The organism is Micromonospora sp. NPDC085948 (assembly GCF_040686315.1).
Classification (GTDB): Bacteria; Actinomycetota; Actinomycetes; order Mycobacteriales; family Micromonosporaceae; genus Micromonospora.
Genome location: NZ_JBFBJW010000006.1, coordinates 344,721 through 398,363, shown reverse-complemented (window position 1 = coordinate 398,363; position 53,643 = coordinate 344,721). Strand labels below are relative to the sequence as shown.

Below are 53,643 nucleotides of genomic sequence, written 5' to 3'. Positions count from 1 at the left end.
CCGCCGGTCGAGATTCCCGCGGCGGTGGGCCGCACCGCATACCGGATCGCCCAGGAGGCACTGACCAACGCCCGCAAGCACGCGGCCGGCCAACCGGTCCGGCTGGTGCTCGGCGGCGCACCCGGCTCCGGTCTACGCATCGCGGTGAGCAACCCGACGACGCCCGGCAGCGGTGCCACCGGCACCGTCGGCACGGGCCTGATCGGACTCGCCGAACGGGCCGCGCTCACCGGTGGTCGCGTCGCGCACCACGTCGACGCCGCGGGGCGGTTCCACCTCACCGCGTGGCTGCCGTGGCCGACGTGACGGGTCCGATCCGGGTCGTCATCGTCGACGACGATCCCCTCGTCCGGGGAATGCTCACACTGATGCTCGACGGCGCCGACGGAATCGTCGTCGTGGGCGAGGCCGCCGACGGCGCCACGGCGATCACCGCCGTGGACAGGCATAAGCCCGACGTGGTGCTGATGGACATCAGGATGCCCGGCGTCAACGGCATCACCGCCACCGAGCGCCTGCGTCGCCGCCACCGGCCGCCCGAGATCATCGTGCTCACCACGTTCGACACCGACGAGCACGTGGTGCGCGCCCTCCGCGCCGGGGCCAGCGGCTTCCTGCTCAAGGACACCCCGCCGGAGCAGATCAGCCAGGCGGTCCGCGCGGTCGCCGCCGGCAACCCGATGCTGTCTCCGGGCGTGACGCGCCGCCTCATGCAGCGGGTCGCGTCCGGCGCCGCGTCCCAGGAGCGGGCGCGCGAGCGGTTGGCCCTGCTCACGCCCCGGGAACGGGACGTCGTGCTGGCCATCGCGCAGGGGCGCGCCAACGCCGAGATCGCCAGCGAACTACTGATGAGCGTGACGACGGTGAAGGCCCACGTCTCGCACATCCTGACCAAGCTGGATCTCGACAACCGTACCCAGATCGCCCTGCTCGCCCACGACGGCGGGCTCCTCTGACCGGTCCGCCGCGCTCGGACCCGGCGTGCGACCGGGGAATGGCGGGGCCATCCGCACCCCAACGGATCGGGGATACTTCCGCCGTGCGCAACGACCTCGACCAGATCGAAGCGGCATTCGTCGGCACGCCACTGGCCGGTCTGCCGATCGGGCACGGCCCGTTGGGCACCGTCCTCGTCGCCGACGTCGACCCCGAGCGCCTGCGGGATGCCTGGCAGGCAGCCGACGCACTGGTGCCGGCCATCGGACGGCTGCCGGTTCTGGTCACCGACGACGTCGACGACGAGATGACAATTCGGCAGGAGCCCGAGCGGGGTCCGTCGGTGTCGGAGCTGCGCGCGTTCGTCGAGGCCGCGCGGTCCTCCGAGCCCTGGCTGGCCTACCGCCACCACAGCGAGGACCACGTGGCCGACGCGGGCGACGTGGAGTACCACGCGCGGGGCGCGGCCGGTGTCGACCTGATGGCCCTGGTGTCGGATGTGGTGCCGCCGACTCCGGTCCCCGAGCTGGAGCGGACGCTGTACGAGCGACTGCTCACCGACACCGACCTGCACGCCCAGGTGCTGGACAGCGTGCGGTTGGTGACGCAGTTCGACTACTGGTACACCCCGGACAGCGTTCTGCTCATGTTGCTGCCCACCACCGACGTCCGCGCTTGCGCGTACTGGCTGGACTTCTTCGGTGCGCTGACCCTGGAGGACCAACAGGAGCTCGCCGAGGTGCTGGCGCAGTGGCGGCACCGGTGGGATGCCCGTCTGGTCGCGTCGTGGGGCACCATGCTCCAGTTCCAGGTGGGTCGTCGCCCGACGCCGGGCGACGACGCGTGGGTCGCCGCCGGTCAACTCCAGGCGCTCGCCCCGAACCTCGAGCTGAGCCGGTGGGAGGTCGCCGTTGCCCTGTCGGCCGGCGACGCGTGGTTCGTGCACAATCGCCCCTGACCTGGACGTGCATCCGAACGGCGCCTCGTTCTTCCTGAAACCGGGGTGTCCGGGCTCGACGGACACCCCGGTTTCACCAAAGCCGTGCCGATGCCGAGGTCCTGGATCAGGAGTCGACGGGGACGCTGGTCGTAGTGCCGTCGGCGCCGGTGACACGGACGTCGGTGGCGCTGGCGGGTAGGAGTGCCGCGTTACGGCCGGCGTCCTGCCACTGACCGTCGCCGACCCGGTAACTCAGCGCCGACCCCTCGGCGGCGACGAAGGTGCCCTGGTCGTCGGGCAGTCCCAGCCGGACCGGCAGGGGTGCCCGCCAGTCCACGGTCGCGCTGGCCACCGCCTCGAAGGGCAGGTTTCTGCCGGCGAGCAGGGCGATGACACGGGAGGGGTCGTCGTCGTACTGGATGGTTTCCACGAGGAGCCGCCGACCGTCGGGGGTCGCCCCGTAGACCGACAGACGGGGTGATCCGTTGTACGTGTGCACGCCCACCGGGTCGAGGTAGTCGGCGATGGCCTCGGCGGGCGCGCTCACCTCTTCGGCAGCCGGATCGACTCCCCACACCTGCTCGGTGCCGGGCAACGTGTGGCGGAGAAGCGGTGCCGCCGGCCGGTCCTTCCCATCGGGAAAGAGGATCAGCGACGTGTTGCCGATGTGGAGCGCGTTCATCCGGCTCACTGGCGTCCTGGCGAGCGCGACGGTGAGCTTCGTGCGCTGTGGGGGCACCGACAGCGCTGCCGCACCGTCGCGGAACGCCACCGGCGTGAACGTCCGCTCGACCTTGCCACCGGGCAGATAACGCAGTTCCGCGGAGAACTCCACCGCCTGTCCGAAGTCGAGGACGAGGAGCACGTCGCGTTGGGATCCGAGCAGTGTGGCCTGTTCGAGGCCATCTGTTCCCGAACCGTCAAGCCGCGTCAGGGTGCCGATGCGTGGGCCGTCGGCGGTGGGTTCGACGAACCCCACCGACCTGTCGTTCGTGGTGTCCCCGGCGACGTAGGCGGCCGGGCCAGCGGGTGTGTTACCGGCCCAGACAACGTGCGGCTCGCCGCGCGTCCCCTCTCCGATCTGCTTGAGATGACGCTCCCACGCCTCGCGGACCTGCCGCAGGTATCCGTCGTCGGCGGCCAGGTCACCGCGTGTGGGCTCGTCGAACAGCGGCGCGACGACCGGCGCCTCACCTCCTTCACCGGTCAGCCGGAGCCCACCGGCCACGGGGATGGCCACCACGGCCGCGCAGACGGCCGCCAACACGGCCCGGCGGCGCACCACCCGGCGCCGCCCGCCCCGGCGCACCGCACCGAGCAGACCCGCCGGGGCGACCAGGTCGTCCGTCGCGCGTTGCAAGATCTCGCGCACGTCAGTGTCGTTCCTCGTCATCGCGAACCCCCGCTTTCCGTGATGGGCATGGCGAGACTCGACTCCGCCAGCACCTCCCGCAGCCGCGCCAACCCTCGGGAGGCGTGACTCTTCACCGCGCCCTCGGAGCAGGCCATCGCCGCCGCGACGTCGGCGACCGGCAGATCCTCCAGGTAACGGAGCACGACCACGGCCCGCTGCCGGGCCGGCAACGTCCGCAGCGCCCCGACGACCAGCTCGCGAACCGCGACGGCGTCGGCATGGTCTCCGGCAACCCCGTCGTGGTCACCGAGCGCCCGTTCCGGACGTCGGGCACGCCAACGCCATCGATTGATCGACCGATTGACCAGCGCACGTCGGGCGTACGCCTCCGGGCTGCTCTGCACCCGACGCCAGCGGACGTACACCTGCTCCAGCACCTCCTGAAGCAGGTCCTCCGCCGCGTGCCGATCCCCGGTCAACAGGAAGGCGACCCGTAACAGCACCACCGACCGGGCGCGCACGAAGTCATCGAACTCCGCCCCACGCGAATCACTCATCCGACCTCCCGGGCCTCGTCAACCAGCAAGACACCGCGTCGGCCCACGAGGTTTACCGGTCCGGCGGATCCATCTCCTCGGCCCACCGCCGCCCGATCCGGTCGGGGGCACCCACTCATACCAGGAGTGTCAGCCACGGACCACGAGCAGACCGGTCGCGGGGTTTCGCCGGCTGTCGCTGGCGGGTAGCGGATGGTTCATGAACCGCAATCTCGTCAAGGCCCTCCAGGTTGCCTGGGAGCTGCCCGAGTTCCGCAGCGGGCTGCGCCACCTCATCGATCTCGACGAGGTGGCGCTGCTGCTGGCCACGCTGTCCGTCGCGGACCACGACCGTGAGGTCGAGCGCAGCCTGTTGAACCTGCTGCGGTCCGCCCTGGACACGACCGAGATTCGGGGAGCCGTGCTGCTGCTACTGGAGCAGGACGAGGTACGTCGGCCGCTCGTCGCGGCGGCGGTGGAGCCGCTTGCGGACCGGCCGGGTCAGGCTGCCGCCATCGCCTCGGCGGCGGAGGATCCCGTGGTGCGGCGTGAGATGCGCGCGGTGCTGGACAGCGCCAAGGTACGCGAGCTGATCTGGCAGGCGATCGACAACCAGGTCGGCGACAACCGGTTCGGCCTGATCCGGCAGGTGGCGGTGCTGTTCGTACGGCATCCGAGCGTCCGGCGGCTGGTGTGGGCCATGCGCCGGCACGGGGTGTTGCGCGAACTACGCCGTAACCCCTGAGCTGCGTCGGTCCACGCAGCGGACGGCGGACGACCGTGAGCTGACGGCCTCTCATTCTGGCCGGCCGAAGTGGTGCGTGAGCGAGGCGCGCAGCGTGTCGGCGTCTCCGGCGGACCAGGCGACGAAGCAGTCGGGGCGCACGAGCAACGCCGCCGCGGTCGTGCCCTCCAGCGCGCCGGTGACCACGTCGACGCGGTCTCGCCACGGTGCGGCGACCTCGGCGTAGGCACCCGTGGAGTCCAGCAGCAGCGGCCGGGCGGCGCGGGTCAGCTCGGCGAGGCGCACCGGGCCGTGGTGACCGTGCACGACCACGTCGGGTGCCGAGCGACCGGCCAACGGGTCGGCGGGGTCGGCGGGGTAGCGAACGTCCGCGCCGGACATCAACGCCGCGATGTGCCCGGTCACCTCCGGCTTGCGCAGCAGTTCGGCGAAGAGTTCCCGCAGGCCGGTGATCTCGTCGCCGGGACCGATGAGCGCCGACTGTGCCTGGGTGGACATGACGACCCGTTCGGCGACCGGGCGACGCTCGCTCTCGTACGTGTCGAGCAGGCCCTGCGGCGCCCAGCCGCGGACCGTGGCGGCAAGCTTCCAACCCAGGTTGACGGCGTCCTGCAGGCCCAGGTTGAGGCCGGGACCGCCGATCGCGGGGTGCACGTGCGCGGCGTCGCCGACCAGCAGCACCCGGCCGGCGCGGTAGCGACCGGCGATGCGGGTGTTCTGACCGGTCAGCCGCCGCAGCAGGCCGGGACCGTCCGGCGCGCCGACCGGGACGTCGGCGCCGAGCACCCGGGCGACGCTGGCGCGTAGCTCCACCAGGCTCATCGGGGTCTCGTCGGTCGGCTGCGTGTCGAGCCACTCCGTCGTGCTCAGGATCGCCGGACGGCCGGGGAACGGCGCCCACACGATCAGACCGCGTGCGGTGCGGGTGTGCAGGAACGGCGGGACGACGCCGAAGCCGGGGACGCTCAGACCGCCGGTCTCGGGATCGAGGGATGACGCGGGGATGGTCACGGTCGCGGTGCGGGAGACCGACCGGTCGTTCGTGACGCCGGGAAAGTCGATGCCGGCGAGGCGGCGCACCGCGCTGCGGCCACCGTCGGCGCCGACGAGGAAGCGGGCGCTGAGCTGCGTACCGTCGGCAAGGCTGACCTCGACCGCGTCGGTGCGTTGGCGGAGGTCGACGACCTCGTGGCCACGGCGCAGGTCGACGCCGAGCTCGGCGGCCCGGGTGGAGAGGGCGGCCTCGAGCTGGGCCTGCGGTGCGCCGAGCACGTAGTGCGGGTTCTCCGCGAGCATCGTGAGATCCAGCGGAAACGCGCCGAAGGTGAAGGCTGGTTGCGGGCTCGGCGGGGTGCTCCCGCCGCTGAGCCGCGCGTAGAGGCCGCGGCGGTCGAGCAGGCGGACGACCTGGCCGACGAGACCGTTGGCGCGGGGCTCGCCGGTGGGCGTGGCCTGACGTTCGAGGACGACGGGGTGGACGCCGGCGAGGGCCAGTTCGCCGGCGAGCATGAGGCCGTTGGGGCCGGCTCCGACGATGAGGACATCGATCACTGTGGTGATCCTTTCGGGGCATGCGTCATCGCCACGGCAGGCGCGGCACGCGGCCGGCCCGCCGCGGGGTGACGCGGCTGAGGACGTGGGTGAGGCGGTACGTGAGCGGAGGCCGGGCCTCAGCGGGGCGGCGCCGGGAGGCCGGCGGCGAGCTGGGTGAAGGCGTCGGTGATGAGGCGCTCGATCGGGGTGGGCGGGTCGGCGCTGTCGAGATAGTGCTGCATGGCGACGGCGACGGCGGCACTGGTGGCAGCCGCGACGAGCCTCGGATACATGTCGGTGGCGAGGTCGGTGCCGGTGCGCTCGGCGACCGCGGCGGCCAGCTCGGCCTCGGCGACCGCGACGGCCCGCAGCCGCTCGCCCTGGAGTGCGGGCTCGGCGAGCATGGTACGGACGCCAGCCACCCACTGGGCGTGCGCGGGGGATGGCATCGCCTCGACCTCGGGGCCGCGGGTGAACTGCTCCAGCGCGGCCTGGGTGAGCGCCGCCCAGAGCGGCTCGTCGGCGGGGCGTTCGCGCAGCGCGGCGGCGGTGCGCAGACTGCGGTCGAGATGGCGGGAGGCGATCGCCTCGGCCTTGCTGGAAAAGTAGTTGTTGAACGTACGCGGGGACACCCCGGCCGCCTCGGCGATGTCCTCGACGCGGACGTTGTCGTAGCCGCGCTCGGCGGTGAGGTGGATCGCGGCCCAGCCGAGCGCCGCCCGCGTCTCGGCCTTCTTGCGCTCCCGCAGCCCCGTCATGCCACCACGGTAGCACTTCTTGCGCGGCACGCAAATATGCGTACCACGCAAAATTGTTCCGACCGCCTCAGCGGTCCGCCTCCGGCTGACCGGAGTCGCGGATCGCCTCCACGCATCTGGCCAGCAGGTCACGGAGTTGGAGGCGCTCGTCGGGGCTCAGCGCGTCGGCGATCCGCCGTTCGATGCGCACCGCTTCGCGGTCGCACCGCAGCAGCGTGGTGTGACCCTTATCGGTGAGGCTGGTCTCCAGAACGTGGCGGTGCCAGGGGTGCGCCGAGCGTCGCACCAGCCCTCGATCCTCCAGCGCCTTGAGGACGCCGGTCATGGCCTGGGGCGTCACCAGGCAGGCTCGTGCCAGCGCAGCTCCGGACATACCGGGGTTGTCGGCGAGGGCGAACAGTGCCGCGTACTGAGCGACAGTCAGCTCGGCCGGACGCAGCGCCGCGGCCTTGGCCGCCATCAGCGCCTGTTCGGCGCGCTTGATGTCGAAGCCAAGGCGCTCGTCGGCAGGCATTTCCACCAGCAGATGGTAGCGGGATTGAACAGTTGTCAAGAGGATTGCTATCGTCAAGGTCTTGATAGGCATCAAGATGCGGAGGCATTGTGCGAGACAGGGTCGTACTGATCACCGGCGCCACCAGCGGCGTCGGCTACCACCTCGGCCGTGACCTCGCCGTGCGAGGAGCCACGCTGCTGCTGCACGGCCGGGACCAGACCCGGCTCGACGCCGTCGCCCGCGAGCTGCGCGCGTTGACGCCGGACGTGCGTACATACCTGGCGGACCTGGCCGACCTCGACCAGGTCCGCGCTCTGGCAGCACGCGTACGCGAACGCGAACATCGGCTTGACGTACTGGTCAACAACGCGGCCGTCGGCGCGACCGACCCGACCCGACGCGACGTGAGCCGACAGGGCCACGAGCTGCTTCTGGCCGTGAACCATCTCGCGCCCTACCTGCTCACCACCGAACTGTTGCCGCTCCTGACCGCGTCCGCCCCGGCCCGTGTCGTGAACGTGGCGTCGATGGGTCAGGCCCGCGTCGACCTCGACGACCTCGGCTTCGAGAACGGCACCTACGACGCGGTCGTCGCGTACTGCCGGGCGAAGCTCGCGATGATCATGTCCACCTTCGACCTGGCGGCCGAGGTCCCGGCCGACGTCGTGACAGTCAATGCCGTGCACCCCGCCCACCTCATGGACACCCGAATGGTGCACGCGAGCGGCTTCACCCCGATCACCACCGTCGACGCCGGGGTGCTGCCGACACTGCGGCTTGTCGCGGACCCAGCTCTGGACGGAGTGTCCGGCCGCTACTTCGATCGCTTCGACGACGCGCCGGCCCACCAACAGGCCTACGACCTGGCCGCTCGGCAGCGCCTCGCCGCCGCGACCCAGGCGCTCGTGGCCGCGCGCTAGTAGGTGAAGGTCCAGAGGAAGTAGAAACCGGGTGCGTTGGGGCCGTACTGCCGGTACTCGCAGTAGTACCAGCTCCACAGACCGGTCCGGACGCCCTCGCTGCCATAGCTGTTGCAGAACTGGCCGTCGGAGTAGACATTGCGCAGCGTGCCGCCCTGCGGGTCCGCCGCAGCCGGAGTGGCGCCGGTCCCGACCAGCCCACCCAGTGTGAGCGTCACCGCCACCACCAGGGTCGCCCATCTGCGTCCGCGCATGAAGTCTCCTCCCACCACCGTCCGCGGCGCACCGACGCTCCCCGTCGAGCCAGGGCCGGGACATCGAAGTTTGTGAAAGTAAGGCTTACATGGACGTGCGCGATCCGATTCCCGACAACGGGCGACGCTACCGCGATGATCCGCCAGCGTGATCTCCATCGAACGGCCATCCGCCCTGGCCACGCCGCGTCAGCCCGAGACGCTCACCGCGCCGCCAGCAGTACGGTGGGCCGCGACCAGCGCGGGTACGATCCGAGCCACCGTCGCGACAGGAGCGGGGAAGGACCGGCTGATGAGCACCGATGAAACGCTCGCCCGCATCAACGAGGGCGTGCAGTTGCATCACCAGCACGGCCAGCGTGAAGCCGCTCGTGACCTGTTCGCAGAGATCTGGGACGACATCGGCGGCGAGGGAGGCGATCCCCTGCATGTCTGCGTCCTCGCGCACTCGATGGCCGACGTGCAGGACGACGCCCGCCAGGAGTTGGTCTGGGACCAGCGAGCGCTCGCGGCGGCCGATCTGCTCACCGAGGCGCGAGTCGCGCAGGCCGGCGTGCCGATGTCCGTGGCGGCCCTGTACCCGTCGTTGCATCTCAACCTGGCGGACTGCTATCGCAAGCTCGGCGACCTCGGCCGTGCCCGCGACCACCTCCAGCGTGCCGAGGCGGGGATCGACGCGCTTGGCGATGACGAGTACGGGGAGCTGATCAGGAGCGGCCGGGATCGGCTGGCGCACCAGCTGGCGACCACTGAGTAGGCGTATCGCCGGCAGACCCCGGGCGGAAGCTGCTCCCCCGGTGGCCGAGGCGCGAGCAGGCGGGACGGGTCAGGCTCGGTCGATGAGATCGAGGCCGGTCAGGTCGGCCGAGAGCGCCCAGAGCCGGGCCGCCGTACTGCTGTCGTCGGGGCTGCCGTCGGTGACCTGGCAGTCCGCGCAGTAGTCGCCGCCGTACGCGTCGAGGTGGGGTGAGGTGGCGGCCCAGACCTGGGTCGCCGCGCCCTGCTCGACGGTCTTGAACAGGCCCGGCGCGGGAGTGCCGTCCGCGTCGATCCAGCCGGCGGCGACCATCTCCTCGACCGTGAGGTGTCGTTGCAGCGGCGTCTGGATGTAGCCCGGGTTGACGGAGAAGGCGCGGACCCGGTGCGGTCTGCCGAGCAGGCCGAGGTGGCGGGCGAACAGGATGTTCGCGAGCTTGGACTGGGTGTAGGCCTCCCATTTGTCGTAGCCGCGCTCGAACTGCACGTCGTCCCACCGAATCCGCCACGACGGGTCGCGGCCGGAAGCGACCGAGACGACACGGGCAACACCGGAGGCGGCGAGCGCCGGCCACAGCAGATTCACCAGCGCGTAGTGACCGAGGTGGTTGATCGCGAACTGCGCCTCCCAGCCGGGCCCCACCCGCGTCTCCGGGCACGCCATGACCCCTGCTCCCGCGACCAGGATGTCGAGGGCCGGATGCCTGCGGAGAAACCGTTCGGCGAACGCCCGGACGGAGGCGAGGTCGGCGAGATCGACCTGGTCGACCTCGACCCCGGCTGCGCCGGCGAGCGCCTGCCGGGCCGCGTCCGGCCGACGGGCGGGGACGACGACGCGAGCCCCGGCCTGGGTGAGCGCGCGGGTGGTGGCGAGACCGAGGCCGGAGTAGCCGCCCGTGACGACGGCGGTCCTGCCGGTGAGGTCGACGCCGGCGAGGACGTCTCCGGTCGTGCTGTGGGCGCCGAACCTGGTGTGGGTCATCTCGCTGGTCATGCCGGCGACGCTAGGCGCTAGACCGTGGTCTAGGTCAACGGGCTACGGGCTACCGACTACGGTCGGGGCTGTGTCGGACAGGGACCTGAGCATCGGACAGGTGGCGCAGCGCACCGGGTTGAGCGTGCACACCCTTCGGCTCTACGAGCGTAAGGGTCTGCTGGCCAGCGAGGTGCGGCGGGACGGATCCGGCAGACGTGTCTACAGCGCCTGGGATGTGCAGTGGTTGGCGAACTGCGTGAAGTTCCGCGCCTCCGGGATGCCGCTCGCGACGATCGGCCGCCTGGCCCAGCTCGTCCGCGAGGGCAGCGGCAACGAGGCCGAACGACTCGAACTGCTCCGCGATCACCAGCGGCACATCGCCGAGCAGCTCGCGCAGCTGAGCGACTGCCTCGATCTCGTCAACGGCAAAGTGGCCAGCTATGAGGAACACCTCGCCGCCGGCGCGACCGGAGATCCCTGGCAGTAGCAACCTCGGCCCGCAGCGCACGCGGAACGGTGCGGAACCGCGCCTTGGTCGACGTCCACATCCGCAGCTGTCCGGGCAGAATCTCGGGATGAGTAACCGCGAAGAGGTGTTGCAGGGGAACGTCACCAGCGGGGTCGTGCGAGTCGGCGACACCGTTCGACGACCCGTCGGACCCTGGACGGAGATGGTCGACCTGCTGCTCGACCACCTGCACGCCGTCGGGTTCACGGCGTGCCCTCGCCCGCTGGGCCGGGACGAGCAGGGCAGGCAGGTGCTGGAATACGTCCCGGGCGAGATGGGTGCCGAGTCCGGCACCTACCCCGCCACGGAACTGCGCTCGATCGGGCGGCTGCTGGCGCACCTGCACGAGGCGCTGGCCAGCTTCGTACCGCCGGCCGGCGGGAGCTGGAACCAGGTCATCCCGCCGGACCGGGAAGAGATGATCTGCCACAACGATGTAGCACCATGGAACCTGGTCAGGTCGGATCGGGGCTGGGTGCTGATCGACTGGGACGGGGCCGCGCCAGGCTCGCGACTGTGGGACCTCGCGTACGCGGCCCAGAGCATGGCCGGCCTCCGCGCGGACCGGCCGGTGCCGCAGTCCGCGGCACGGCTGCGCGCGTTCGTCGACGGCTACGGCCTCGATGACGCATCCCGTCCGGCGCTGGCCGTCCTGTTGGGCCGCCGCGCCAGAGCCATGTACGACCTGCTGCGCGAGGGCGCCCGCCACCAGCGTCAGCCGTGGGCCAGGATCTGGACCGAGGACGGTCCCTACTGGCTGGCAACCGCCGACTACCTCGACGCGCACCGCGACGCCTGGCTCGCCGGGCTGGAGTGAGCAGAGCGGGGTCGGCGGTACGCAGGCGCCGCACCGATGCCGGACGATGTGCGGTGGCTCGGCACCGGGACCGCCGCGAGCCGCGAGGATCCACACGCACGATGGGAGGATTTCCGACGTGGCAGCCGATGCACCGCGTACTCCACAGCAGCGCAAGCGGGACACCCTCGCCCGCCTCGACCGCGACCTGGACGCGTGGGTCGCCTCAGCCGACCGGGACGGCAACGCCCACCTGGTGCCGCTCTCCTTCCTCTGGGACGGCGTGACCCTCACCCTGGCCACAACCGAGTCCAGCCCGACCGCGCGCAATCTGCGTGCCTCGGGACGAGTGCGGATGTCGGTAGGCACGACCCGCGACGTGGTGCTCATCGACGGCACCGTCGAGACGTTCTCGCGCGTGACCGTACCGGTCGATCTGGCCAACGCCTTCGCGGCGAAGCTCTGGGACGCTCGGGTCGGCGCAACCCCCTACGCGTACTTGCGAGTGACGCCTCGCCGGATTCAGGCGTGGCGGGAAGAGAACGAACTTGCCGGTCGGGACCTGATGCGTGCCGGTCAGTGGCTCGTCTGAGCGTCGGACCCGGCGGTTATCGGAGGTGACGTCGCATCCAGGCCAGTGTGGCGTCGGCGATCGCACGCCAGCCGGTGTCGATCGGCATCGAGTGCCCGCGGTCGGGGAACTCCTGGTAGTCGGTGACCGCCGAGGAGGCGCGGTACCGCTCGACCGTGGCCCTGACGACGGCCGCGGGCGCACTGTGGTCCCTACCGCCGGCCACCATGAGCAGTGGTCCCCGGGCCGGGTTGGCAGCGTCGATCGCGGCCGGTGAACGTCGGGAGAGGTTCGCGGACACCAGCTCGAACACCGGCCTGCCGGGTGACGGGATGACCCACTGCCGGTACAACCGGTCGGATTCGAGTGCGGTGAGCGCGTTGCCGTGGCTGTAGCGGAACTGCCGATCGGTCAGCGATACCGCCCGGCGCCGGTTGGCCGGGTTGCGCAGCAGGGGCCAGCCCACCGGAATGCTCGACGGCGCGCGGTTCGTCACACCTCTGATGGGTGGAGGTTGCAGCGCCACCGCCGCCGCCGCGAGGTCCTGATCGAGGAGGCGCTGCGCCACCAGGCCGCCGGTCGAGTGGCCGACGACGACCGGCCGTTCGCCGAGCGTGCCGATGATCTGCGCGTAGTGCGCGACGATGTCGTCGATGCCGACGCCAGCGACCCGGTCCGGCTCGTGCCGCGCTTCTGCGACCGTGCTCGGTTCACCCGGCCAGCCTGGATTCAGGGGGTCATGTCCCGCCGTCCGGAACAGCTCGACCCAGCTGGCCCAGGACGTGGCGTGCAGGAACATGCCATGGACGAACACCACGGGCGTACCTGTCGCTGCCATCTCTCCCCCTCCCGAGGGCACCCACCCTACGAACCGGCGTGGCGGGATGTCGTCCCTCGGCCGAGGGAGGACATCCCGCAGACGGGTGACGGCAGGCACGCCGCGCGGTCCGCGACAGACCCGGATGTACGCGTCGGGTCGGGCCCGTCGAGGTGAGCCGTACGATCCTGGGCATGCCTGATGCCGCGGCGCGGTTCGCTCAACTCGCCAACGAGTACGAGCCCCGGAAGCGGGCAGCGACCGCACTCGTGGAGGTCTGGAACTGGTACACCTGGCCGGGCCTCGATCTGCGCCCGCTGCGCTTCGAGCGGGCCCTGCTCAGGCCCGGGCGTCGGCTGGAGGCCCGCCCCTCGGGGGATGTGGACGTCCTGCGACTCGGGTTCGATGCTCAGGGCCGGGTGTCCGTGGTCGAGGAGTACAGCGGTTTCCTGCACGGCCGCCTGCACCAGGAGACGTTCTTCCGGCACGGCGACGAGGTTGTCGAGGTGGCGCACTTCGACACGGACGGGCCGATCTACCTGCACGAGTACCGCTTCGACGACGGGTTGATGCGCTCGGCGGACATGGTCGCGCGCCGCGGCTCGGGCCGGGAGTCGTACGCGTACACCGACGGGCGGATCTTTCGCGTCGAGGTCGAGCACCACGGCCGCCCGCCTGCCGTACTCCTTGCCGAGCATGACGACGACGGCCTGCTCCGGCTCGTCGAGGCCACGGGCAGGCAGTCGCGGGAGCTCTACGTCCGACCACCGGCGGGCTTCGATCTCGACACGGCGTGCCAAGCCCTGGAAGACATGTTGGTGGCACTGATTCCGGCCGCGGCGGCACGGCTGCCCGTCGACGATCCCATCGCCTGCCTCGCCCTCGGCTACGCCGGGCCGGCGCAGCTGTCGCTCGGAATCAGCGCCGCCACCGCGGCGGAACGGGCCGACCTGCGCACGGTGGACGCCCGCGCAGCCTGGTCGCCGGAGGACTTCGAGGCCAGCACCGACATCGACCTCGACGACACCGGACCGGCGCGGCTGATCCGGCAGGAACTCACCCTCCTCGACGCCGACGACCCGGACGTCTCGGCCGGATCCGAGATCCTCCGACGACTGTGCTGCTCGGCCGCGGCTCGGCTGAACCTGCGCGACTGGTCGGCGACGCTGCCAGTCACCGACGATTTCGTCGTGTACGCCGTCGACCTCGAACTGGTCGACCTGGACCGGAACCTGACCAGCTGCCTGCCACCGGACCGACTCGCCCTGCTTCGCGAGCGGGGCCTGTGGTAGCGGCTCACCCCGCCCGTCGGACTTCTTACCGAACCGTGACGTGCCCGGCGACCGTTGACCGTTGACCGCGCGTCGGCCCGTACCGACTGGGGACAGCACATCACCGGAGCCGTTTACGGCTTTGAGGAGATTCCGATGAACCGCAGGAAGAACGGGACCGCACTGGTCCAGACCCGGCCGGTCCGGATCGCGCTGGCCGTGATGGTGCTGGCGGCCACCGGTGCGCTCACCGCCACCTTCGTCTCCAGTGGCGGCAAGGGCACCGCGGACGCCGCCACCAGCCTCGACCAGTTCGTGCCGATCGAGAACGTGCCACCGAACGTGCGGAACCCGAGGCCGGCCGCCGGCGCGTCGACCGGCCGGTTCACCGTCGACTGCGGCACGAACAGGAACGGCAAGTTCAGCCCGGACAATCCGGTGGCCCAGCCCGGCATCCGCAACGGCGCCGAACACGTCCACGACTTCGTCGGCAACCTGGCCATCACCGCGAACTCCTCGGACGCCGATCTGGACGCCGCCGGCACCACCTGCCGCAACGGCGACAAGTCGTCCTACTTCTGGCCCGTGGTACGCATCGACAAGACCGTCCGCAGCGGCAGACAGGTCCAGCAGGCTCTCGCCCAGACCCAGCCCATGGTCGTCTGTCCCTCGGCCGGCAGGAGGTTGCGGGCCGTCCCCAGCTCGGCCCGCAACACCGTCGACCGTCTGCTGGCCGAGCTGGATCGCCAGCAGGCCGCCGCGAACCAGCGGATGACCGCCAGCCGGGGCCGGATCGACGCCGCGTTCAACCGGGAGGTCATCGACGCGCTGCGGGCCCGCCGGGCCGTACTGCTCAAGGAGATCAGCACCACGATCACCGCCGGCGGTGGCAATCAGCCCGGCCTGGTCTCGCTTGTCGACTGTGACGTCAGCTACGACGACATGCACGCCCGGATGCCCGACAGCGCCCACCGGGCGAGCGCCAACGCCGCCCAGGCCGCGAATCCGCGGATTCAGTGCCCGGCCGTACGGGACCGGCTGCCTGGCGTACCCAATCGGGCTCTCGCCGAGGTGAACCGCAACCTCGACGAGCTCGACCGGCAGCTCTCCGAGGCCAACGAGCGCCTCGTCGGCAGCCGCGGCCAGGGCGGCCCGGCCTTCGTCGACAACGCCATCCTCGGGCCGCTGCGCGCCAAGCGGGCCGCGGCGCTCGACCGGATCGCCATCGCGATCGGGCGGCAGGCCGCCCGCCCGGCGGGTCTCGACGCGCTCGCCGCCTGCAGGCTGGACCAGGCCCCCGCCACCCCGGCGGCACCGAGCAGCGCGCCCAGCGCACCCGCGGCGCTGCCCGATCCGCAGGGGCCCAACTTCGAACTGCCCGGCAACACCGGCGGCATCGTCCGCCCGGCGCAGGTGTTGATCGAGTACCGCGGCAACCCGGTCAGCAAGGTGGTGCCGATGCCGAAGTTCCTCCGGGCTCTCACCGGCGACGCCAAGCCCACCAGCCGCGGTCCGGCCAACGCCCGTGCCACCTGGACCTGTTCCGGCTTCACCGACCGGCTCTCCGACAAGTACCCAATCTGCCCCACGGGCAGCCAGGTGCAGCGCGTCCATGACTTCCCCGGCTGCTGGGACGGTAGGAACATCGACAGCGACAACCACCGCAACCACGTCGCGTTCGCCGACAAGGCCACCGGCGCGTGCCCGCAGGGCTTCCAGGCGATCCCACAACTGCGGGTCACCGTGGCCTACGACATCGCCCGCAGCGTGCAGGTGAAAGGCCAGTACGCCCTCGACTCCTTCCCCGAGGAGAACCACAACCCGTTCTCCGACCACAACGACTTCGTCAACGTCAACTCCGTCCAGGCCATGCAGCGCATCGCCACCTGCATCAACAAGGGCAAGAACTGCTCCTGATGCCCCCGGGAAGTCTCCGCCCGCGCACTCGCACCATCCGGGTACGGCTGGCACGGATGCTGAGCTTCCCGCTGCGCGGGCAGACCAGTCGGGGCGGAAAACAACCATCCCGATCGCTACACTCGCCGCAACGCCGGCACCGCCCGTGGACCTCGACCTGCGCCAATCCCCGACGAATGGAGACGCCTGTGACCCTCGACAAGGCGGCACCCCCCGGCATCGACCCCAACATTCCCAGCGTGGCCCGGGTCTATGACTTCTTCCTGGGCGGCAAGGACAATTTCGAGGTCGACCGCAAGGTCGCCGAGCACGCCCTGCGGATAACGCCGGACGGGCCGGCAGCCGGCCAGGCGAACCGTGCCTTCCTGCGTCGGGTGATTCGCTTCCTGGTCGCCGAGGCGGGCATCGACCAGTTCCTCGACATCGGATCGGGACTGCCCACCCAGGGCAACGTGCACGAGGTCGCCACCGAGCAGAACCCGAAGGCTCAGGTGGTGTATGTGGACAATGATCCCATCGTCCTGACCCATGGCCGGGCACTGCTCGCCGCGGAGGGCACCGCGACGGTGATCCAGGCGGACGCTCGCGCACCGCAGGAGATCCTCAACCATCCGGACGTACGTCGGGCCCTCGATTTTGACCGGCCGATCGGGCTGCTGCTGTTCGCGATCCTGCACCACCTCGGCGACGACGAGGATCCGCGAGCGGTGGCGGCGGCATTGATCGACGCGCTGCCCTCCGGCAGCTACGTGGCGATCTCGCACTTCCGCGACCCGGGCGACCGAGACCCCGAGGGCTCCCGCAAGGCCCGCGAGGTCGAGCGGGTCTTCAACGAGTCGCTGGGCACCGGCCGCTGGCGTACCGACGAGGAGATCCTCTCGTTCGCCGATGGACTCACGGTCCTGGAACCAGGACTGGTGCCGCTGGCCGAGTGGCGTCCAGATCCGGGTGCGCCCACTCCCCAGCAGACCGACACCTATCACACGTTTGTCGGGCTCCTGGCCCGCAAGCCGTAGGCACCGATTCGGGGAGGTCCGTCGGCGGGAGCGCGCTCCGCCGGCGGACACACCGCCCTGCTTCCTGTCCACGACTCGTCCGCTGCTTGTAAACGCGACAGCCGACCAGCGCGAAGCCGGCCAGATAGTTCGTCAGCGCGCGCGAATGCCCCACCTCGTGGCGTGCGGCAACCGTCTCCCGACGTTAACTACGCCCACGCGGGCCTCGAGCTCCGGAGCCCGACGGTAAGGCGTTCCACTTCGCCGGGGAGGACAATCCCGACGAGGCCGTCGATGAGATCGCCGATCTGATTATCGACCTGCGACAGTTGATGATCGAAGACGACAACGAGCCGTGGTACGGGTTCTCCATGACCGCACAGCGTGACGGCACCTTCACGGCCGACTTCTCGTACGAGCCTCCGACCGACTGATCAGCGCGGTTGTCGAAGGTATTGTCACCGGCATGTCGCTACCTGATCTGGTGCCGATTGCCCACGAACCGGGTTACCGCACCGACAGGGTGGGGCGGTACGCCGAGGGTCAGTTCTACGCGGGGATACACGGCGCCCATCGCGACGACGACCACGCGTCGGATCCGGACCGGGAACGGATCCGCTGGTACGCCTACCTGCACCTGTTCGACGCCGAGGGCCGCCACCGCCGGTCCGACATCTCGCTCGTGGCCACCGCTCCGTACCTTCGAGGCGAGCTTGGCGACCAGGCCGAGGCCCACGTGGAGGGCCTGCTCGATCAGCTACCGGATCGACAGTACGGCGACATCGCCATCCAGCTGTTTCGTGTGGTCCAGGACGGCGTCACGTTCGGTCTGATCGACGAGTCTGACGCTGAGCGAGGCGACAGGGTCGAGTTGTACCCGGACCGCCTCGGGTTCACCGAACCGTGGGACGGGCTCTACAGCACCTGATCGCAGCCGCTCCACACAGGACCGGTCGAGCAGCCGACGGCACGATCAATGCGGCCGGAGGGGATATCGGCTGACGGGACCAGCTGTCGTGGCCCATGCTGTGGGCGTGATCGTCATCCAGCGGGTACGGGTGCGATGGAGCGCGGCCGGGCGCGGCGCCCCACAGGCCAACGCCCGTCGGGGACTCGACCGCCCGGTGATACTTCCTGCGCCGCTGCCAGCAGGCGATGTGGTGGTCCACGACGTCCTGGCCGATGAGGCCGCCAGCTACTCGCTTCGCGGCGACGTACTGAGCGGTGGCGTGAGCATCGCCCGCGACCTGGCCCTGTGGCTCGCCTTCGAGGGCTCGGCGGTCACCGTCGAGCGTCTGCCCGGCAGCGCGGCGTTTCCCCGGACGGGAGTGTCGACCCGCCTGTTCACCCTCGCCCCGGGGCAGGTTGGCCGGTACCGGGCCAATTTCCGGCTCATCGGGTGCGAGTGCGACCCGAGCTGGTACTACGAGGACTGGATGGTCCACGTCAGCAACGGCAGTGCCGCAGGCGACCGGTTTCTGCGCGGCGATCCGGACTGCGTCGTCGACAACCGTGTCCACCTCTATGGTGGCCCCGCGCCGCGAGCCAGCCGCTAGCGAGATGGTCATGAGCGCGCAGGACGTGGTGGGCGTGCTCGAGTCGGACCCGGGAGCAATGCGAGCCCTACCCGTCGACCGTGGACGCGATATCGCACTGACCCGAGACGGCGACGTGCGGCTGGAGATCTGAACCCCCTCGCCGGTACCGGCTTCGGTGGGTACGACATGAGTCAGGCCTGCTCGTCCTGCGGGATGCGTACGGTGAAGGTGGTGCCCTCACCCGGCACCGAGCTCACCTCGGCCGTCCCACCGTGCGCCTCGGCGATCGCCGCGACGATGGCAAGGCCGATGCCAGAGCCCTCCCGCTGCCGGCCGCGCGAGGTCGCGCTGCGGTAGAAGCGTTCGAAGACCCGTCGGCTGTCCTCCTCGGTCAGGCCCGGGCCGTCGTCTGCCACCTCGATTACCGCGGTGCCGTTCGAGGTGGAGAGCCGGATCTCGGCGGCGGTCCCCGGCGGAGTGTGCCGGCGTACGTTGGACAACAGGTTGGCCAGCAACTGCCGCAGGCGCAACTCGTCGCCGGAGACCACGAGCGAGCCCGGCGCCTGCACGCTCAGCGAGCGGCCGGGTGCGATGGCCCGGGCGTCCGCCGCCGCCTCGGTGACCAGATGGGTCAGATCCACCTGCTCCCGGTCCAGCGGGCGGCCCTCGTCCAGCTTCACCAGGACCAACAGTTCGTTGACCAGCTGGCCCATCCGGGTCGCCTCGGACTCGATGCGTCGCATCGCGACCTCGAGGTCGGCCGGCCGGGCACCGGCACCGTGCCGGAACAGCTCGGCATAACCGCGGATGGTCGCCACCGGGGTGTTGAGCTCGTGCGAGGCGTCGGCGACGAACCGGCGCAGCCGCTCCTCCGAGGTCTGCCTCTCCTTGAAGGCGGTCTGGATCTGCACCAGCATCGCGTTGAGCGCCGCGCTGAGCCGCCCGATCTCGGTGTTCGGCCGGCCCGGGCGCACCCGACGGTCGAGGTGCCCGGCGCCGATGTCCGCGGCCACCTCGGCGATCCGGTCCAGCGGGCGGGTGCCCAGGCCGATCAGCCACCAGGCGATCAGCACCATGGCGGCCAGGATGACCGCCGTGGCGGCCGCCTGGGTACGGATGAGCTGACGGTTCGCCACGTCGTAGTCGGTGAGCGGCAGACCGACCTGCAGGATCGCCCGCCTGTCGGGCAGCCATCCGGACCGCACCCGCCACTGGTTCGGCTGCTGATCTGTCAGCGTGACGGTCGCGTACACCGCGCCGTCCGGTGTGCTCGTGCTGGGATCCTTCGGCTGCAGCCGGATCGCGGGCGCCTGCCCGCCCGGATTCTGCAGGTCCAGCATCGGGGTCCCGTCCGGGGACAGGATCCGCAGAAGCACGAACGGCTGACCGCCCGCGCTGGCCGGCCGGCCGCTGCCGGCGCCGGACGGGCTCAGCCCGGTGCCGTTGTCCATCTGCGTCACGACCGCCGCGCTCAGCTGATCGAGCTGGGTGTCGGTGCGGGTGACCAGGAAATACCGCAGCGCGGCCAAGGTGGCCAGTGCGGCCACGCTCATTCCGGCCGCCAGGAGCACCGCGACCAGGACGATGAGCCGGCCCCGCAGGCTCATCCCGCTCACTCGGACGGCAGTCGCAGCGTGTAGCCGACCCGGGGAATGGTCTGGATCAGCGGCGGATCGAACTGGTCGATCTTGCGGCGCAGATAGCTGATGTACGTCGAGACCACGCCGTGGTTGCCGCCGAAGTCGTACTCCCACACCTGGTCGACTATCTGCTGCTTGGACATCACTCGGCCGGCGTTCTGCACCAGATAGCGCAGCAGGTTGAACTCGGTGGGACTCAGGTCGATCACCACGTTCTGCCGGCGCACCACGTGCGCCTCCTGGTCGATCACCAGGTCGGCGTAGCGCAACCCGCCGGTCTCCTCCCGCGGTGGCGCGGGCGCGGCCAGTTGCGACCGGCGCAGGATCGCCCGGGCCCGGGCGACCAGTTCGTCCAGGCTGAACGGCTTGGTGAGGTAGTCGTCACCGCCGACGCTCAGCCCCTCGACCTTGTCGGCGACCGCCCGCCGCGCGGTCAGGAAGATCACCGGAGCGAGGACGCCCTTCTCCCGTAGCCGCCGGCACAGGTCGATGCCGGAGCCGTCGGGAAGCAGCACGTCCAGGATGATCAGGTCGGGCCGCTCCCGCGCCACAGTGGCCTCCGCCTCTGCGCAGTCCCCGGCCGTGGTCGAGGCGAAACCCGCGTAACGCAGCGCGGAAGCGACCAGGTCCGCCAGGAAGAGTTCGTCATCGACGACCAGGACCCGTGGTGGGGTGTCACTGGTCGCGGAGCCGTCGGCCGTCCGATCCGGCGTCACCACAACTCGTCTCCCTGAGCGGTTCCATGCTCGCAGCGCTGGCCCGACCCATTCTGCCCGTGCCGTGCGTCTCCGGGACCCTGCGCCGTTGTGAGTTCGCCGGGAAAACCGTGTGAAAACAATGAGGATGACGTACGGCTGTCCCCGGTTCCGCGCATCCTCGTCCGCACCCGCCGTCCGGGCCGCCCCAAACTCTCACAGAACCTGAAAGGCCAGCACACGGCCGCTTCAACTCCGCGTGATCGGCTGAATCACGCACCGGCAGACGGCGTGGTGGCCGGCCGAGGGGTTGGAAAGGACGAGACTGATGTACGCGAAATTGGCACGAGGCGTGGTCCGTCACCCATGGTGGACGATCACTGCCTGGCTGGTCGTCGCGACAATCGTCGGGTTCTTCGGACCGGGTCTGTCCGCCAGCGGTGATCAGGCCGACTTCCTGCCATCCCACTACGAGTCCGTCCAGGCCGGCAAGGTGCAGGAGACGGCCTTCGCGGAGAGCGGGGGCGGCAGCGCCGCGACGTTCGTGGTGCGGCGCCACGACGGCGCCGCGCTGACCAGCGCCGATCAGCAGCTCGTCGAGCAGGTCGCCGGACAGCTTCGGGACAAGGCGATCCCGCACGTGACCGAGGTGCAGGCCAGCGAGGCGACGGTGTCGGAGAACGGCCTCGTCCAACTCCTCCAGGTCACCGTCGACGGCCCACAGAGCGATCCCGGCACCGAGGAGGCCGGGCGGGCGCTGCGGGCCGCCGCCGGGCCGTTGTTCGAGGACACCGACCTGAAGGCGGGCATGACCGGTGACGTCGGCATCGTGATCGACGCGCAGGACGCCTTCGCCTCGGCCGAGCAGGTCATCGCCCTGGCCACGGTCGTCCTGATCATCGTGCTACAGCTGCTGATCTTCCGGAGCCCGGTTGCCGCCCTGCTTCCCATGGTGACCATCGGTGTCCTGGTCTTCGTCTCGGTGAAGCTGATCGGCATCGCCCAGCGGATCTTCGACCTGACCGCGGAGCAGTCGATCACGGTCTGGGTGACCGTCGTACTGTTCGGCGTCGGCACCGACTACATCCTCTTCCTGCTCTTCCGATACCGCGAACAGTTGCGCACCGGCGAGCACCCGCGTACGGCACTGATCCACGCGACCGCCCGGGTGGCCAAGGTGATCACCTCAGCCGGCGCGGCGATCGTGATCGCGTTCAGCAGCCTGGCGTTCTCCTCGTTCGGCTCGTTCAAGGCGCAGGGTCCGGCTCTGGCCATCGCGGTCGCCGCCACGGTGGCCACCGCGCTCACCCTGATCCCGGCAATCGTCTCGCTGCTCGGACCGAAGGTATTTTGGCCTTCCAAGAGCTGGCAGCGGCAGCCGCGGGCGCGGGCGTCGGCCAAACTCAGCGACCTGATCGTGCACCGTGCCGGCGTGCTGGCCGCCGCCGCGGTCGTCGTCCTCGCACTGCTCTCCCTGGGCACGCTGCGCTTCCAGGCCAGCTACGACTACAACGCCGGTCTCCCGCAGGACACCGAGTCGGCGATCGCCCTGCGGGACCTGCAGCGCGGCTTCCCGGTCGGCGCCCTCAACCCGACCTCCGTGCTGCTGGTCAGCGACACCGGGCAGCCGCTGGACGAGGCAGGCGTGAACAGCTTCCGGTCGCGGCTGTCCGGCCTCGACGGGGTCGGCCAGGCCGGCCCCGCGGGCTACAGCTCGGACCGCACCGTCGCCACGATCAGCATGCTGCTCGACCACGACTCCGGCAGCCCCGAGGCGGTGGACACGGTCGCGGACACGCTGCGGCCGACCGCGCACCATGCGGTCCCGGCCGGCACCCACGCCCTGGTGGGCGGCCCGACCGCGACCTTCGCCGACATCCGCAGCGCGGTCAACCAGGACTACTCGCTGGTCTTCCCGCTCGCCGCCGGGCTCACCGCGCTCGTTCTGCTCGCCCTGCTGCGCAGCATCGTCGCCGCGACACTGCTGATGGTCCTGGTCGGGCTCAGCTATCTGGCCACGCTCGGCGCGTCGGTGTTCGTGATGCAGGACGGGCTGGGCAAGGCCGGGATCATCTTCAACGTCCCCATCTTCATGTACCTGTTCGTGGTCGCCATCGGCACCGACTACAACATTCTGATGGTGGACCGGCTGCGCGAGGAGACGCGCGAGGGCCGCGACCCCGGCGAGGCCGCTCGCCTGGCCATCCGGCACACCGGCCCGACGGCGGTGGCCGCGGCCGTCATCCTGGCCGGCACGTTCTCCTCGCTCATGCTCGCCGGTGTCGCCCTGCTCGCCGAGATGGGCTTCGCGGTCGCCGCCGGCATCCTGATCTCCGCACTGCTGGTGTCGTCGCTGCTGGTGCCGACGCTTACGGTGCTGATGGGCCGCGGGTTCTGGTGGCCCGCCCGGCTCACCCCGGCCGGGCGTACGCAGCCGATGGCCGGCTCCGACCCGGACGGCCCGGCCCCGCCGGCCGCCGACCGGCCGGCAGTGAAGACCGCCGTGGACTCCGGGGAAACCTGGGACCACCGATGATCGAGCTTTCGCACCTGACGGCCGAGCTCGATCAGATGGTAGGGCCGAGTTACTACCGGGCTCTGGTGACGGGAGGATCTGTCCACGCGGACTTCACCGACCACCTCGTCGACGGATTCTTCGGCCGCCGGCCCTCGATGCCACCCACCTGACGCCAGCGACAGCTCTCTGTCCACAGCGGATGGCATTCGAGGCCGTGACCGGGATCGAACCGGCGTGTGCGGTTTTGCAGACCGCCCCCTCACCACTCGGGCACACGACCAGGCAGAAGCACCCGCGGAGGGAATCGAACCCCCGACACCCAGCTCCGGAAGCTGGTGCTCTGTCCCCTGAGCTACACGGGCAAGCGTGGGAGTGGAGAGATTCGAACTCCCTGAGCGCGAACGCACCGGGGTTACAGCCCGGCCCACCTCACCATCGGTGGCGCACTCCCTTGGGGTGACTGGCGGGGCTCGAACCCGCGAACCTCCCGGGCCACAACCGGGCGCTCTACCACTGAGCTACAGCCACAACTGCGGCCCGAAGGCCAGTGCCCGCACCTGGGATCGAACCAGGGGCCTCCCGGGTGTGAACCGGGCGCTCGTTCCGCTGAGCTACACGGGCTTGGCTCCCCTGCCTGGACTCGAACCAAGATCAGCCGGTTAACAGCCGGCCGCTCTACCTTTGAGCTACAGGGGAATGGGCAGCGCGGACGGGACTCGAACCCGCACGTGTCCCGGGTGAAAGCCGGGCGACTCTTCCAATTCGTCCACCGCGCCAGGTGGTGTGCGTGCCCCGAGCTGGGATCGAACCAGCGGCCCCCGGTTTGTCGAACCGGTGCTCTCCCACTGAGCTACCAGGGCGCGAGTTGGGGGCTGGTCGCGGAGTGTGTGCCGCGCTTACGCCTGGCACTCTCTGTGCCAGGGCCAACCCGAACGGACAGGACCGTTGGGAGCGGGACCGGGATTCGAACCCGGGAACCTCTGGGTTATGAGCCCAGATTATGATGAAGGACATGGAGACTGACACCTGCCGAACATGCGGTGAGACCAAACCGCTCGATATGTTCATGAAGGACGGGAGCAGGCCAACTGGCCGGCGGCACAAATGTAAAGCTTGTGCCGCAAAGTATTACCAATCTTGGCAAAGCCGAAACCCGGAGCGGGCGGCCCAGTTGCGTCGCGAGGCAGTCCGTCGCTACTCCCAACGGGTCGGCTGGCGAAAGCGTCGCTACGGGCTTAACGATGACGACTTCGAAGCCCACCTCATGGCGCAGGGCGACGCCTGTGCCATCTGCCAGAGGCCATTTGAACAAATCTGCACCGATCACATTAAGGGGACCAAGTTCGTTCGTGGCTTGCTCTGCCACGACTGCAACCGGGCGATCGGACTTCTTCGTGACAACCCGGAGGTCATCGAACGGGCAGCCGTTTACGTGCGTGAGCGAGTGCCCGGGTGGCAACTGCCGGAGGTTGGTGGCGGGGGCGGGATTTGAACCACGCGATCTCCGGCTTATGAGGCCGGCGAGGACGACCGAACTCCTCTACCCCGCAAGTGGGCCGCCGGGGACTCGAACCCCGAACCTACTGATTAAAAGTCAGCAGCTCTACGCCATTGAGCTAGCGGCCCGTGTGGTGCCCCGCACTGGATTCGAACCAGCGACACGCAGTTTAGGAAACTGCTGCTCTTTCCCCTGAGCTAGCGGGGCGAAGTGGTACGCCGTGCAGGGATCGAACCTGCGACATTCCGATTAAGAGTCGGAAGCTCTACCAACTGAGCTAACGGCGCATGGCGGAAGGTTGACGAGTCGAACGCGAGGGCTTGCACCCCCCTCCGGTTTTCAAGACCGGCTGGCCCCCACGGGCCGGAACCCTCCATGAGTCGGGTACGAGGGAATTGAACCCCCGGCCTCCGCGTCCCGAACGCGGCGCTCTCCCAAGCTGAGCTAGTACCCGTTGAGTCGGGACGGCCGGATTCGAACCGACGGCCTCCGGCCCCCAGCCGGATGCGCTACCAAACTGCGCCACGTCCCGAAAGAGCCCCCGACTGGAATCGAACCAGCGACTCCGACGTCCGTAGCGTCGCGCTCTATCCACTGAGCTACGGCGGCATGTTGTGCGTGCCGCGAGGGAAGCCGGCCGGTACGCCGGGTTCTGTCCCACCCCGGCGGCCCGGTGGTGGGGGCGACCACCCATCTCGGCCTACCGTCGCCGGCAGGCTCTAGCGGCCAACCCGCACGCATCAGGCGGGCCGCCCGCGTGCTTTCGCCGGGTTCCCGTTAGGAACCACCCTGCCCTGCGGAGCCCGGACGTTCCTCGGCGAGCTGGTGGCTCGACGCGGTCGCCTGGCTGGCATTCTCGCTGCGTGCCGACGGCTGGATTTGAACCAGCGGCCCCCGACTTATCAGGTCGGTGCTCTTACCGGGCTGAGCTACGACGGCTTGGCGAAGGGTGAGGGATTCGAACTCCCGGCGGTGTGACCCGCTCCGCGTTAGCAACGCGGCGCCATCGACCAGACTCGGCCAACCCTTCATGTGCGCTGACGACGGGACTTGAACCCGCGGCCTTCCGGCTGACAACCGGATGCTCTCGCCACTGAGCTACGCCAGCATGGTCCCGGCCGATGGCCGGGAGAGTGGAGTCGGACGGAATCGAACCGACGGCCTTCGCGGTGCGAATGCGACGCTCTACCAACTGAGCTACGACCCCAAGACCCGGGCGGATTCGAACCGCACCTCCCCGTTGTCGCGGGGCGGTGGCACCCATCCACCTTCCGGGCAGTCCCGGTCACCGCGCCGCGTCCGCACGGTGTTGCCGGGTTCCGCGTTCGCCCTCGACACCGCCCCGCCGGGCCGTGCTTGGCTGGGCCGCGGCGGGCCTGTCGTGCGCTCGGGGAGAGTCGAACTCCCATGCCTTTCGGCACACGGGTCTGAGCCGTGCGTGTCTACCAAGTTCCACCACGAGCGCGTGATGTGCGTGCCGACGCCCGGTGTCGAACCGGGGGCCTGCCGGTTATGAGCCGGCCGCTCTACCACCTGAGCTACGTCGGCGAGAGGAGAGCCAGCGGCGGGAGTCGAACCCGCTTCCTCACCCTTACGAGGGGTGCGCTCTGCCTGGTGAGCTTCGCTGGCGTGGAGCCGGCGACCGGAATCGAACCGGCCCGCTCGCGCTTACAAGGCGCGTGCTCTACCAACTGAGCTACGCCGGCTTGGTGCCCCGACAGGATTCGAACCTGCCCTGTACGGCCCCTCAGACCGTCGCCTCTACCGCTGGGCTACGAGGGCGGGCTCTACACGTGGAACGCACCGTACTTTCGATCAAGTGTCAGCGACCTTGCGCCGCCGGTGGTGCCTGGAGCGGCTGACCCGGATCGAACGGGCGACCTCGACGTTGGCAACGTCGCGCTCTACCAGCTGAGCTACAACCGCGTGAAGCCGCCGGCCGGAGTCGAACCGGCGACCTGCTCCCTACCATGGAGCTGCTCTACCGACTGAGCTACGACGGCGTGGTGTGCTGCGTACCCCGAGCGGGATTCGAACCCGCACTGTGCGCGTTTTGAATGCGCTGCCTCCTACCGGTTGGGCTACCGGGGCAGGCCTCCGCAGAGCTGCGGCATCGACCCTTTGATCATCCGTCGAGCGGCAGTCGAAGTTCGGATCTGCGACCCCCACGACTGACTCCGCTGGTCGATTGCGAGCTCCGGGAGCAGGAATCGAACCTGCGTCTGTACCGGGATCCAAAGTCCCGTCGCCCCTGCCAGCAGAGCATCCCGGAACGGTTGAGCGGCCGGCGGGCACCGACCCCGCTTCTTCGGTTTGGAAGACCGACGTGTCCGCCGAGTTCACCACGACCGCCTGGCATTTCCTTGCGTAGGCCGTACGGGGCTCGAACCCGTAACCTCCTGGCTGAGAACCAGGTGAGCTGCCACCTTGCTCCAACGGCCCATCGAGCTACTCCCGTGCGCCACCGGTTACGTCCGGAGGGCACGGATGCGTGGAGTAGAAGGGATTCGAACCCTCGACCTCCGGTCTGCCGAACCGGCGCTCTCCCAGCTGAGCTACAACCCCATGTGTCCGGGACCGGGGTGTCGAACCCCGTGTCTCTCGCTCCCAAAGCGAGCGGGTCAGCCGTCTCCCTCGTCCCGGAGGTAGTGCCCCCGGCCGGCCCAGACAGGCGCCGGCCGGGGTCTTGCTCATGCCATCCACTGTGGAGTTGAGAATCTGCGACGCCGCCGGCCGCAGCCGTGACGAAAAGCAGGGGCGGCAGGACTCGAACCTGCAACCTTCGGTTTTGGAGACCGGCGCTCTACCAGTTGAGCTACGCCCCTGTGACGTTGTTCCGGTAACGAAAAAGCCGCCCTATCCCGGTCGGGGTGGGCGGCTTCGCAGCTTGCGCTGGCGCTATTCGCGCCGCCACCCCGGCTTCCAATTTTGCTCACTCGCGCACAGATCGTGGGCTCGCCCGATCGAGGGCAGCACGACACCGCCGCGCGGCGTGAACCGCGTGGTTTCGGTGGAGGCGTACTGCATCACGGGGAACTCCTTGGTGTGGTCGGGACTGCCTTGCTCATTCAAGGTAGGCGCTGTGCCGATCGAATGGCAACGGATATTCCGAGCCGTCTTCGTGTGACTGGCCGCTGGCGATCAAGGCGGGTGACCCGCTGAACCCGATCACTCGGCAAGGTCGACGTGATCAGCACCGTTGTCGAAGACCACATCGCAGGTCGTGTGCGGCAGGTGCTTCGCCCGATAGGCAAGCTCCGAACGTTCCCACACATCCCACAGAGCAGAGTCATAGATCCCCCGCCGCAGGTCCCGCTGTTTGGCCCTCTCCCGGGCCGCCTCCATCGGCGCGTCGACCCAGATCCGAAGGTCGTAGTAGCGCCACAGCTCACCGAGGTACGCGGACACGCCCTCCACGATCAGGTACCGCACCGCCGGGACCCGTACCTGCCTACCCGGGCCGCCCTCTAGCCCCGTCAGCGTCCGATACTCCGTGAGCTCTCCGCGCCACGCCGGCTCCAACACACGACGGACGAACTCCGCGCGATCGAAGTCGCTCTTGTCCTCGTCGCTGATTACGCCCTCGACGAGGAACTCATCCAGGTGCACCAGATGGGTACGGCCCAGCGCGTGGGCGAGCCGTCGAGCGAACACCGTCTTGCCGGCTCCCCCGAACCCCTCCACCCCCACCAGCGTCGGCCGGCCCACCGACGCAATACCGCTGGCCAGGGCCACGATCGCCGTCAGGTCCAGCCGCGCCGCGGCGCCCGCACCGCGCTCCGCCCGATCCGAAGCGGGCACCTCAGCCGTCACCACGACCACACCCCTTCGGACGACAGTGGCCTACCCGCGAGAGACAAACCACATCGAATCATCCCAAGGCTTGAAGGCGGGCGCGCCACGCTCAGCGGGCACGGGCAAGCCGTCCGGTACGGATCAACGCGGAGAGACTGTTGGTCGGACCCGGTCGACTGCCGTCAACCGGCTCCGACCGACCAGGCCGGCGTCCAGGCCCGGAGCCGGTGGCTCCGGGCCTGGTCAGCGTGCTGGGGCGCGCTGGGCCGGTACGTGTCGCCGGTCAGGGGCTGGTGCAGGAGAGGCCGCCGGGCGCCGTGTTGCTGCCGCCGTTGACCAGGAAACCGAAGGTGGTCGAGGCGTTCGCGCCGAGAGACCTGTTGTATTCGGCGTTACGGACGCTGACCGCCCCACTGGTGCCGGTGTTGATGCCGCTCCAGACGTTGGCGATGGTCTGCCCGCTGGCCAGCGTCAGCCGTACGGTCCAGCCGTTGAGGGTGGTGGAGCCGTTGTTCGCCACGGTGACCTCGCCCTGGAAGCCACCGTTCCAGCTGTTGACCATGCGGTACGTCGCGGTGCAGGCACCGGGCGGCGGCGTGGTCGGTGGCGCGGTCGTCGGCGGCGCAGTCGTCGGCGGAGCGGTCGTCGGCGGAGCGGTCGTCGGCGGAGCCGTGGTCGGCGGAGCGGTCGTCGGCGGAGCGGTCGTCGGTGGGGTCCCCGGCACGGTGGTGGAGGCGGCGTTGAGAGCGTTGAGGACGGCGGTGTACGCCGCCTTGGGGTTGCTGTTGCGGTCGAAGAGCAGCGGGTTCTCGTTGCCGCGCCAGGAGTCGCTGTCCCGAATGCCCCACGTCGTGATGCCGACGCAGCGGGGGACGTTCATGCAGGCCTGGGTCAGGCCCTGGTACTGACTGGTCGAGGCGTTGGTGACGTCGGCCTCGGTCAACGCCACGTCGACCCCGAGGGCGGCGAAGCTGGACAGCGTCTGCTGGAAGTTGCCCGGCAGCGAACTGCCACCGGTGAAGTGGGTCTGGAGGCCCACGCAATCCACCGGGACGCCCCGGGACTTGAAGTCCCTGATCATGTTGTAGACGCCCTGCGTCTTGGCGTACGTCCAGTTCTCGATGTTGTAGTCGTTGTAGCACAGCTTCACGCTCGGGTCGGCGGCGCGCGCGGTCCGGAACGCCACCTCGATCCAGTCGTTCCCGGTGGACTGCAGGTTCGACGACCGCCGGCTGCCGTTTTCGGCGAAGGCCTCGTTCACCACGTCCCAGGCGTAGAACTTGCCCTTGTAGTGGGCCATGACGCCGTTGATGTGGTCGATCATCGCGGTCCGCAGGGCGCTGCCGCTGAGACTTCCCCAGAACCTCGGCTGCTGAGCGTGCCAGGCCAGGGTGTGACCACGGAATCGCATGCCCTGCTGGGTCGCCCAGTTGTAGATCGCGTCACCGCGGCGGAAGTCGAACTGACCCGGGTTGGGCTGGGTCGCGTCGGGCTTCATCTCGTTGACGGCCGTCATCATGTCGAACTCGCGGTTCGCGATGGTCAGGAAGCCGGAGTCGGTGAGACGGTCCGCCCCCATGGCGGCGCCGAAGTACCGGCCGCTGCGCTCGGCGGCAGCTTGCAGGGTGGTCCCGGGCGGTCCGCTGAGGTCGGCGCGGGCGAAGGTCGCCAGGGCCATCGAGGACACGGTGATCGCGATGGCGCAGGCTCCGCCCAGAAGCAGCCTGGCGGCACCCCTGGTACGGCGTTTCGGTTGAGCGGGTACGTCGTTCATCGGTGCCTTCTCCTCGGAGTTCTGACTGGTCCGTTACCGCTGCGAGGCGCGGAATCGACGATCGCCGAGGGTCGACGAACGGAGCACCGCACTCGCCGCGGGGACCAGCACGCAGCAGGTGACGCCGAGCCGGCGTCAACCCGGCCGCGCCCGAAATCGGTTGCCACCGCCGGCTGCCCGGTCCGTCCGGTGGATGGCGAGACTCCGCGCCGTACGCCCGTGCGGAGTGACTGCCCTGCCCCGATGTTATATCGAATTGATTCGATTCGCCTGCCGCCGGCCCGCCGCGATGGCGAGGCTGAGCCGCGACGGCTGGGCTCGACCTCGGGTCACTCCTCCGGGGCGATCAGCCGGTCGTCGGTGGCGTCGCGGACCGTGATCGCCTCGACCGGGCACGAGTTGGCCGCGTCGAGGATGACCTCGGCCGGGGTGGCGACGTCGGCCAGCGGCGCGGACCGGCCGTCGACCAGGCGGAAGTGCTCGGGCGCGGTGCCGGCGCAGATGCTCGTGCCGATACAGCGGTGCGAGTCCACCCCGATCCGCCATGCGGCACTCACCAGGCCACCGGCATGCCGAGCAGGCCCCGCACCAGCATGCCCCGCTTCCACTCCAGCTCGGCTTCCGGGACGGCGAGACGCAATCCGGGCAGGCGAGTCACGAGGGTGGCGACGACGACCTGCAACTCCATGCGGGCCAACTGCGCGCCGACACAGTGGTGTACGCCGTGCCCGAAGCCCAGGTGCGGGTGCTGCTCGCGGTCGAGATCCAGCCGGTCCGGGTCGGCAAAGACGGTACCGTCCCGATTCGCCGACGACAGTGAGCCGAGGACCGGCTCACCCGCCCGGACCAGCACCCCGCCGACCTCGACGTCCTCTTTGGCGTACCGGGCGAAGGAGGCGCCGACGCCGAGCGGTACGTACCGCAGCAGTTCCTCCACCGCGGCCGGCACCAGCGACGGATCGGTCCGCAGCCGAGCGAGCTGGTCCGGATTGTGCAGCAGGACGTAGACGAAGTTGGGGATCTGGGTCACCGTGGTCTCGTGGCCGGCCGCGAGCAGCCCTCCGGCCAGCTCCACCAGCTCGGTCTCGCTGAGCCGATCCTGATTCTCGTCGCGGGCCTGCACCAACGCGCCGAGCAGGTCGTCGATCCCCGGCTCGCGGCGGCGCTCGGCGACCAGAGCGCCCATGTAGCCCCAGAGATTGTTCAGGTACTCCTGGATCGTTTCCACGGGCAGGAACGTGGTCGAGACGATCGCCTCGGACCACATGTGGAAGCGGTCGCGGTCGGCGTACGGGACCCCGAGCAGCTCGCAGATCACCTGGATCGGCAGCGGTGTGGCGACGTGCTCCACCAGGTCGGCTGGAGGACCGAGCCGCACCATGTCGTCGACGAGTGCGTCGGCGATCTCCTGGGTCCGGGGGCGCAGCGCCTCTACCCGACGCGCGGTGAACGCCTTCGCGACCAGCCGGCGCAGCCGGGTGTGATCGGGCGGGTCCATGGTCAGCATGCCGCTGGACTGCTGGCGCGACGTGAGCCTGGGCTCGTCACGCTGAACGGCCGGGGCGCGGCCGAACCGCACGTCGCCGAGGACCGTACGGACGTCCTCGTACCGGGTGGCGAGCCACGCCTCCTCCCCGTAGGGAAGCTGCACCCGGGTCATCGGCTCGTTCTCGCGCAACTCGCCATAGGTCGGATCGACGACGAGGCGGTCGGGCACACTGAACGGGTACGGCCGCGCGGGCGGAACGGCTCGGCTTCCGATGGTCTGCGCACTGTCCGTCATCCGGATGTCCTTCGTCGAGACGGCGTGATCCTCAGGTCGGCACCACGTTCGAGGCGGCGCCGGATTGCGAGCGTCCAGGGCCTTGCGAACAGCACGCATCAACGCTCAGTGACTCATCGATATCGGATCGTAGCGGCAGATGTCGATGATCGCCATGGAGGTCGGTCCGCGCCCGCCCCGAACGCTCGTCCGTGACTGGATGCGACAGCTGGCCTCGCCGGTCGCCCCGGGCAGCGGTGGGAGGCACGCGCAGCCAGGCCGCAACAACAGCGACCTCCATCGATGTTGCAATCATGGACTCAGATGTGCTGGAATGGCTCATATCGCCGCAGCACGGGGGCAACCGTGCTGAGAACGGCCAGCACGGGAGCACCGCAGGGCCAGCGATGCGTCACTGTGACAGACGCTCGCACGCCCCACCGCCGGGCCATCGCCCTGAGGACGAGCATCGTGCCGGGCAGACGTTTCTCGCCCGCCGCATGCATCCCCGGCCACCGTCCACGACGGCCGACGCGCTCGACGCCTGACGTGCCCGGGTGCACCCCACGTCCAAGAGGGCGGCGGCTTCCACCTCCGCGGAGATGGCCGCTGGCACGACGTGGCGGCCGGGGGCCGACCACGCCGGACTGCCGAGCAGGGCGCGTGGACCCGGCAAAGATCCGACGATCCGGGACAGCTCGCTCCACATCCACCCATAGATAGATCAGCATTGATATTTGAGTGGATAGATGCAACAGTGGCCTTGGGAGCGTTCCCACACTGATGTTTCGTACCGAGGAACGGAGGATGAACAGTGCGTTTACACAAGCCCGATCAATCCGGCGGACGACCCCGGTCAACCGTCCGTCGATCCCTCCAGGCGCTCGTCCTGATGTTCGCGATGGTGATCGGTACGCTGCCCTGGACCGGCGCTGCTCAGGCACACGGGACCGTCATCAATCCGGCGACTCGCGCGTACCAGTGCTGGAAGGCCTGGGGCAGCCAGCACATGAACCCGGCCATGCAGCAGCAGGACCCGATGTGCTGGCAGGCGTTCCAGGCCAACCCGGACACCATGTGGAACTGGATGAGCCAGCTGCGCGACGGTCTCGGCGGCCAGTACCAGGCCAAAACCCCGGATGGGCAACTGTGCAGCAACGGCCTCTCCAGGAACAACGCCGTGAACCAGCCCGGGGCGTGGAAGACGACCCCCGTCAGCCGCAACCTCACGGTCCAGATGTACGACCAGGCCAGCCACGGTGCTGACTACTTCCAGGTCTACGTCACCAAGCAGGGGTTCAACCCGGCCACCCAACGGCTCGGGTGGGGCAACCTCGACCTGATCACGACGACCGGGCGATACGCGCCAGCGCAGAACATCTCGTTCAACGTGTCGCTCCCCGCACGCAGCGGGAACCAGATCCTGTTCGTGCTCTGGAGGGCGTCCCACCTGGACCAGACCTACATGTGGTGCAGCGACATCACCATCTCCTGATCGGCAGGTCCGACCGGCACGGCACCACTCCGGCCCAGGGTGCGTAGGCACCCTGGGCCGGCCCCGCTTCCAGATCACACCCTCCGCCCACCTGCTCGAGGAGCTGAACATGCAGCGACGGCGTTATCGCCCGGCCACCATGCTGGCAGGGCTGCTCATCCTGACCCTGTCCGCGCTTCTGTTGCCACCGCCGGTGGCAAGCACCGCGGCAGCCGGCACAGTCCACACCCGTGCCGCGCCACTAGCCGAGCTGACCGTGGTGTCCGAACGGGTGGCGTTCGGGCTGCAGCGCCCGATCGCCATTACCGGACTGCCGGACGGTCGGATGCTGATCGCGGAGAAGAACGGCACCGTCCGCGCGTACCACCCCGACACCGGCCTGGCCGCGGAGCCGGTGCTCGACCTGACCGCCCGGATCGACACGTCGGACAACGAGCGGGGCCTGCTCGGCATCACGCCCGCGCCGAACTTCGCGCGGACCGGGATCCTCTACGTGGCCTACACGAGCCTGCCGGCCGGCGCGCTGACCCTGGCGCGAGTGCCCATCGGTGCTCCCGACCGGCTGCAGGTGCTGCTCACCCAGGAGCACGCCGAGTTCGGCAACCACAACGGCGGACAGGTGGCCTTCGGCCGCGACGGCTACCTCTACTGGTCCCTCGGCGACGGCGGCAACGCGAACGACCCGTTCAAGAGCGGCCAGAACCTGGGCACCCTGCTCGGCAAGATTCTGCGGATCGACGTCAACCGATCCTGCGGGGGCAAGCGCTACTGCGTACCCTCCGACAACCCGTTCGTCCGCACGCCGGGCGCGCGACCGGAGATCTGGGTCTACGGGCTGCGTAACGCGTGGAAGTTCTCCATCGACCCGGTCGACAACTCGCTGTGGATCGGTGACGTCGGCCAGGGTCTGATCGAGGAGATCAACCACGTCCGCCCGTGGCAGCGTGGAGCGAACCTCGGTTGGTCGTGCCGAGAGGGCACGCCGGTCTTCGACGAGACGCAGTGCCGGCCGGGCGTACGGCTCACCGACCCGGTCGTCGAGTACGACCACTACATGACGGAGAACTGCTCCATCATCGGCGGCCTGGTGTACCGGGGTTCCGTCACCCCGGAGGCGCGCGGGACCTACATCGCGAGCGACTACTGCTCGACCCGCGCGTTCGCCGTGCGTCCCAAGTCCACGGGTGGCTACGAGTCCGCCGAGATCGGCACCTTCCCCACCCAACCGACGGCGTTCGGCGCCGATGTGCACGGCGAGCTGTACGTGCTCAGTGACCTCCCGGGATGGCTGAGCCGGGTACGGTTCGAGCGGGTCCCGCTCAACAGGTAAGCCGTCTCTACGCAGAGGCCCGTCACCAGCAAACTCCAGTGACGGGCCTCTGCGTACGAGCCTCGGTGGGCTTGCGACGAACCCCCAGCCCACGAGCGCCACGCTCTATCCCGCGTCCAACTCGTACGGCAACGGCCTGAGCCCCTCCTCGCCCTGCCACCAGCGCGAGTCCTTGCCGTAGTAGATGGTACGAGCCCACTCGTCGGGTGATTCGTGGAAGATCAGGTCCTTGTCGCCGATGTGGTCGATGTGTCCCCAAGCCTGATTCACCCGACCCACCGCCTCGTCCCGAGTGATCGGAAATCGCACCAGCATCTCGTGCAGTACCTGCTCGACGAAATCCCGTGCCTTGTCGGACATCCGCAGTTGCAGCTCCACGGCGCACTCCCTCGTTCCCCGCACCGGACGTCTATCCATCATCCCCGATGAGCAGTGGCCATCCGGCGATGACAAGTACGGCCCTGGACTTTGCTGGCGTGGCGGCGGGTGAGCGCGTCGTGCGAAGGTCTGCCGATGGTTATACCCCTTGCGTACGGCGGCCGGCGGTTCCAGGTCATGGCCTACCACGACGCCATACGGCATGACGGCCCGGCGCTTGAGCTGGCGGAACTGGTGGACGACGAGCTGGGTCCGGCTCTCGTGACTGTCACGTTCGCCGGCGAGAACGCCGGTGGTGCCGAGGTCTTCCTGACCGACGCTGGCCTGCCACTACCGATACTGAGGGCATTCGTGGAGGAGGCCGTGCGGGAAGAACGTCGTACCTCTGGGGTGGATCTGCCCCACTTCCGACCATGAACGCCCACCGCTCGTCGGCCCCGCCCCTACCCGTGGCCCGGGACCGCCGGCGATGCCGCACCAAGGCTGGGAACGAGGCCGGCCATCAGGTCGGCGACGGTCAGCGCGGTCCAGGGCGTGCCGGCCCGGCCCTCGATCAGCAGAGCCGCCGATCCCCCGGCGACGTCGGCGCCGACTGTCGATTCCAGTCGAACGGTGTCCACCATGGACGCGAGCACCCTCGACCCGACGAATGAGGTGAGCACGCCGAGATCGCCCGGCTCGGCCGCCGCCGCCCGAATCGCCGCCACGGTCGCCGCCGGAGCGCCGGTCGGCACCTCCGTGGCGGTGCCATCGGCGTGGGTGACGAGGATCCGGTCGCTGCGGGCCGCCGCGTGCCACGCGACGAGGTCGAGCACGCTGGCCCGGGTACCCGCCTCGAAGTGCTCCCACAGGTCCGCGGCGACCCGACCGAGCCGTGGACCGTACTGGCCGACACTGTGCCCGTAGCCCCGGGTCGACAGGCTCGCGTCGACCCACATCACCTGGCCCGTGCGCACGTTGAGGACCAGCGGCGCCAGGGACCGGGCATCTCCACGCAGCCCGAACCGCTGCATGACCCGGGCGGCGTCGAACGCGGCACCCTGTTCCTGCGGCAGGGAGAACCCCGCGAAGGCCGCCGTCAGCGCCTCGAAGGGGACGTCGTTGTAGCTCAACACGACCGGTACGGCCCACACGACCCCGGCCGCCCGGAGCGCGGCCTGGTTCAGGTCGAGGAACTCCGTCGCGCCCAGCGGGGCCGGGGCGGAGGTGAGGTCACCGGAATGGACGGCGGCCGTCGCGTTGAACCGCAGCCGGGTGTAGTCGCAGTGCCCTACCGGTGTCCAGGCCTCGTCGTAGAAGGCACACGACAGGTCGAGGTCGACCCGGGAGGACCCGGCGTCGACCCAGTGCAGGAACAGCCGCACCACCTCGTGACCGTCGAGTGCGCGGACACTGCCGCGGGACCAGCCGGCCAGTTGCTCCGAGCCGGCGCGCTCGCGCATGGGAGCGGGAACGTGCGCCAGCTCAGCGTCGAGAACGGCGACGTCGAACCGGTCGTGCCGGCCGGCCCGCTCGGCGAGTTCCCCATCGACGGTCACCCGGACGCGCGTAACCGCGTCGGCGGGCAGCCTCCGGCGCCGCTCCGGAGCCGTCCAGGTGCGTACGACGTCGCCCTTGGGAAAGAACGTCCGCCGTGGGGTGCCTGGCTCGGGGCCGCGCGCCGGCACCGGCGACACGACCGCGCTGCGGGCCGGCCCGCCCATGCCCAGCGCGCGGCGCAGCGCGGCACCGACGGCGCCCATCCCGGTCGCGCTGCCGGTCGCGGCCACGTCGGCGACCGAGGCGTCGGCGGCCACGGCGGCCCGCGCCTCGGCCGCCTCGACGGCGATGGTCGTGTCCCGGCCGTGGAGGGCAGCGGCCGCGCTGGCGAGGACCATCGGTGCGACCGTCGGCGCGACCCGCGCGGCGGCGTCGAGCACGAACTGCTCGGCCGCCGGGTCGTCGGCGAGGCGCAGCAGGTGATCGATACGCCGCCACAGGTCGCCCGGACGGTCGGCGAGGAGGGCGGCGGCCGCGACGGCGTCATCGCCGGCGACGGCCTGCTCGACAAGTGCAGCGAAGGTTCGCACCCGCACCGAGACGGTGTCGTCGGCGTGACTCGACAGGATCAACCGCTCCGGCCGGCGGGCGCTGACCGCCGCCAGGGTCCGACCCAGGGAGCTGACGGCCGGGACGCGGGTGGCACGCAGCGTGGCGAACACGACCGCGGCCCGCGGATACGCGCTGGCCCACTCGAACGGGTGCAGCCGCTCGGCGAGCCGCTTCCACACGACCGGGTGGCGCGCCAGGTCCTCGGCGGCGGTGGCCGGGTCGAGCGAGTCAAGGAAAGCCAGTACGGCGCGGCGCAGCGGCCGGGGCAGGGCCCGGACCCTTGGGACCTCCACCGTCACGCGCGGCTCGTCGACCGCCCGATAGGCCTCCAACGGCCCGCCTGTCTCGCGCGGGCGCGGCAGGACCAGTCCGGGGTCGCCGCCCGAGTAGGCCCACAGCGTGCGCGCCACGTCGGTGGCTGTGCGCCACCGGGCGGTGGCGTCCGCGAGCACCTGCCCGGCGGTGTCGGTGAGCGCCGTGGCGTGCAGCGCCCAGGCGATGACCCCGGCCAGGGTCTCCCGCGCCGGCACGACGTCCGGCAGCCAGTCGAGCCGCCCTGGTGCGGTGGCGGCGACGAGCGTCCGCAGATCAGCCAGGTCCGCCGCGCCGAGCGCTGCCGGGCGGGCCACCAGGCTGTCCCGCAGGCGCAGGGCGGTGACCTCGGGGGTCACATCGAGGGTGAGCCGCCGCAGGCACACCGGTGCGGCGGTGGTCGCGTACCCCGATCGGGACGCCGGCCCGGTCCGCGGGGTGGGGATCAGCGGCAGGTAGGTGTTGTCGGCGGTGAGCCGCCGGCCGCAGATCGGGCATGCGGTGTAAACCTCGGGTGCGAAGCAGCTGGCGCATACGAGATGGCCGCACGGGTCGAGCGGCTGCACGCTGCCGACCGTCCCGCACAGGATGCACGGCGCCGCGGCCGTCTGTAGCAGGTGGACGATGAGCCGCTCGACGTAGAGCGCCTCCGGGGCGGTCGGCGTGTCGGGAAACCGGCGGAAGAGCGGTACGTGGTCACGGTCGGCGCCGACGACCTCGTCGGCCACCGCCGACAGCCAGTCCGCCCAGCGCATGCGCGTCAGCGGGTCAAGCGACGCGAACCGCTCTCGCAGCGCCGCGTCGAGCAGCCAACCCCGGGCCGCGAGGTCGGCTTCGAGGGCAGTGACCCACGCCGGGCCGTCGGCGGGGGTCTGCGAACCCGCCGTCGGGAGTGGAACCGCCCCGATTCGGCGAAGCACCACCGTGGCAACCGCGTCCATCGGCCCTCCTTCCCCGTCGATCCGGGGGCACCGGCCGTTACCGGGCCCGGAGAAAGATGAGAGCCGGGTCGGAGAGTCGGCACGCTAGTTCCAGGACAAGGGTCAGAAGGAAGCGCACCTGGGAGCCGACCCGGCTCGTGGATCGTACGGTGGGGGCCGTTCCGTCCGCACACCGTTATCCGGCCCAACCGGCCCTCCCCCTGCTCCCCGGAGACTGGGACCGGAGCTGACGGCCGTCGGCCATCGGTGCGTTGCCAGGCGCAGCGTAGATTCGACACGTGGCGGATGGGTGGGGACTAACCGTGACCACGGACATAGCGCGACAGGTCAGGCAGTGGCGGGCTGAGGGCTACACATGGCGCGCCATCGCTGCCGTCGCCGACGACACGTGGGGCACCGACTCCGGTGGCAATCAGCTGTTCGGCGAGGGCCTGTGCCTGGAGAGCGCGCGGTTGCTCGGTGAGAATCCGAACGCCGATCCCTGGAACTGACCCGGGATTGACGACCGCCCTCGGCGATGCCGTTCCACCGCCGCGAACGCCTGGCGTGATCCGCCTGAACGCGCCTGCTATCGGACGCCCCCGGACGAAACCCGAGCTAGCCCGGAGTAGCAACGTGTGGCGCGCGGATCGCGGGTAGCGGAGGCACCACGCGGATCGGCGCCCAAAGATACTGTGGATCGACGGTCGGCGGTCTTGGCTCCGTCCCGTGCCGCCGCCGCGGCTGCCGTCACCGAGGAGACGCCGTGACCAGCGAAACAACCAGTTCACCGCTCGTCCTGTCGGTCTCGTGGGGTCGGATGGACGTCGAGGACCTTGGAGTTGGCAAGGACTTCAAGCTCTACCCCGGCGGTGGCCGCCCGTGGGACTGGTCCGAAACCGGTACCCGTCACAACCCCGGCGTCCAACCGGACGACGTCGAGGAACTTCTCTCTCATGGCGCCGAGGCCGTCGTTCTGTCGCGTGGCATGCAACTGCAACTGCAGGTCGACGCACGTACGCTCAGGCTGCTCGAGGAGCGCGGGGTGGCCGTTCACGTGGCCCAGACGACCGAGGCAGTCCAGATCTACAACGCCCTCGCCACCAGTGGCACCGCCGTCGCAGGGCTGTTCCACTCGACCTGCTAGTGCGGTGACCACGTACGTCTACCGGCATGGTGGTCCCGCGGTGAGTTTGTCGCCACTGCTGCCGGGCAGGCCGGTTTACCATCGCGGCATGAAGATCGTCGTGGATGACCTGTCCGGGCCTAAGATCCAGGCGCTTTTGCAGGAGCACCTCGATGAAATGCGAGCGGTCAGCTCGCCCGAGAGTAAGCATGCCCTTGACCTCGACGGGCTGCGCCAGCCCGCAGTGACCTTCTGGTCGGTCTACGACGGTGACGAACTCGTGGGTTGTGGAGCTCTCAAGAAGCTGGACAACACGAGCGCCGAACTCAAGTCGATGCGGACCGCCCGGACCGCGAAGCGGCGGGGAGTGGCCTCCGCGCTTCTCCAACACGTCTTGGCAGAGGCCCGCCGTCGCGGCTTCACCCGGCTATACCTGGAGACCGGCGCGGATGACCATTTTGCGCCGGCGCGGGCGCTCTACGCGAAGTACGGATTCACCCGATGCGAGCCGTTCGCCGACTACCCAGAGGACCCGAACAGCGTGCATATGACCAAAATCTTGTAGTCGAGGCTGTCACAGGGCCCGATATTCAGGCGGCTTCCTGCGGGGGCGGCCCCAGCGTTGCTGGCGTTCACTGCGGAGGCGGGCGCGTTCGCGGCGTTGCGCGGCCAAGACGTCCGGGTGGCGGGCGTTGGCGTAGCGCCAGCGTAGGTATTTGTGCAGCTCGCGGGCCAGGACCATGTGATTGGGGTGGTTCGAGTTGGCCATCGTGAACATGCGTAGCGGCCCGAACGGGGCCTCGATGGGGTTGGCCGAGGACGCACTGGTCGGGGTGAGACACGGCTCGACGTTGGTGCGGGCGGGCCGGGTGGCCGGGGTCGTCGCCGAGGCTGTAGCAGCCGTGGAAGTACCGGATGCCGTGCGTGCGGTGATACGTCGCCGGCAGCCGCCGGATGCGACTGCGGAACCCAGCCGCGGCCGTGGTGCGGTCGGATCGACAGTGGCCCGCACTGGTCGAAGGCGAAACAACGCGTGGATCACGTCGCGGACGGTGTCCTCGTGCCCGGCGATCAGCCGGGCGATCGCCGGGACAGGTGTCCCGGACGCCGACGCCATGATGATCAACGCCCGCCGAACCCGTACTGAATCGTGCTTGCCCCGGCGGACGAGTTGTTGCAGCTTACGGCCTTCTTCGTGCGTCAACCGCCGTGCCCGTACCGGCTCGGACAACTGGACGACTGCACCGCCGAGCAGATTGCCGCGTTTGCCGCGTCCGCGACCTACTTCGAACTCGACGACGTCGCCGATCTGATCGGCCGCCTCGATCCAGATGACGCGCTCAACCACGAATACTGGGATCTCAGCAGTTCGTTCGGCGAGGACGCTTCGCTGATCCGCGACGCGCTTCGATGCAAACTCGTCGAGGCCCCCGAGGACTGGGGCTAGCGATCGCCGCGCCTTGTCAGCGAGAAGTATGGATGCGTTGGTCGCCAACCGGCCGGGCGTGCACCTGGTCGGGTACTTCGGCGTCACTTCTCCATAGCGCGATCGACTACTGCGCCCAGTAGTGGGTTGCTGGTGGCTTGTTAAGGGCGGCGGGTGACGGGCCGGTATTCGCGGTCAGCACTCGTCGGTTGTCTCGTCACCCGCCGCCTCGACGAATGTGCGGAGCAGTCGCCCCAGTTCGCGCCGCTGCTCGGAGGTCAGGGCGCCGAAGATCTCGTCGCTGATCTCTGCCTGCAGGATGCTGAGGTTCTCGGCTCGGCTGGCGCCGAGTCCGGTGAGGACCAGCTTGAAGGCGCGCCGGTCGGTCGGGTCGACCACCCGCGAAACTAGACCGTCGTTGGCCAGGCTGTCGGTGATCGGCGTGAGAGCCCGGGCTGTCACACCAAGCCGCTTGGCCAGGTCCCCCATCCGGCTGTCCGGCTCAGCGGCCAGCGCCAGCAGCAGGCGCACACTCGCCGCGGACAGCCCGGATTCAGCGAAGCGGGCCTGCCCCAGCCTCGAGAAGGTTCGCCAGGACCGGCCAAGCAGTTCGCCGAGACGAACCGCGTCGCTGTCTCCAGTCTGCGGACGGCTTGACACTCGACACCTCCATCGAAATACTCCACACAGTAATAGTGAACCAGGTAAGTTTCACCTAGTTCATCAATAGCATACCGGCTCACCGTCGACACGAAGGAGTGCCATGTCAACCGAGCCAACGCCGAACCGGCCCGCACCTGTGATTCTGGTCATCGGCGCGACGGGTAACCAAGGCGGCGCGGTCGTCGACGCGCTGCTGCGCACCCGCGCCTGGACCGTTCGCGCCCTCACCCGCGACCCCGCCGGCCGCGCGGCCCGCGCCCTGGCCAAACGGGGGGTCACCATCGCAGCCGGCGACATGGACGACGCGGAATCTCTGAAGGGGGCAATCGCCGGAACGTACGGTGTGTTCAGCGTGCAGAACAGCCGCACCGCCGGCCGTTCCGGTGAAGTCCGCCAGGGCAGGAACGTCATCGACGCCGCAGAGGCAGCCGGCAGCCGGCATCTCGTCTACACCTCCGTGGGCGGCGCCGAACGTGTGCGCGGCATCCCCCACTTCGACACCAAATGGGAAATCGAACAACACCTCCGCACGACCGGCCTCAGCTGGACGATTCTGCGGCCCACCACGTTCACCAGCGTCTTCACCCTGCGCGGGGCCAGCGTCGGCCTGAGCATGATGGCCGCCGCCCTCGGCCCGACCAAAACCCTCCAGACGATCGCGGTACCCGACATCGGTGTCTTCGCCCGACTCGCCTTCGAACGACCCGAGCAGTTCGCCGGACAAGCCCTCGAACTCGCCGGCGACGAACTCACCATCGCGCAGATCGCCCAGACCCTGCGCGGCGCAGGACGCCGCATCCGCTACACCCGCCTGCCGAAGCCCCTACTGAAGCTGGCAGGCCCCGAGGCGAAAATGCTGTTCTGGTTCGGTGAAACCGGCTATGCGGCCAACATCCCCGCACTCCGCCGGATCCATCCCGGACTCCTGACACTCGACCAATGGCTCACCCAACCGCGGGACTGACCGGCATCCGCCGATCCGACCACCCGGCCTCGTGATTGGCGCCGACAGGCCCCAGTTCAACAGCCGGCACCACGCCAGTGCTGGCTCCGAAGCCGCATCGGTCGATCGGGCAGCACGCTCACGAACGCTGCGCCTTGTCAGCGACAGATGAGCATCGCGTGGTGTCTCAGCGGGGTCCCCGACGTGCCGCGGCAATCTCGGCGTGGTGGTCGACTGCCCAGTCGGCCAGCGCGGAGAGCGGCTCTAGAAGGCTGACGCCGAGCGGCGTCAGCCGGTACTCGACGCTCGGCGGCAACGTCGGAAACACTTCCCGCTCGACCAGACCGTCGCTCTCCAGCGTGCGTAACGTCCGGGTGAGCATGCGCGGACTGATGCCCTCCACGGCCCGATGCAACTCGTTGAACCGGTACGGATGCCGGCCGAGCAGGGTGACCAGCAACAGCGTCCACTTGTCACTCACCCGCCGCAGCACGTCGGTGACCGGACAGTGCTCGTACTCGCCGACCGGAACGGGTGTCGGCAGCTGATGGTCGTGTAGCGAGGCACTCACACCGGTGTTACTTGTGGACATAAAAATGCCTTCTTTCGCCTCCGCCGACCGGCTGCCCAGAATGAGCACGTCAATGAGCAACGATAATGGGGAACGACATGGGCGTCGTGGTAGTCAGTGGCGGCACGAACGGGATGGGACGCGCGTTGGCCCTGGGGCGGGCCGAACGCGGCGACCGGGTCCTGGTACTCGGCCGCAGCCGCGAACGCGGCGAGGCCCTAGCCGGCGGCTCGATCGCCTTCCTTCCCGTCGACCTGTCCAGCATGGCCGAGACGCGGCAGGTCATCGAGCACATCCTTACCGAGAACCAGGTCGTGGACGCGCTGGCGCTGTTCGCCAATGCTGTGACGCCGCGACGCATCATGACCGTCGAGGGCTTGGAGCACACATTCGCGCTCTACTACCTCAGTCGATATCTGCTCAGCTTCGGCCTGCGTCCGGCCCTGGACCGGGCTACCGCGCCGGTGATCGTGAACGTCGCTGGTGTCGGGGTCACCAAAGGGAAGGTGCACTGGGCCGACCCGCAGCTGAAGTCGGGCTACTCGGCCATCGCCGCACAGCTGCAGGCCGGTCGAGCCAACGACCTGCTCGGCGTGGGCTTCGGCCAGCGGTCCGGCAGCCGCGCCCGATACGTGCTCTACCATCCCGGATTCACCAAGAGCGGCGATCGAAGCGCACTCCCGCTGATGGTCCGAGGACTGCTGGCGGTTGCGGCGGTGGCGGCCCGACCTGTCGCAGACGCGGTGGCGCCGATTCACCAGTTCCTGGATGCGCCGCCGGCCGCGCCGGTGACCGCCATCGACCGGGGGAAGCGACTTCCGCCCAGTTTCCCGACCCTCGACCCCCGCGACGCCGAGCGGCTGATGGACCTCACGGAAAAGCTTCTGAGCTGAGGCCCGCCGGTCCCGGAACGACCGACGCGGCCGCCTGCGGCTGGTCGGCAGTGCCGGGACCGGCACCTCGGAGGTCAGGGCCGGAGCCACCAGGGGCTGGTGTAGGCCACCGCGAAGTCGTTACACGGGTGACCGGCTGGGCCGGGGGTGCCGTTGGGTAGGGACGGATCGGAGATCCGGAGCACCACCCAGTCGCCGTCGGCGACGTCGAGCGGCACGGTGAAGTCGGTGACCTGACCGTTGACGGTGTCGATGACGTCGACGACGGTCGGCGCCGAGGTGCCGGGACGCAGGACCTGGATCCGCAGGGGCTTGCCGTCCCAGGCCGAGCCGCGGTCCAGGTCCAGCAGGAACCGGACGTCACCGGAGGTCACGTTCAACACCCCACCCATGCGTACGCCATTGGCCGTGGCGTCCACCCGCAGCCCCGAGACGCGGGTGGCGAAGGAACGGCGAGCGGCCATCGCCTCGAACACCGCGGCGCGGGTGTTCTCGGCGACCCACAGACCGCTACGGCCCTTGCCCTCGTGGAAGCCCCAACTGGTGCCGTGCTCGTCGGTGACGCCGGTCAGAGCCGGCCGCCAACCGGCGTTCAGGCAAGCCACCAGGGGCGACGTTACGCCCGACGACCAGCCCTCGAAGAGGAAGTCGTCGGTCCGGTTGAACATCTCCAGCCCCACGAGCTGATCACGGGCCGAGGCGTTGAAGGAGAAGTTGTTGAACCGGCCCGCCTCCCGACCGGGGTGATTGAAGCTCGCCAGACCCCCGGGTCGGCCGGTGAGCCAGTTGTACAGGCTGCCGGGGCTGCCGGCCCGCAACAGGTCGGCGAAGTCGGAGGTGTTCCAGACGTTGATGTGCCCCTGCAGCGGATGCGACCACTCGAACCCGCGGATCGCGGTGAACTGACCTGGGTCATTGGCCGCGTTGGCCAGGTCACCGGTGGTCCGCCACTCCGACGAGCTGAGACCTTCAATGGCGAAGAGCGTCGCGTGATCGGTCAGCGCGGCCACGTCCAGACCGGCCTCGCGCATCGAGGCGAACGCGGCCTCGGCGCTGCCGTCACCATCCGACATGACCGTGTGGTTGTGCATGTCCGCGTGGACCAGCGTCGTGCCCTGGGTGATCGAGGATGACCGTCCGGCGCCGACCGCCGCGGTCGGGGCGCCGACCATCGTCGTGTTGGCCGCCCGGGCCGCGGTCGGCAGCGCGGCCAGCATCAGCGTCCCGCCGGCTCCGGCCAGAAGCGCCCGTCGGCCGAAGCCTGCGGGGACCTCAACCTGGCCGTACGGGAGAGTGTCGTCGGGTCCATGGTCGTGGTGGCAGTGGTGCGGGTGATGTCCAGTCATGGCTATATAGATGGTGATGGAGCTGACCGAGACGTCGCCCCGAGTCGTCGGTCAGGCGAACACTGCGGTACGCCTCGTGCCGCATCGGCCGCACCACGGAGGGGAGCCTGGCCCCGGTCGGTGGCCGACAACCTGTCCTCGTGTTTCCGGGCCTACATCGCGTGCTGCTGGCCCGCGGAGCTACGTTCGACCGAACGGCGTGGATCAGGCGAGCGGGCTGACAGCGATCGATCGGTGGCGGCCGCCCAGCGTCCGCCCGAGAGCGTCGGACCATCGATCCGCACCCCCGACCGAGGCCCAGACGCGTGCTCTTTGGCGTCTAGGCTCCGGGCGTTCGATTCGACCGTCTGGTCGCGTATTCCAGCACCTCGGTGGACGTTCGACGCGTCCCGCGAAAGGGTCTGTATGACCTGCACGACCTGGACGGGATCAACCTCGGCACACGAATCACCTCCCAGCGCCGAAGCCGGCGGGCGGCACCGTGAGCGCGGCCGTGTGGACGACGCAACAAAAGCGAACGTGAGGGCAGCCGGGCTGGCCCACTCACACGCGGTACGGTCGGCCTACGGGGAGCGTTCACTCACCATCGCGCGGTGCCGGCGCAAGCAGCCGCAAGGGCGCGACATCGGCCAGTGGTTCAGCATCGGGGCTGGGTATGGTGCGCGGCAACAGCGCCGCGAGACCGGCGCGTGTGGCCAGCACGATCAGCCGGTCGGTGCGGACCAGTGGCCGACGTTCCGGCAACGACCAGATGGTCTGTCCCGTCCGACCGGTCCGCACCGCGATCACCCTCACTGCGCCCGGCTGGTTGACGTCGTGGCAGTACCGTCCCTCGAGCTCGGACCCGGCGCCCACGGGGAACTCGGCCACCAGCAATACCCGGCGGCCGACCGAGATGGTGTCGATGACCTGCTGGCCCATCATGGCGGCTGCGAACGCCGGCGCTGCCAAGGATGAAACGCTACGCGATTCGTTAATGCCTAGTATGCGCTGCGTGCGTTCCGCGAAGCCGTCGTCGAACAGCCGTAACACCACCCGCAATGGGGGCCTGGTCGCTGCCGACCGTGCTCGGTCCGCCTCATGCGAGGACCGCCCGGACAGGGCGGTCTCCAGGTTGGTGACATCGTCGTCGGTCAACGCCACCAGCGCCCGGCAGGTGTGTACGGACGCGGCTCGCAGTGTCTCGGGCCGGGTCGCGTCGCCGACAATCACCGGCAGACCCAGCTCACGGGCGACACCGATTCCTCGTGCCGACTCGGTGCGGTCGACGGCGACCACGGAGATGCCGACGGAATGCAGTTCTTCCAGGACCCTGGTGCCGATGTTGCCGAGTCCCACCAACACGACATGGTTGTCGATCGGTTCGATCATGCCGCCGGCGGCGACCGCCAGCCGGGCGCGCACCAGTGAGTCCACCACCAGGGCCGTGACGGTGGGAAGTAGCGCCACCCCGGTGGCCACCAGCACCACCGCTGTCACCTTTTCGGTGAGCGGTGCGGCGGATTCGACCTCGGCAGCTCCCATCGCGGTCAGCAGCGTCAGGTAGGCGGCCTCCGCGAGGTTCACGCCGCGGGTGTACGCCAGCAGGACGCTGGCCGCGGCGAGTATCGCGGCCGTGCCGACCAACGCCAGTCGCAGATTGCGGCTGAACACCAGGCCGAGGGCCCGAAGCAGGCGCGGTCGTCGACGCGGCGGGTCCGATCGGGGCTGTCCGTATGCGCGGACGAGCACCAGGTCTGCCGAATCCTGGTCTACTGGAAGGACGACCGGCTCCGTGCCGGTCGTGTCGGCCAAGCCGCAAACCACATCCGCACCGGCCGGGTCAACGGCGCTGCGCATCACGCTACGCAGCAGCTCACCGTCGCGCAGCCGCACGTACGTCGGCGTCGCGTCCCCGAGCGTGGCGGCAACGAACGCCGGTGCGGCGATCTCGGATCCGGAGAGTACGGCGCAGTCCCCGAGCATCGTGGCCACGCCCTCGCCGAGCACCGGGTTGAACAGTCTGACCACGAGCCGAGCATCGGGAGCCAGGTCCCTGGTGATCATGGCGGCATCCACATTTGTCACGTCGTCGAGGCCGACAAACGCCACGGCCGCAGCGTCCCGGACCCCAGCCTGATCGAGCACCTCCCCGGTCAGGCGACGGGCCATGATGATCTCCGGCTGTCCCTCGGCCACGCTGAATTCCGAAGCGAGGTCAGCAAGGTCGGGTAGGTGGTGGTCGCTCGCCGACGGCAGGACCACGGTGACCGCGACACCGTAGCGGTCTGCCAGTTCAGTGACCAGACGGCGGGCCACCGCACCGTCCCCACAGACAACGAACCGCTGCCGAGCTGGCTCCGCGGTGGAGCTCTGCCTGGTGTCTTCGGACACCATCGAATGGTAAACGACGAGGCCCAGGGTGGCGTCGACCACGAGGGTGGCTTCGGCGTGGAGGTGGTCGCCGATCCAGCGCATCTGTACGGCCGCGGACGCCGCGCAATGCGCGCAGAGCCTTCTCAGCGTGGTCGACGATGCCTGGTTCGACAGCGTCCGGCCGGCGGCGTCGGGGCGGCCCACGTCGAACAGCACGCCATAACGGGGGTAGATGCGCCGATCGTGAAGGTTCTATGGCGGTGAGGCGGACAGCAGCAACACGCAGAACGGGGATTGATCGTCGTTGGCCGCCGGGCAGCGGAAGTCGCACCGGACCGCCGACCGCTAGTGAACTGCCGGCCAGTACCTTGGTGCGCCCGCACTGGCTCCCGCAGCCGCATCGGTCGATCGGGAAGCACGTCCACGAACGCGCCTCGTCAGCGGTGTCGGGGATGTGCCGACATTGTCGGTGCGCGGCGCTGCGGGCGTGTCGGCTGCCTGGAGTTCTAGGGTGCCCGCATGCCCTCCGACGCCCAGGAATTCACCGCTGGTCTTCCGCGTAAGCGAATGGCGGCCGGACTGTTGATCACCGATTCGCAGGATCGGGTTTTGCTGGTCGAGCCGGCGTACAAAACGGATTGGGAGATTCCCGGGGGCAGTGTTGAGGTCGGCGAGTCGCCGTGGCAGGCGGCGGTCCGGGAGTGCCGCGAAGAGCTCGGCGTGCGCCTGACGCCGGGTCGGCTGCTCGTCGTGGACTGGGTGCCGGCCCGTGCTGGCCGTACCGACGGTGTGATGCTCGTCTTCGACGGCGGTGTCCTGGACGCGGTTCAGGCGCAGCGGATCGTCGTGCCGCCCGCCGAGTTGAAGGGTTGGGCGTGGTCTGCCCCGCCGCAGACGCGCCAGCGGTTGCAGCCGTTGCTGGCCCGGCGCGTCAGCGAATGCCTCCAGGCGCGTGCCGACGGGTCGACCCGCTACCTCGAAGACGGCGTGCCGGTCTCCTGATCTCGACCTGCCGTATCCCAGAACGGGTCGACGCCCGTCGCGGTCGGCCGGCTGCTCACCTGACATTCGCTCGTGGGAGGAGATGCCCTCGTGGGACCTGAAAGCAGAACGACCGGGGCGTTGACGGCGGAGGACGCTCGCCGGCAGCTGGTCGACCAACTGCGCAGTCGAGGTTGGATCACCCGACCGGAGGTGGCGGCGGCGTTCACCGCAGTACCGCGGCACCTGTTCGCCCCGGCCGGCACCAGCATCGAGACCGCGTACGCGAATGATGTTTTCGTCACCCGACGCGGCTCGGACGGGAAGGCGACCAGTTCGATCTCCGCGCCGTGGTTGCAGGCGTACATGGTGGAAACCGCCGGGTTGAGGCCTGGAGCCCGGGTCCTGGAAATCGGCTCAGGAGGGTACAACGCCGCGCTGATCGCCGAGGTCGTCGGCCCGACCGGAACGGTCGTCAGCGTCGACATCGACGCACAGGTCGTCACCCACGCGCAAGCGGCGCTGGCACAGGCCGGCTACCCGCAGGTCGAGGTGGTCCACGCCGATGGCGTCCACGGCCATCCCGCCGACGGGTTGTGGGACGCGGTGCTCGTCACGGTCGAGGCCAGTGACCTCCCACCCGCGTGGACCGACCAGCTCGCACCAGCCGGCAGACTGGTGGTGCCCTTGCGGATGCGCGGCAACACCCGGTGCCTCACCCTGCAGTCCGCAGGTGACCACCTGGCCGCGACAGCGTCCGTGCAGTGCGGCTTCGTCGCGATGCAGGGCCACGGCCGGGACCCGGCCCGTCGGGTGCCGCTGCGCGGCGACGACGCCGTTCTCCACCTGGACGACGCCACCACCACCAGCAATGCCGAGGCCCTCCGCGCTGCCCTTGATGGGCCACGGGTTGAGGTGTCCTTCCCGGTGACCCTGGACATGAGCATGAGCACCTGCCTCGAGAGCCTGCACCTCTGGCTGGCCAGTCAACCCCGCCCGTACGGCGTGCTCAGAGTCGACCGGGACCGCACCGCCGGCCTGCTGGATCCACAGGACCGCTTCTTCTGCCCCACCCTGCTGACCGGTGACAGCCTTGCCTACCTGACCATGCGCGGCCACGACACGACGACGTGGCAGCTCGGCGGGCACGGCTTCGGTCCGCACGCCACCAGACTGACTGACGATTTGATGGCACTGACAGTGGCCTGGGACCGGCAGGTCCGCGCCGGCGCCGGCCCGGACATCACCGTGCACCCGGCCGGCACACGACTGCCCGACACGGAACGGTTGCGGCTGCTCGTGCCCCGCCGCCACACGCTGACCGCGATCACCTGGCCGGAGACAGACCGATGAGCAACACCGAGTTGCCGATCTTGATCTGCCTCCGCGGGAACTCCGGCTCCGGTAAGAGCACCATCGCCCGTGAGTTGCGGTATCGGCACGGCCGCGGCTGCGCCCTCGTCGGCCAAGATCATATTAGGCGGATCCTGCTCAGGGAACGTGACAAGCCAGGTGGTCTCGCACCCACGCTCATGGCGCAGAACGTCCGCTTCTGTCTCGACCACGGCTACCACGTGATCCTGGAAGGAATCATGCACACCGCCCGGTACCGGAGCATGCTCACCGAACTGCGCGACGCGCACCGCGGGCGAACGCTCTTCGTCTACCTCGACGTGTCGCTACCAGAGACCCTACGGCGCCACGAAACGCGTCCCATGGCGGCGGAGGTGTCGCCGGAGAACCTGCGCAGCTGGTACACCCCACGCGACGTCCTCGACTGGCCCGACGAACTCGTCCTCCCCGAGACCACCACCCTGGAGCAGGCGATCGAGCGCATCGCCACCACCGCCGGCCTGCCGTTGACCGGCCGCGACGACGACCTGATCCCGGCAGTCCCATGACCGCGCCGACAAGGCCGTCGTCGCCACCGGCCATCGACGACCCGTACTGGGCAGGCCGGCGCCAGCACGAGCTACGCGTGTACGGACTGTTCACTGATCAGCCGCCCCCATGCGCGTACCCAGGCATCACCGAGCAGCATGAGCACGAGAATCCCGACGAGCACCTGGACGGCGAACCGGTTGATGGCCAGGCTCCAGACGATCTCCGCCCGCCGCCTGGACCGCACTTCCGTTTAGCGGCCGCACCTGGTGGCTTACACCACAGCACTCTTGATCCGGACAACATGGACGGTTCACGCTGTGGCGCTCTCAATCTTCGCCAACGATCAGCCGGAGCGGGCCAACTCTGGTTCGCCACGCCTTGCGCCGAGCCCGTCTCGGACCTTCGACCGGCCGATTCAGGTACCACCGCGATGCCAGGGCGCCGCAGACCGCCTGGCTGTAGGGCAGCCACGAGGCTGCTGTTGTCGGAGCCCTCATGAGACTGCCGGAGCTTGCACCGGAACGGTGACGGTCGAACGATCGGGGCATCGGACTGCCCGGTAGCCGCCGGCAGGACTACCCACCCAGAGCCGCTACTCCCAACGTAAGCCGCACATACCGCAAAGCCCGTTACCGACTATCTCGGCAACGGGCTTCTGACCTGCAAAAACTGAGAGTGGGCGATGCTGGTATCGAACCAGCGACCTCTTCGGTGTGAACGAAGCGCTCTCCCACTGAGCTAATCGCCCTCAGCGCCACTGACTCTACCCGATCGTGGAACGAGACCGGAAATCCGGGGTCAGTGCGTCGCGAGGTACTGCATCACCTTGGCAACCAGGTCGATGCCGAGGCTGAACTTGAGCGACAGCCAGACCACGGTGGCCACGAAGACCAGGCCGACGGACCCGAGGACGATTCGCACCAGCAGTGACTGTCGAGTCACCCACTGTGTCCAGCCGTAGACGTGTCGGCGGGTGAAGCCGAGCAGCCGGCGCGCCCAGTGGTATTCCACGGCCCAGATGCCCAATCCGGCGATCACCAGCAGCCAGCCGGGGCCGGGCAGGGGGATGAGAGCGATGCCGATGGTCACCACGATCGCTCCCGCGATCGCAATGAAGATCTTGAGGGCGATCCGGCCGGTGGGGTTGGCCCGGATGAGGTCGAGTGTCAGCGCGATCCGTTCCCGCCAGCGGGGGCGGCGCGGCGGTTCCCCGACGACGAGGACGCCGCCGGGACGATCGGCGCCGGACGTTGGCCGATCGGCGCGTTCGGGCTGCTCCATCGGTGTTCCGTACCCCCGCTTTTCGGCTGCTCGGACCGCGACCTTCGGCGGGCTGGGCGCCGCGGGCCGATCCACTGAGGATTTCTTCGCCACCATTTCACCCCCCAGTGTCGCTCAGGCCCGTCACTGCAACGGCCGACTGGACGTTACCGGAGTAAGTCGACGACTGAACCACCCGATGCCGGGCGGGATCACGCACTGGGCAGAACCGGAAATCCTACATGAATGCTCACATTCACGCGGTCTTTCCGTCCCCCTTCCCACCACTGGGTGAAGTCAGCGTATGGCGGAGCGTAGCCAGGAGTAGCACCTGAGTATGGGAAAAGCGGGACACGCGCGTTCCGCAGCGGTGCCGGGGGGAGAACGTCCATGAGTGTCATCCGACCGACGACCGTAGAGGTCGAGACGTCGCTAAGGCTCGTCGCACCTGACGCCACCGCCTTGCCGGTGCGTGCCAGTCTGCGTTACGACCCTGCTGACCCGTATGCGGTCCATGTCCTGTTCCATGCCGAATCGGCAGGGGGCGAGGCGGTGAGTTGGTCGTTCGCTCGCGAACTTCTGGTCACCGGCCTGGACGAGCCGGCCGGCATCGGTGATGTTCGGGTCTGGCCCTGGGCCACACCGCGCGGCGACTTCGTCGCGCTGGCCCTCTCGTCACCGGACGGCAACGCCCTCTTCGAGGTGCCGCGCAGCGTTCTGGTGCGTTTCCTTCGACGGACGTACGTCGTCGTCCCGCGCGGCCGCGAAGCCGAGCACCTGGACGTCGACACCGCGGTGAACCGGCTGCTCGCCGGTCGCTGAGCACCGCCTGAACGGGCAACACCGGCCATACCGGGGCCGCGCGGATCTGCCGAGTCCGCGCGGCCCCGGCACACCCGGGGGTACGCGGGCAGCCCGACCCGGGGTGGCCGGTGCTCAGCCGTGGGTGGTGATGCCGCCGTCGACGGGGATGACCGCCCCGGTGAGGTAGGCGCCCGCCCGCGACGACAGGTAGATGGCTGTGCCGGCCATGTCCTCGGGGCGTCCGATGCGGCCCAGCGGCACCTGCTGCTCGATGGCGGCCCGGCTGGCGGGGTCCTCCAGCGCGAAGGCCATCATCTTGCTCTCGAACGGGCCAGGCGCGATCGCGTTGACGGTGATCTGCTCGGCGGCGAGTTGGTGGGCCAGGCTGCGGGTGAGCATGTGCACGGCCGCCTTGGTGGCCGAGTACGCGTACACCTCCATCCACGGCACCCGGATGCCGTCGATCGACCCGATGTTGATCACGCGGGCCGGGTCGTCGGCGCTGGCGGCGGCGCGTAGCGCCGGCAGCAGCGCGGTGGTGAGCCGGAAGACGGCCTTGACGTTGA

52 protein-coding genes, 34 tRNA genes and 2 pseudogenes (2 of these 88 running past the window's edge) are annotated in these 53,643 nt (G+C 69.5%); 30 read left to right on the top strand and 58 right to left on the bottom strand.

Features of this window, described 5'->3' with window-relative positions; translation table 11 throughout:
* The 3 genes from AB0O48_RS19490 to AB0O48_RS19480 form a co-directional block, all read left to right on the top strand.
* Positions 1-306, top strand: partial view of a histidine kinase gene (locus tag AB0O48_RS19490; protein ID WP_357254433.1) — the 3' portion only. It extends 855 nt beyond the left edge of the window; only the last 306 of its 1,161 coding nucleotides appear in the window; its start codon lies off the left edge, out of view; it ends in the stop codon at positions 304-306.
* Positions 294-956 (top strand): response regulator transcription factor, encoded by a 663-nt coding sequence (locus tag AB0O48_RS19485; RefSeq protein ID WP_357254434.1) that lies wholly within the window; start codon positions 294-296, stop codon positions 954-956. Before AB0O48_RS19490 ends, AB0O48_RS19485 begins: the two co-directional genes overlap by 13 nt.
* 83 nt (positions 957-1,039) lie before the next feature.
* On the top strand, positions 1,040-1,894 hold the full coding sequence (locus tag AB0O48_RS19480) for a DUF4253 domain-containing protein (RefSeq protein WP_365067210.1): 855 nt from the start codon (positions 1,040-1,042) through the stop codon (positions 1,892-1,894).
* 106 nt (positions 1,895-2,000) lie between these two features.
* Here the strand turns inward: AB0O48_RS19480 and AB0O48_RS19475 are convergent, their stop codons facing one another.
* A complete protein-coding gene (locus AB0O48_RS19475) occupies positions 2,001-3,248 on the bottom strand; it encodes a hypothetical protein (RefSeq protein ID WP_357570066.1) in 1,248 nt (415 codons plus the stop codon).
* A 17-nt stretch (positions 3,249-3,265) separates the two neighbouring features.
* The gene (locus AB0O48_RS19470) at positions 3,266-3,787 is read right to left on the bottom strand and encodes a SigE family RNA polymerase sigma factor (protein WP_357254440.1); all 522 of its coding nucleotides are present in this window, start codon (positions 3,785-3,787) and stop codon (positions 3,266-3,268) included.
* A 199-nt stretch (positions 3,788-3,986) separates the two neighbouring features.
* Between AB0O48_RS19470 and AB0O48_RS19465 the strand changes: the two genes are divergently transcribed.
* A complete protein-coding gene (locus AB0O48_RS19465; RefSeq protein WP_357570067.1) occupies positions 3,987-4,511 on the top strand; it encodes a hypothetical protein in 525 nt (174 codons plus the stop codon).
* A gap of 51 nt (positions 4,512-4,562) precedes the next feature.
* Here AB0O48_RS19465 and AB0O48_RS19460 read toward each other — a convergent pair whose 3' ends face one another.
* From AB0O48_RS19460 to AB0O48_RS19450, 3 genes are all read right to left on the bottom strand, one after another.
* Positions 4,563-6,062: an FAD-dependent monooxygenase gene (locus tag AB0O48_RS19460; RefSeq protein ID WP_357254444.1), complete on the bottom strand. Its 1,500-nt coding sequence runs from the start codon at positions 6,060-6,062 to the stop codon at positions 4,563-4,565.
* 119 nt (positions 6,063-6,181) lie between these two features.
* Positions 6,182-6,802, bottom strand: coding sequence for a TetR family transcriptional regulator (locus AB0O48_RS19455; protein ID WP_357254446.1), 621 nt, complete (start codon positions 6,800-6,802; stop codon positions 6,182-6,184).
* A gap of 67 nt (positions 6,803-6,869) precedes the next feature.
* Complete coding sequence (locus AB0O48_RS19450; RefSeq protein WP_357254532.1) at positions 6,870-7,316, bottom strand: MarR family transcriptional regulator; 447 nt, start codon at positions 7,314-7,316, stop codon at positions 6,870-6,872.
* An 89-nt stretch (positions 7,317-7,405) separates the two neighbouring features.
* Between AB0O48_RS19450 and AB0O48_RS19445 the strand changes: the two genes are divergently transcribed.
* Positions 7,406-8,218, top strand: a complete 813-nt coding sequence (locus AB0O48_RS19445; protein ID WP_357254448.1) for an SDR family NAD(P)-dependent oxidoreductase — start codon at positions 7,406-7,408, stop codon at positions 8,216-8,218.
* On the opposite strand, the gene AB0O48_RS19440 is transcribed toward AB0O48_RS19445, so the two are convergent.
* A complete protein-coding gene (locus AB0O48_RS19440) occupies positions 8,215-8,472 on the bottom strand; it encodes a hypothetical protein (protein WP_357570069.1) in 258 nt (85 codons plus the stop codon). The two genes, AB0O48_RS19445 and AB0O48_RS19440, sit on opposite strands and share 4 nt — an antisense overlap.
* A gap of 292 nt (positions 8,473-8,764) precedes the next feature.
* Here AB0O48_RS19440 and AB0O48_RS19435 point away from each other — a divergent pair, with 292 nt between their 5' ends.
* Complete coding sequence (locus tag AB0O48_RS19435) at positions 8,765-9,229, top strand: hypothetical protein (protein ID WP_357254451.1); 465 nt, start codon at positions 8,765-8,767, stop codon at positions 9,227-9,229.
* Between the two features lie 69 nt (positions 9,230-9,298).
* Here the strand turns inward: AB0O48_RS19435 and AB0O48_RS19430 are convergent, their stop codons facing one another.
* Positions 9,299-10,222, bottom strand: a complete 924-nt coding sequence (locus tag AB0O48_RS19430) for an oxidoreductase (protein ID WP_365067201.1) — start codon at positions 10,220-10,222, stop codon at positions 9,299-9,301.
* A gap of 70 nt (positions 10,223-10,292) precedes the next feature.
* Here AB0O48_RS19430 and AB0O48_RS19425 point away from each other — a divergent pair, with 70 nt between their 5' ends.
* The 3 genes from AB0O48_RS19425 (at position 10,293) to AB0O48_RS19415 (ending at position 12,100) form a co-directional block, all read left to right on the top strand.
* Entirely contained in the window at positions 10,293-10,691 is a 399-nt protein-coding gene (locus AB0O48_RS19425) for a MerR family transcriptional regulator (RefSeq protein WP_357254455.1), read from the top strand.
* A gap of 88 nt (positions 10,692-10,779) precedes the next feature.
* Positions 10,780-11,529, top strand: coding sequence for a phosphotransferase (locus AB0O48_RS19420; protein ID WP_357570071.1), 750 nt, complete (start codon positions 10,780-10,782; stop codon positions 11,527-11,529).
* Between the two features lie 118 nt (positions 11,530-11,647).
* Positions 11,648-12,100: a pyridoxamine 5'-phosphate oxidase family protein gene (locus AB0O48_RS19415; protein WP_357254458.1), complete on the top strand. Its 453-nt coding sequence runs from the start codon at positions 11,648-11,650 to the stop codon at positions 12,098-12,100.
* A 16-nt stretch (positions 12,101-12,116) separates the two neighbouring features.
* Here the strand turns inward: AB0O48_RS19415 and AB0O48_RS19410 are convergent, their stop codons facing one another.
* On the bottom strand, positions 12,117-12,917 hold the full coding sequence (locus AB0O48_RS19410) for an alpha/beta hydrolase (RefSeq protein ID WP_365067196.1): 801 nt from the start codon (positions 12,915-12,917) through the stop codon (positions 12,117-12,119).
* Positions 12,918-13,090: 173 nt separating this feature from the next.
* Here AB0O48_RS19410 and AB0O48_RS19405 point away from each other — a divergent pair, with 173 nt between their 5' ends.
* The 7 genes and pseudogenes from AB0O48_RS19405 (at position 13,091) to AB0O48_RS19375 (ending at position 18,768) form a co-directional block, all read left to right on the top strand.
* Positions 13,091-14,188 (top strand): hypothetical protein, encoded by a 1,098-nt coding sequence (locus tag AB0O48_RS19405; protein ID WP_365067193.1) that lies wholly within the window; start codon positions 13,091-13,093, stop codon positions 14,186-14,188.
* Positions 14,189-14,323: 135 nt separating this feature from the next.
* Positions 14,324-16,084, top strand: coding sequence for a DUF1996 domain-containing protein (locus AB0O48_RS19400; RefSeq protein WP_357570074.1), 1,761 nt, complete (start codon positions 14,324-14,326; stop codon positions 16,082-16,084).
* 188 nt (positions 16,085-16,272) lie between these two features.
* Positions 16,273-17,100: an SAM-dependent methyltransferase gene (locus AB0O48_RS19395; RefSeq protein ID WP_365067189.1), complete on the top strand. Its 828-nt coding sequence runs from the start codon at positions 16,273-16,275 to the stop codon at positions 17,098-17,100.
* 272 nt (positions 17,101-17,372) lie between these two features.
* Positions 17,373-17,513, top strand: a pseudogene (locus tag AB0O48_RS19390) (immunity protein YezG family protein); the annotation flags it as partial.
* 32 nt (positions 17,514-17,545) lie between these two features.
* Positions 17,546-18,007, top strand: coding sequence for a hypothetical protein (locus AB0O48_RS19385; RefSeq protein ID WP_357254470.1), 462 nt, complete (start codon positions 17,546-17,548; stop codon positions 18,005-18,007).
* A 106-nt stretch (positions 18,008-18,113) separates the two neighbouring features.
* A complete protein-coding gene (locus AB0O48_RS19380) occupies positions 18,114-18,635 on the top strand; it encodes a hypothetical protein (RefSeq protein ID WP_365067186.1) in 522 nt (173 codons plus the stop codon).
* Between the two features lie 10 nt (positions 18,636-18,645).
* The gene (locus AB0O48_RS19375) at positions 18,646-18,768 is read left to right on the top strand and encodes a hypothetical protein (protein WP_365067183.1); all 123 of its coding nucleotides are present in this window, start codon (positions 18,646-18,648) and stop codon (positions 18,766-18,768) included.
* A gap of 40 nt (positions 18,769-18,808) precedes the next feature.
* On the opposite strand, the gene AB0O48_RS19370 is transcribed toward AB0O48_RS19375, so the two are convergent.
* Positions 18,809-20,224, bottom strand: a complete 1,416-nt coding sequence (locus AB0O48_RS19370; protein ID WP_357254474.1) for a HAMP domain-containing sensor histidine kinase — start codon at positions 20,222-20,224, stop codon at positions 18,809-18,811.
* Positions 20,225-20,229: 5 nt separating this feature from the next.
* Positions 20,230-20,976, bottom strand: coding sequence for a response regulator transcription factor (locus AB0O48_RS19365; RefSeq protein ID WP_365067180.1), 747 nt, complete (start codon positions 20,974-20,976; stop codon positions 20,230-20,232).
* Positions 20,977-21,280: 304 nt separating this feature from the next.
* Between AB0O48_RS19365 and AB0O48_RS19360 the strand changes: the two genes are divergently transcribed.
* Complete coding sequence (locus AB0O48_RS19360) at positions 21,281-23,488, top strand: MMPL family transporter (protein WP_365067177.1); 2,208 nt, start codon at positions 21,281-21,283, stop codon at positions 23,486-23,488.
* A gap of 191 nt (positions 23,489-23,679) precedes the next feature.
* Here the strand turns inward: AB0O48_RS19360 and AB0O48_RS19355 are convergent.
* The 8 genes from AB0O48_RS19355 to AB0O48_RS19320 form a co-directional block, all read right to left on the bottom strand.
* Positions 23,680-23,750 (bottom strand) — tRNA-Cys (locus AB0O48_RS19355).
* 9 nt (positions 23,751-23,759) lie between these two features.
* A tRNA-Arg gene (locus AB0O48_RS19350) sits at positions 23,760-23,832 on the bottom strand.
* A gap of 5 nt (positions 23,833-23,837) precedes the next feature.
* Positions 23,838-23,921: transfer RNA gene (locus tag AB0O48_RS19345), tRNA-Tyr, on the bottom strand.
* A gap of 1 nt (position 23,922) precedes the next feature.
* Positions 23,923-23,998 (bottom strand) — tRNA-His (locus AB0O48_RS19340).
* 20 nt (positions 23,999-24,018) lie between these two features.
* Positions 24,019-24,091 (bottom strand) — tRNA-Val (locus tag AB0O48_RS19335).
* 1 nt (position 24,092) lies between these two features.
* Positions 24,093-24,166, bottom strand: a tRNA-Asn gene (locus AB0O48_RS19330).
* A gap of 5 nt (positions 24,167-24,171) precedes the next feature.
* A tRNA-Glu gene (locus AB0O48_RS19325) sits at positions 24,172-24,246 on the bottom strand.
* Positions 24,247-24,258: 12 nt separating this feature from the next.
* Positions 24,259-24,330, bottom strand: a tRNA-Val gene (locus AB0O48_RS19320).
* Between the two features lie 152 nt (positions 24,331-24,482).
* Between AB0O48_RS19320 and AB0O48_RS19315 the strand changes: the two genes are divergently transcribed.
* Positions 24,483-24,962: an endonuclease domain-containing protein gene (locus tag AB0O48_RS19315; protein ID WP_357254479.1), complete on the top strand. Its 480-nt coding sequence runs from the start codon at positions 24,483-24,485 to the stop codon at positions 24,960-24,962.
* Here the strand turns inward: AB0O48_RS19315 and AB0O48_RS19310 are convergent.
* The 29 genes from AB0O48_RS19310 to AB0O48_RS19170 form a co-directional block, all read right to left on the bottom strand.
* Positions 24,941-25,020: transfer RNA gene (locus tag AB0O48_RS19310), tRNA-Met, on the bottom strand. The genes AB0O48_RS19315 and AB0O48_RS19310 overlap by 22 nt on opposite strands.
* Positions 25,021-25,022: 2 nt before the next feature.
* A tRNA-Lys gene (locus tag AB0O48_RS19305) sits at positions 25,023-25,096 on the bottom strand.
* Positions 25,097-25,099: 3 nt separating this feature from the next.
* Positions 25,100-25,175 (bottom strand) — tRNA-Arg (locus AB0O48_RS19300).
* Between the two features lie 4 nt (positions 25,176-25,179).
* Positions 25,180-25,255 (bottom strand) — tRNA-Lys (locus AB0O48_RS19295).
* Position 25,256: 1 nt separating this feature from the next.
* A tRNA-OTHER gene (locus tag AB0O48_RS19290) sits at positions 25,257-25,343 on the bottom strand.
* A gap of 5 nt (positions 25,344-25,348) precedes the next feature.
* Positions 25,349-25,422 (bottom strand) — tRNA-Pro (locus tag AB0O48_RS19285).
* A 5-nt stretch (positions 25,423-25,427) separates the two neighbouring features.
* Positions 25,428-25,500 (bottom strand) — tRNA-Pro (locus AB0O48_RS19280).
* A gap of 4 nt (positions 25,501-25,504) precedes the next feature.
* Positions 25,505-25,577 (bottom strand) — tRNA-Arg (locus AB0O48_RS19275).
* 255 nt (positions 25,578-25,832) lie between these two features.
* Positions 25,833-25,907, bottom strand: a tRNA-Ile gene (locus tag AB0O48_RS19270).
* Between the two features lies 1 nt (position 25,908).
* Positions 25,909-25,998, bottom strand: a tRNA-Ser gene (locus tag AB0O48_RS19265).
* A gap of 5 nt (positions 25,999-26,003) precedes the next feature.
* Positions 26,004-26,076: transfer RNA gene (locus AB0O48_RS19260), tRNA-Asp, on the bottom strand.
* 26 nt (positions 26,077-26,102) lie between these two features.
* Positions 26,103-26,175: transfer RNA gene (locus tag AB0O48_RS19255), tRNA-Ala, on the bottom strand.
* Positions 26,176-26,350: 175 nt separating this feature from the next.
* Positions 26,351-26,433: transfer RNA gene (locus tag AB0O48_RS19250), tRNA-Leu, on the bottom strand.
* A gap of 10 nt (positions 26,434-26,443) precedes the next feature.
* Positions 26,444-26,516: transfer RNA gene (locus tag AB0O48_RS19245), tRNA-Met, on the bottom strand.
* A gap of 8 nt (positions 26,517-26,524) precedes the next feature.
* A tRNA-Thr gene (locus tag AB0O48_RS19240) sits at positions 26,525-26,597 on the bottom strand.
* Position 26,598: 1 nt separating this feature from the next.
* Positions 26,599-26,674, bottom strand: a tRNA-Thr gene (locus tag AB0O48_RS19235).
* A 1-nt stretch (position 26,675) separates the two neighbouring features.
* A tRNA-Leu gene (locus AB0O48_RS19230) sits at positions 26,676-26,750 on the bottom strand.
* A 68-nt stretch (positions 26,751-26,818) separates the two neighbouring features.
* Positions 26,819-26,894: transfer RNA gene (locus AB0O48_RS19225), tRNA-Gly, on the bottom strand.
* Positions 26,895-26,898: 4 nt separating this feature from the next.
* A tRNA-Thr gene (locus AB0O48_RS19220) sits at positions 26,899-26,971 on the bottom strand.
* 13 nt (positions 26,972-26,984) lie between these two features.
* Positions 26,985-27,059, bottom strand: a tRNA-Leu gene (locus tag AB0O48_RS19215).
* 104 nt (positions 27,060-27,163) lie between these two features.
* A tRNA-Gln gene (locus AB0O48_RS19210) sits at positions 27,164-27,240 on the bottom strand.
* A gap of 7 nt (positions 27,241-27,247) precedes the next feature.
* Positions 27,248-27,320, bottom strand: a tRNA-Gly gene (locus tag AB0O48_RS19205).
* A 16-nt stretch (positions 27,321-27,336) separates the two neighbouring features.
* Positions 27,337-27,410 (bottom strand) — tRNA-Glu (locus AB0O48_RS19200).
* Positions 27,411-27,460: 50 nt separating this feature from the next.
* Positions 27,461-27,533: transfer RNA gene (locus AB0O48_RS19195), tRNA-Ala, on the bottom strand.
* Between the two features lie 187 nt (positions 27,534-27,720).
* Positions 27,721-27,793, bottom strand: a tRNA-Trp gene (locus AB0O48_RS19190).
* A gap of 343 nt (positions 27,794-28,136) precedes the next feature.
* Positions 28,137-28,790 (bottom strand): hypothetical protein, encoded by a 654-nt coding sequence (locus tag AB0O48_RS19185; protein WP_365067174.1) that lies wholly within the window; start codon positions 28,788-28,790, stop codon positions 28,137-28,139.
* 256 nt (positions 28,791-29,046) lie between these two features.
* Positions 29,047-30,537, bottom strand: coding sequence for an endo-1,4-beta-xylanase (locus tag AB0O48_RS19180; protein WP_365067171.1), 1,491 nt, complete (start codon positions 30,535-30,537; stop codon positions 29,047-29,049).
* 329 nt (positions 30,538-30,866) lie between these two features.
* The gene (locus tag AB0O48_RS19175; RefSeq protein WP_357254485.1) at positions 30,867-31,094 is read right to left on the bottom strand and encodes a ferredoxin; all 228 of its coding nucleotides are present in this window, start codon (positions 31,092-31,094) and stop codon (positions 30,867-30,869) included.
* Entirely contained in the window at positions 31,091-32,320 is a 1,230-nt protein-coding gene (locus AB0O48_RS19170; protein WP_365067167.1) for a cytochrome P450, read from the bottom strand. Before AB0O48_RS19170 ends, AB0O48_RS19175 begins: the two co-directional genes overlap by 4 nt.
* An 880-nt stretch (positions 32,321-33,200) precedes the next feature.
* On the opposite strand from AB0O48_RS19170, the gene AB0O48_RS19165 reads away from it, so the two are divergent.
* Both AB0O48_RS19165 and AB0O48_RS19160 read left to right on the top strand, forming a co-directional pair.
* The gene (locus AB0O48_RS19165; RefSeq protein WP_357376961.1) at positions 33,201-33,794 is read left to right on the top strand and encodes a lytic polysaccharide monooxygenase; all 594 of its coding nucleotides are present in this window, start codon (positions 33,201-33,203) and stop codon (positions 33,792-33,794) included.
* Between the two features lie 109 nt (positions 33,795-33,903).
* Positions 33,904-35,124 carry a PQQ-dependent sugar dehydrogenase gene (locus AB0O48_RS19160; RefSeq protein WP_357254492.1) on the top strand — a complete coding sequence of 407 codons (1,221 nt, stop codon included), beginning with the start codon at positions 33,904-33,906 and terminating at the stop codon, positions 35,122-35,124.
* A gap of 105 nt (positions 35,125-35,229) precedes the next feature.
* On the opposite strand, the gene AB0O48_RS19155 is transcribed toward AB0O48_RS19160, so the two are convergent.
* Complete coding sequence (locus tag AB0O48_RS19155) at positions 35,230-35,502, bottom strand: hypothetical protein (protein ID WP_357570085.1); 273 nt, start codon at positions 35,500-35,502, stop codon at positions 35,230-35,232.
* 135 nt (positions 35,503-35,637) lie between these two features.
* Here AB0O48_RS19155 and AB0O48_RS19150 point away from each other — a divergent pair, with 135 nt between their 5' ends.
* On the top strand, positions 35,638-35,919 hold the full coding sequence (locus AB0O48_RS19150) for a hypothetical protein (protein WP_357570086.1): 282 nt from the start codon (positions 35,638-35,640) through the stop codon (positions 35,917-35,919).
* A gap of 26 nt (positions 35,920-35,945) precedes the next feature.
* Here AB0O48_RS19150 and AB0O48_RS19145 read toward each other — a convergent pair whose 3' ends face one another.
* A complete protein-coding gene (locus tag AB0O48_RS19145; protein ID WP_365067161.1) occupies positions 35,946-38,846 on the bottom strand; it encodes an MXAN_6230/SCO0854 family RING domain-containing protein in 2,901 nt (966 codons plus the stop codon).
* A gap of 302 nt (positions 38,847-39,148) precedes the next feature.
* Between AB0O48_RS19145 and AB0O48_RS19140 the strand changes: the two genes are divergently transcribed.
* The 3 genes from AB0O48_RS19140 to AB0O48_RS19130 all read left to right on the top strand — a co-directional run bounded on the left by AB0O48_RS19140 (position 39,149) and on the right by AB0O48_RS19130 (position 40,516).
* Complete coding sequence (locus AB0O48_RS19140) at positions 39,149-39,337, top strand: hypothetical protein (RefSeq protein ID WP_365067158.1); 189 nt, start codon at positions 39,149-39,151, stop codon at positions 39,335-39,337.
* 254 nt (positions 39,338-39,591) lie between these two features.
* On the top strand, positions 39,592-39,972 hold the full coding sequence (locus tag AB0O48_RS19135; protein WP_357254502.1) for an Mth938-like domain-containing protein: 381 nt from the start codon (positions 39,592-39,594) through the stop codon (positions 39,970-39,972).
* 88 nt (positions 39,973-40,060) lie between these two features.
* Entirely contained in the window at positions 40,061-40,516 is a 456-nt protein-coding gene (locus AB0O48_RS19130) for a GNAT family N-acetyltransferase (RefSeq protein WP_357254505.1), read from the top strand.
* Positions 40,517-40,525: 9 nt separating this feature from the next.
* Here AB0O48_RS19130 and AB0O48_RS19125 read toward each other — a convergent pair.
* Both AB0O48_RS19125 and AB0O48_RS19120 read right to left on the bottom strand, forming a co-directional pair.
* A pseudogene (locus AB0O48_RS19125) lies at positions 40,526-41,182 on the bottom strand (hypothetical protein).
* A 390-nt stretch (positions 41,183-41,572) separates the two neighbouring features.
* Complete coding sequence (locus tag AB0O48_RS19120) at positions 41,573-42,037, bottom strand: MarR family winged helix-turn-helix transcriptional regulator (protein ID WP_357254507.1); 465 nt, start codon at positions 42,035-42,037, stop codon at positions 41,573-41,575.
* 103 nt (positions 42,038-42,140) lie between these two features.
* Between AB0O48_RS19120 and AB0O48_RS19115 the strand changes: the two genes are divergently transcribed.
* Positions 42,141-43,004 (top strand): NmrA/HSCARG family protein, encoded by an 864-nt coding sequence (locus AB0O48_RS19115; protein WP_357570089.1) that lies wholly within the window; start codon positions 42,141-42,143, stop codon positions 43,002-43,004.
* 166 nt (positions 43,005-43,170) lie between these two features.
* Here the strand turns inward: AB0O48_RS19115 and AB0O48_RS19110 are convergent, their stop codons facing one another.
* Positions 43,171-43,575 carry a helix-turn-helix domain-containing protein gene (locus AB0O48_RS19110; protein ID WP_357254512.1) on the bottom strand — a complete coding sequence of 135 codons (405 nt, stop codon included), beginning with the start codon at positions 43,573-43,575 and terminating at the stop codon, positions 43,171-43,173.
* 77 nt (positions 43,576-43,652) lie between these two features.
* Here AB0O48_RS19110 and AB0O48_RS19105 point away from each other — a divergent pair, with 77 nt between their 5' ends.
* Positions 43,653-44,447, top strand: coding sequence for an SDR family NAD(P)-dependent oxidoreductase (locus AB0O48_RS19105; RefSeq protein WP_357570090.1), 795 nt, complete (start codon positions 43,653-43,655; stop codon positions 44,445-44,447).
* A gap of 74 nt (positions 44,448-44,521) precedes the next feature.
* Here AB0O48_RS19105 and AB0O48_RS19100 read toward each other — a convergent pair whose 3' ends face one another.
* Entirely contained in the window at positions 44,522-45,793 is a 1,272-nt protein-coding gene (locus tag AB0O48_RS19100) for a CehA/McbA family metallohydrolase (protein WP_365067151.1), read from the bottom strand.
* 576 nt (positions 45,794-46,369) lie between these two features.
* Entirely contained in the window at positions 46,370-48,364 is a 1,995-nt protein-coding gene (locus AB0O48_RS19095) for an NAD-binding protein (RefSeq protein ID WP_365067148.1), read from the bottom strand.
* Between the two features lie 303 nt (positions 48,365-48,667).
* Here AB0O48_RS19095 and AB0O48_RS19090 point away from each other — a divergent pair, with 303 nt between their 5' ends.
* From AB0O48_RS19090 to AB0O48_RS19080, 3 genes are all read left to right on the top strand, one after another.
* On the top strand, positions 48,668-49,150 hold the full coding sequence (locus AB0O48_RS19090; RefSeq protein WP_365067145.1) for an NUDIX hydrolase: 483 nt from the start codon (positions 48,668-48,670) through the stop codon (positions 49,148-49,150).
* 90 nt (positions 49,151-49,240) lie between these two features.
* The gene (fxlM, locus tag AB0O48_RS19085) at positions 49,241-50,482 is read left to right on the top strand and encodes a methyltransferase, FxLD system (protein WP_365067142.1); all 1,242 of its coding nucleotides are present in this window, start codon (positions 49,241-49,243) and stop codon (positions 50,480-50,482) included.
* Entirely contained in the window at positions 50,479-51,030 is a 552-nt protein-coding gene (locus AB0O48_RS19080; protein WP_365067140.1) for a kinase, read from the top strand. Before fxlM ends, AB0O48_RS19080 begins: the two co-directional genes overlap by 4 nt.
* A gap of 71 nt (positions 51,031-51,101) precedes the next feature.
* Here AB0O48_RS19080 and AB0O48_RS19075 read toward each other — a convergent pair whose 3' ends face one another.
* From AB0O48_RS19075 to AB0O48_RS19065, 3 genes are all read right to left on the bottom strand, one after another.
* Complete coding sequence (locus AB0O48_RS19075; protein WP_357254526.1) at positions 51,102-51,257, bottom strand: hypothetical protein; 156 nt, start codon at positions 51,255-51,257, stop codon at positions 51,102-51,104.
* 432 nt (positions 51,258-51,689) lie between these two features.
* Positions 51,690-51,761 (bottom strand) — tRNA-Val (locus AB0O48_RS19070).
* Between the two features lie 50 nt (positions 51,762-51,811).
* The gene (locus AB0O48_RS19065; protein ID WP_357248003.1) at positions 51,812-52,294 is read right to left on the bottom strand and encodes a TIGR02611 family protein; all 483 of its coding nucleotides are present in this window, start codon (positions 52,292-52,294) and stop codon (positions 51,812-51,814) included.
* Between the two features lie 369 nt (positions 52,295-52,663).
* Here AB0O48_RS19065 and AB0O48_RS19060 point away from each other — a divergent pair, with 369 nt between their 5' ends.
* On the top strand, positions 52,664-53,095 hold the full coding sequence (locus AB0O48_RS19060; protein ID WP_007457244.1) for an SsgA family sporulation/cell division regulator: 432 nt from the start codon (positions 52,664-52,666) through the stop codon (positions 53,093-53,095).
* 114 nt (positions 53,096-53,209) lie between these two features.
* On the opposite strand, the gene AB0O48_RS19055 is transcribed toward AB0O48_RS19060, so the two are convergent.
* On the bottom strand, positions 53,210-53,643 hold the 3' portion of the coding sequence (locus tag AB0O48_RS19055; protein ID WP_357248001.1) for a glucose 1-dehydrogenase. 343 nt of this gene lie beyond the right edge of the window; 434 of the gene's 777 nt are visible here — the last part of the coding sequence; the start codon falls outside the window, past its right edge; its stop codon occupies positions 53,210-53,212.

Excerpts from the sequence above, each read along its gene's own strand:
- AB0O48_RS19470 (WP_357254440.1), bottom strand. The coding sequence starts at position 3,787 with ATGAGTGATTCGCGTGGGGCGGAGTTCGATGACTTCGTGCGCGCCCGG.
- AB0O48_RS19465 (WP_357570067.1), top strand. The coding sequence starts at position 3,987 with ATGAACCGCAATCTCGTCAAGGCCCTCCAGGTTGCCTGGGAGCTGCCC.
- AB0O48_RS19455 (WP_357254446.1), bottom strand. The coding sequence starts at position 6,802 with ATGACGGGGCTGCGGGAGCGCAAGAAGGCCGAGACGCGGGCGGCGCTC.
- AB0O48_RS19450 (WP_357254532.1), bottom strand. The coding sequence starts at position 7,316 with ATGCCTGCCGACGAGCGCCTTGGCTTCGACATCAAGCGCGCCGAACAG.
- AB0O48_RS19440 (WP_357570069.1), bottom strand. The coding sequence starts at position 8,472 with ATGCGCGGACGCAGATGGGCGACCCTGGTGGTGGCGGTGACGCTCACA.
- AB0O48_RS19435 (WP_357254451.1), top strand. The coding sequence starts at position 8,765 with ATGAGCACCGATGAAACGCTCGCCCGCATCAACGAGGGCGTGCAGTTG.
- AB0O48_RS19430 (WP_365067201.1), bottom strand. The coding sequence starts at position 10,222 with ATGACCAGCGAGATGACCCACACCAGGTTCGGCGCCCACAGCACGACC.
- AB0O48_RS19420 (WP_357570071.1), top strand. The coding sequence starts at position 10,780 with ATGAGTAACCGCGAAGAGGTGTTGCAGGGGAACGTCACCAGCGGGGTC.
- AB0O48_RS19410 (WP_365067196.1), bottom strand. The coding sequence starts at position 12,917 with ATGGCAGCGACAGGTACGCCCGTGGTGTTCGTCCATGGCATGTTCCTG.
- AB0O48_RS19405 (WP_365067193.1), top strand. The coding sequence starts at position 13,091 with ATGCCTGATGCCGCGGCGCGGTTCGCTCAACTCGCCAACGAGTACGAG.
- AB0O48_RS19400 (WP_357570074.1), top strand. The coding sequence starts at position 14,324 with ATGAACCGCAGGAAGAACGGGACCGCACTGGTCCAGACCCGGCCGGTC.
- AB0O48_RS19385 (WP_357254470.1), top strand. The coding sequence starts at position 17,546 with ATGTCGCTACCTGATCTGGTGCCGATTGCCCACGAACCGGGTTACCGC.
- AB0O48_RS19375 (WP_365067183.1), top strand. The coding sequence starts at position 18,646 with ATGAGCGCGCAGGACGTGGTGGGCGTGCTCGAGTCGGACCCGGGAGCA.
- AB0O48_RS19370 (WP_357254474.1), bottom strand. The coding sequence starts at position 20,224 with ATGAGCCTGCGGGGCCGGCTCATCGTCCTGGTCGCGGTGCTCCTGGCG.
- AB0O48_RS19360 (WP_365067177.1), top strand. The coding sequence starts at position 21,281 with ATGTACGCGAAATTGGCACGAGGCGTGGTCCGTCACCCATGGTGGACG.
- AB0O48_RS19315 (WP_357254479.1), top strand. The coding sequence starts at position 24,483 with ATGGAGACTGACACCTGCCGAACATGCGGTGAGACCAAACCGCTCGAT.
- AB0O48_RS19180 (WP_365067171.1), bottom strand. The coding sequence starts at position 30,537 with ATGAACGACGTACCCGCTCAACCGAAACGCCGTACCAGGGGTGCCGCC.
- AB0O48_RS19170 (WP_365067167.1), bottom strand. The coding sequence starts at position 32,320 with ATGACGGACAGTGCGCAGACCATCGGAAGCCGAGCCGTTCCGCCCGCG.
- AB0O48_RS19165 (WP_357376961.1), top strand. The coding sequence starts at position 33,201 with ATGGTGATCGGTACGCTGCCCTGGACCGGCGCTGCTCAGGCACACGGG.
- AB0O48_RS19160 (WP_357254492.1), top strand. The coding sequence starts at position 33,904 with ATGCAGCGACGGCGTTATCGCCCGGCCACCATGCTGGCAGGGCTGCTC.
- AB0O48_RS19150 (WP_357570086.1), top strand. The coding sequence starts at position 35,638 with ATGGTTATACCCCTTGCGTACGGCGGCCGGCGGTTCCAGGTCATGGCC.
- AB0O48_RS19145 (WP_365067161.1), bottom strand. The coding sequence starts at position 38,846 with ATGGACGCGGTTGCCACGGTGGTGCTTCGCCGAATCGGGGCGGTTCCA.
- AB0O48_RS19130 (WP_357254505.1), top strand. The coding sequence starts at position 40,061 with ATGAAGATCGTCGTGGATGACCTGTCCGGGCCTAAGATCCAGGCGCTT.
- AB0O48_RS19115 (WP_357570089.1), top strand. The coding sequence starts at position 42,141 with ATGTCAACCGAGCCAACGCCGAACCGGCCCGCACCTGTGATTCTGGTC.
- AB0O48_RS19110 (WP_357254512.1), bottom strand. The coding sequence starts at position 43,575 with ATGTCCACAAGTAACACCGGTGTGAGTGCCTCGCTACACGACCATCAG.
- AB0O48_RS19105 (WP_357570090.1), top strand. The coding sequence starts at position 43,653 with ATGGGCGTCGTGGTAGTCAGTGGCGGCACGAACGGGATGGGACGCGCG.
- AB0O48_RS19100 (WP_365067151.1), bottom strand. The coding sequence starts at position 45,793 with ATGACTGGACATCACCCGCACCACTGCCACCACGACCATGGACCCGAC.
- AB0O48_RS19090 (WP_365067145.1), top strand. The coding sequence starts at position 48,668 with ATGCCCTCCGACGCCCAGGAATTCACCGCTGGTCTTCCGCGTAAGCGA.
- AB0O48_RS19080 (WP_365067140.1), top strand. The coding sequence starts at position 50,479 with ATGAGCAACACCGAGTTGCCGATCTTGATCTGCCTCCGCGGGAACTCC.
- AB0O48_RS19065 (WP_357248003.1), bottom strand. The coding sequence starts at position 52,294 with ATGGAGCAGCCCGAACGCGCCGATCGGCCAACGTCCGGCGCCGATCGT.
- AB0O48_RS19060 (WP_007457244.1), top strand. The coding sequence starts at position 52,664 with ATGAGTGTCATCCGACCGACGACCGTAGAGGTCGAGACGTCGCTAAGG.